Origin of the sequence: Methyloceanibacter sp. (assembly GCF_050728395.1) — a bacterium.
Lineage (GTDB): Bacteria > Pseudomonadota > Alphaproteobacteria > Rhizobiales > Methyloligellaceae > Methyloceanibacter.
This window is the reverse complement of record NZ_JBOHJB010000018.1, coordinates 1-41006: the sequence shown is the minus strand read 5'-3', so window position 1 is coordinate 41006 and position 41006 is coordinate 1. Positions and strand designations below refer to the sequence as shown.

40 protein-coding genes and 1 tRNA gene are annotated in these 41006 nt (G+C 63.2%); 12 read left to right on the top strand and 29 right to left on the bottom strand.

Annotated elements, in window-relative coordinates:
- The 3 genes from ACREC7_RS05185 to ACREC7_RS05175 form a co-directional block, all read left to right on the top strand.
- Positions 1-1489, top strand: a 1489-nt coding sequence (locus ACREC7_RS05185; protein ID WP_431554629.1) for a Na+/H+ antiporter, incomplete at its 5' end; no start/stop codon positions are given.
- Positions 1490-1706: 217 nt separating this feature from the next.
- Entirely contained in the window at positions 1707-2018 is a 312-nt protein-coding gene (locus ACREC7_RS05180; RefSeq protein WP_431554628.1) for a hypothetical protein, read from the top strand.
- Positions 2019-2150: 132 nt separating this feature from the next.
- Positions 2151-3308: an acyl-CoA desaturase gene (locus ACREC7_RS05175; RefSeq protein ID WP_431554627.1), complete on the top strand. Its 1158-nt coding sequence runs from the start codon at positions 2151-2153 to the stop codon at positions 3306-3308.
- On the opposite strand, the gene ACREC7_RS05170 is transcribed toward ACREC7_RS05175, so the two are convergent.
- Positions 3298-4134: a class I SAM-dependent methyltransferase gene (locus ACREC7_RS05170; protein ID WP_431554626.1), complete on the bottom strand. Its 837-nt coding sequence runs from the start codon at positions 4132-4134 to the stop codon at positions 3298-3300. The genes ACREC7_RS05175 and ACREC7_RS05170 overlap by 11 nt on opposite strands.
- 121 nt (positions 4135-4255) lie before the next feature.
- Positions 4256-4699, bottom strand: coding sequence for a DUF3597 domain-containing protein (locus tag ACREC7_RS05165; protein ID WP_431554625.1), 444 nt, complete (start codon positions 4697-4699; stop codon positions 4256-4258).
- Positions 4700-4835: 136 nt separating this feature from the next.
- Between ACREC7_RS05165 and ppa the strand changes: the two genes are divergently transcribed.
- The gene (gene ppa, locus ACREC7_RS05160) at positions 4836-5369 is read left to right on the top strand and encodes an inorganic diphosphatase (RefSeq protein ID WP_431554624.1); all 534 of its coding nucleotides are present in this window, start codon (positions 4836-4838) and stop codon (positions 5367-5369) included.
- Between the two features lie 5 nt (positions 5370-5374).
- Positions 5375-5581 carry a DUF2842 domain-containing protein gene (locus ACREC7_RS05155; protein ID WP_431554623.1) on the top strand — a complete coding sequence of 69 codons (207 nt, stop codon included), beginning with the start codon at positions 5375-5377 and terminating at the stop codon, positions 5579-5581.
- 9 nt (positions 5582-5590) lie between these two features.
- On the opposite strand, the gene ACREC7_RS05150 is transcribed toward ACREC7_RS05155, so the two are convergent.
- Entirely contained in the window at positions 5591-6622 is a 1032-nt protein-coding gene (locus ACREC7_RS05150; RefSeq protein WP_431554622.1) for a polysaccharide deacetylase family protein, read from the bottom strand.
- 8 nt (positions 6623-6630) lie between these two features.
- Positions 6631-7452, bottom strand: coding sequence for a hypothetical protein (locus tag ACREC7_RS05145; RefSeq protein WP_431554621.1), 822 nt, complete (start codon positions 7450-7452; stop codon positions 6631-6633).
- Between the two features lie 224 nt (positions 7453-7676).
- Here ACREC7_RS05145 and ACREC7_RS05140 point away from each other — a divergent pair, with 224 nt between their 5' ends.
- From ACREC7_RS05140 to ACREC7_RS05130, 3 genes are all read left to right on the top strand, one after another.
- Complete coding sequence (locus ACREC7_RS05140; RefSeq protein WP_431554620.1) at positions 7677-8816, top strand: glycosyltransferase family 4 protein; 1140 nt, start codon at positions 7677-7679, stop codon at positions 8814-8816.
- A 170-nt stretch (positions 8817-8986) separates the two neighbouring features.
- The gene (locus ACREC7_RS05135) at positions 8987-9718 is read left to right on the top strand and encodes an SH3 domain-containing protein (RefSeq protein ID WP_431554619.1); all 732 of its coding nucleotides are present in this window, start codon (positions 8987-8989) and stop codon (positions 9716-9718) included.
- Between the two features lie 46 nt (positions 9719-9764).
- Positions 9765-10217, top strand: a complete 453-nt coding sequence (locus ACREC7_RS05130) for a CopD family protein (protein ID WP_431554618.1) — start codon at positions 9765-9767, stop codon at positions 10215-10217.
- 26 nt (positions 10218-10243) lie between these two features.
- Here the strand turns inward: ACREC7_RS05130 and ACREC7_RS05125 are convergent, their stop codons facing one another.
- Entirely contained in the window at positions 10244-12460 is a 2217-nt protein-coding gene (locus tag ACREC7_RS05125) for an SLC26A/SulP transporter family protein (protein ID WP_431554617.1), read from the bottom strand.
- 475 nt (positions 12461-12935) lie between these two features.
- Here ACREC7_RS05125 and ACREC7_RS05120 point away from each other — a divergent pair, with 475 nt between their 5' ends.
- Both ACREC7_RS05120 and ACREC7_RS05115 read left to right on the top strand, forming a co-directional pair.
- Positions 12936-13436: a hypothetical protein gene (locus tag ACREC7_RS05120; protein WP_431554616.1), complete on the top strand. Its 501-nt coding sequence runs from the start codon at positions 12936-12938 to the stop codon at positions 13434-13436.
- A 162-nt stretch (positions 13437-13598) separates the two neighbouring features.
- Entirely contained in the window at positions 13599-14480 is an 882-nt protein-coding gene (locus ACREC7_RS05115; protein ID WP_431554631.1) for a cyclase family protein, read from the top strand.
- A gap of 27 nt (positions 14481-14507) precedes the next feature.
- Here ACREC7_RS05115 and ACREC7_RS05110 read toward each other — a convergent pair whose 3' ends face one another.
- From ACREC7_RS05110 to ACREC7_RS05070, 9 genes are all read right to left on the bottom strand, one after another.
- A complete protein-coding gene (locus ACREC7_RS05110) occupies positions 14508-17408 on the bottom strand; it encodes an aldehyde dehydrogenase family protein (protein ID WP_431554615.1) in 2901 nt (966 codons plus the stop codon).
- A gap of 4 nt (positions 17409-17412) precedes the next feature.
- Positions 17413-18552 carry an isocitrate/isopropylmalate family dehydrogenase gene (locus ACREC7_RS05105; RefSeq protein WP_431554614.1) on the bottom strand — a complete coding sequence of 380 codons (1140 nt, stop codon included), beginning with the start codon at positions 18550-18552 and terminating at the stop codon, positions 17413-17415.
- Positions 18553-18670: 118 nt separating this feature from the next.
- A complete protein-coding gene (locus ACREC7_RS05100) occupies positions 18671-19804 on the bottom strand; it encodes an alpha/beta fold hydrolase (RefSeq protein ID WP_431554613.1) in 1134 nt (377 codons plus the stop codon).
- 222 nt (positions 19805-20026) lie between these two features.
- Positions 20027-21751 carry a nucleotidyltransferase family protein gene (locus tag ACREC7_RS05095; RefSeq protein WP_431554612.1) on the bottom strand — a complete coding sequence of 575 codons (1725 nt, stop codon included), beginning with the start codon at positions 21749-21751 and terminating at the stop codon, positions 20027-20029.
- The gene (locus ACREC7_RS05090) at positions 21748-22407 is read right to left on the bottom strand and encodes a glycosyltransferase family 2 protein (protein WP_431554611.1); all 660 of its coding nucleotides are present in this window, start codon (positions 22405-22407) and stop codon (positions 21748-21750) included. The genes ACREC7_RS05095 and ACREC7_RS05090 overlap by 4 nt, the downstream gene beginning before the upstream one ends.
- A gap of 2 nt (positions 22408-22409) precedes the next feature.
- Positions 22410-23246 (bottom strand): hypothetical protein, encoded by an 837-nt coding sequence (locus tag ACREC7_RS05085; RefSeq protein ID WP_431554610.1) that lies wholly within the window; start codon positions 23244-23246, stop codon positions 22410-22412.
- A 200-nt stretch (positions 23247-23446) separates the two neighbouring features.
- Positions 23447-23878, bottom strand: a complete 432-nt coding sequence (locus ACREC7_RS05080) for a PqqD family protein (RefSeq protein WP_431554609.1) — start codon at positions 23876-23878, stop codon at positions 23447-23449.
- A 3-nt stretch (positions 23879-23881) separates the two neighbouring features.
- The gene (locus tag ACREC7_RS05075; protein ID WP_431554608.1) at positions 23882-25015 is read right to left on the bottom strand and encodes a glycosyltransferase family 4 protein; all 1134 of its coding nucleotides are present in this window, start codon (positions 25013-25015) and stop codon (positions 23882-23884) included.
- A gap of 266 nt (positions 25016-25281) precedes the next feature.
- A tRNA-Pro gene (locus ACREC7_RS05070) sits at positions 25282-25359 on the bottom strand.
- A gap of 280 nt (positions 25360-25639) precedes the next feature.
- Between ACREC7_RS05070 and ACREC7_RS05065 the strand changes: the two genes are divergently transcribed.
- Positions 25640-26848 (top strand): caspase family protein, encoded by a 1209-nt coding sequence (locus ACREC7_RS05065; RefSeq protein WP_431554607.1) that lies wholly within the window; start codon positions 25640-25642, stop codon positions 26846-26848.
- A gap of 29 nt (positions 26849-26877) precedes the next feature.
- Here the strand turns inward: ACREC7_RS05065 and ACREC7_RS05060 are convergent, their stop codons facing one another.
- The 6 genes from ACREC7_RS05060 to ACREC7_RS05035 all read right to left on the bottom strand — a co-directional run bounded on the left by ACREC7_RS05060 (position 26878) and on the right by ACREC7_RS05035 (position 31148).
- The gene (locus ACREC7_RS05060; protein WP_431554606.1) at positions 26878-27339 is read right to left on the bottom strand and encodes a MerR family transcriptional regulator; all 462 of its coding nucleotides are present in this window, start codon (positions 27337-27339) and stop codon (positions 26878-26880) included.
- A gap of 51 nt (positions 27340-27390) precedes the next feature.
- Complete coding sequence (locus ACREC7_RS05055; RefSeq protein ID WP_431554605.1) at positions 27391-27708, bottom strand: integration host factor subunit alpha; 318 nt, start codon at positions 27706-27708, stop codon at positions 27391-27393.
- Between the two features lie 147 nt (positions 27709-27855).
- The gene (locus tag ACREC7_RS05050) at positions 27856-28833 is read right to left on the bottom strand and encodes a beta-ketoacyl-ACP synthase III (protein ID WP_431554604.1); all 978 of its coding nucleotides are present in this window, start codon (positions 28831-28833) and stop codon (positions 27856-27858) included.
- Between the two features lie 20 nt (positions 28834-28853).
- Positions 28854-29897: a phosphate acyltransferase PlsX gene (plsX, locus tag ACREC7_RS05045; protein WP_431554603.1), complete on the bottom strand. Its 1044-nt coding sequence runs from the start codon at positions 29895-29897 to the stop codon at positions 28854-28856.
- 142 nt (positions 29898-30039) lie between these two features.
- On the bottom strand, positions 30040-30606 hold the full coding sequence (locus ACREC7_RS05040) for a YceD family protein (protein ID WP_431554602.1): 567 nt from the start codon (positions 30604-30606) through the stop codon (positions 30040-30042).
- Complete coding sequence (locus ACREC7_RS05035) at positions 30603-31148, bottom strand: ubiquinol-cytochrome C chaperone family protein (RefSeq protein ID WP_431554601.1); 546 nt, start codon at positions 31146-31148, stop codon at positions 30603-30605. The genes ACREC7_RS05040 and ACREC7_RS05035 overlap by 4 nt, the downstream gene beginning before the upstream one ends.
- A gap of 18 nt (positions 31149-31166) precedes the next feature.
- On the opposite strand from ACREC7_RS05035, the gene ACREC7_RS05030 reads away from it, so the two are divergent.
- The gene (locus ACREC7_RS05030; protein WP_431554600.1) at positions 31167-31742 is read left to right on the top strand and encodes an outer membrane protein assembly factor BamE; all 576 of its coding nucleotides are present in this window, start codon (positions 31167-31169) and stop codon (positions 31740-31742) included.
- Positions 31743-31760: 18 nt separating this feature from the next.
- Here the strand turns inward: ACREC7_RS05030 and ACREC7_RS05025 are convergent, their stop codons facing one another.
- From ACREC7_RS05025 to glyA, 9 genes are all read right to left on the bottom strand, one after another.
- Positions 31761-33878, bottom strand: coding sequence for a sodium-translocating pyrophosphatase (locus ACREC7_RS05025; protein WP_431554599.1), 2118 nt, complete (start codon positions 33876-33878; stop codon positions 31761-31763).
- Between the two features lie 219 nt (positions 33879-34097).
- Entirely contained in the window at positions 34098-35111 is a 1014-nt protein-coding gene (thiL, locus tag ACREC7_RS05020; protein ID WP_431554598.1) for a thiamine-phosphate kinase, read from the bottom strand.
- Positions 35104-35607 carry a transcription antitermination factor NusB gene (gene nusB / locus ACREC7_RS05015; RefSeq protein ID WP_431554597.1) on the bottom strand — a complete coding sequence of 168 codons (504 nt, stop codon included), beginning with the start codon at positions 35605-35607 and terminating at the stop codon, positions 35104-35106. The genes thiL and nusB overlap by 8 nt, the downstream gene beginning before the upstream one ends.
- A complete protein-coding gene (gene ribH / locus ACREC7_RS05010; RefSeq protein ID WP_431554596.1) occupies positions 35607-36077 on the bottom strand; it encodes a 6,7-dimethyl-8-ribityllumazine synthase in 471 nt (156 codons plus the stop codon). Before ribH ends, nusB begins: the two co-directional genes overlap by 1 nt.
- A complete protein-coding gene (gene ribB / locus ACREC7_RS05005) occupies positions 36074-37120 on the bottom strand; it encodes a 3,4-dihydroxy-2-butanone-4-phosphate synthase (RefSeq protein WP_431554630.1) in 1047 nt (348 codons plus the stop codon). Before ribB ends, ribH begins: the two co-directional genes overlap by 4 nt.
- Before the next feature lie 84 nt (positions 37121-37204).
- Positions 37205-37834, bottom strand: a complete 630-nt coding sequence (locus ACREC7_RS05000) for a riboflavin synthase (RefSeq protein WP_431554595.1) — start codon at positions 37832-37834, stop codon at positions 37205-37207.
- Entirely contained in the window at positions 37807-38940 is a 1134-nt protein-coding gene (gene ribD / locus ACREC7_RS04995) for a bifunctional diaminohydroxyphosphoribosylaminopyrimidine deaminase/5-amino-6-(5-phosphoribosylamino)uracil reductase RibD (RefSeq protein WP_431554594.1), read from the bottom strand. Before ribD ends, ACREC7_RS05000 begins: the two co-directional genes overlap by 28 nt.
- 21 nt (positions 38941-38961) lie before the next feature.
- Positions 38962-39447, bottom strand: coding sequence for a transcriptional regulator NrdR (gene nrdR / locus ACREC7_RS04990; protein WP_431554593.1), 486 nt, complete (start codon positions 39445-39447; stop codon positions 38962-38964).
- Positions 39448-39484: 37 nt separating this feature from the next.
- A complete protein-coding gene (gene glyA / locus ACREC7_RS04985; RefSeq protein ID WP_431554592.1) occupies positions 39485-40792 on the bottom strand; it encodes a serine hydroxymethyltransferase in 1308 nt (435 codons plus the stop codon).
- Positions 40793-41006: the final 214 nt, after the last annotated feature.

Here is a 41006-nt window from a genome sequence, read left to right as displayed (position 1 = left end):
GCTCACTGGCGTGGTGATCGCGCTTATTCCTGGACTGCCGCCGGTGGAGCTTGCGCCCGAGCTCGTGCTGCTCCTGATCTTGCCCCCGGTCATCTACAACGCGGCCTTCCTGATGAGCTGGCGGGAATTCCAGTTCAATCTGCGCCCGATCACGCTTCTTGCCGTGGGGGGCGTCGTGTTCACGACGCTCGCGGTTGCCGCCGCGGCCCATTGGGTCATGGATCTTGCCTGGCCGGTCGGCTTCCTTCTGGGCGCCATCGTGTCGCCTCCGGACGCCATCGCCCCACTCTCCATTGCCCGCAGAATGGAAATCCCGCGCCGGCTCCTCGTCATCCTCGAAGGCGAGGCTCTGGCGAACGACGCGACCGCGCTCATCCTTTATCGCTTCGCCGTCGGCGCTATCGCCGTCGGCGTCTTCTCGTTTACCGAGGCTGCCGGGATCTTCGCCGCCATCGTTGTCGGCGAAATTCTATGGGGCATCGGCGTCGGGTGGCTGATGTTGCGCTTGAGACGGTGGGTGAAGGATCCTCTGATCGAGATCGTGCTTTCGGTCCTGACCCCGTTCCTCGCCTTTTGGGCGCCGGTGCACCTTGGCGGCTCCGGCGTTCTCGCCACGGTAACGGCCGGACTCTACGTCAGCTGGAACGGTCCCCGGCTGATCAACCCGAGGACCCGTCTGCAAGGCATCTTCTTCTGGGAGTTCTTCATCTACGTGCTCGAGGGCATGGTCTTCCTGATCACCGGCTTGCAGGCACGCACCATTCTCAGCCGCATCGGCGACTACCCGCTGTCGCAGCTGGCGCTCTCAGCCTTGGTGATCACGCTGACGGTGATCGTCGCCCGGTTTGTCTGGGTATTTCCCACCGCCTATCTGCCGCGATGGTTAGTGCCGCCCATCAGAAGGAGGGACCCTTCGCCGCCATGGCAGTGGCCGTTCGTGCTCGCCTTCACCGGCGTCCGCGGCATCGTCTCGCTCGCGGCCGCGCTTGCCATTCCGTTCCTAACGGCGAGCGGAGCGCCGTTTCCGTATCGCGACCTGATCCTGTTTCTGACGTTTTCCGTGATCCTCGTGACCCTTGTCGGGCAAGGTCTCCTGCTACCATGGGTCATCCGCAGCCTCGGGCTCGCCCATGCCGGAAGGAGAGAGCGCGAAGCCAACAGGGCTGAGGAGTACGGAGCGCGCGCCGAGGCGGTGCAGGCCGCGAGCGAGCGCCTCGCCCAGCTTACGGCCGAGCGCAATCTTCCGGCGGAAGTGATCGAGGCCGTCCGCGCTCAACACCAGGACCGGCTGAGACACATCGAGGACAGAAGCGCCGGCGACGGCACTGTCGGAAAACATAGCGAGCTTCACGAGGAGGTCGAACGCTTGCTGATCGACGCCGAGCGGACGCGGATCAACGATCTTGCTCGCAGCGGCAAATTGAAGGACGGGGCGCGCCGCCGCATCGAGCGGGAGCTCGATCTGCGCGAAGCCGAACTTCCCAACTAGCGGCGCGCCAAACCGGGTCTCCAGAGCTCGAGTTGTACCTAAGTCGAAGTGCCCCAATTCTGCCTTATTTTGGGTGGGATGGCGGGGTAGAGCGCCTGCCAGTCGCTTCATTGCCACAATGAATGGGCGACTGAGTCCAGCGCTTACCAACCTTCCCCACACCTTCCGTCAGATGCTCCCGAAGGCGGCTCAGGAACCGAAGCAAGAGGATGTTCGCATGACCAAGTCCGCTCGCAATTTCCTGAAGGCGTTTTCGGCGTTCGCCATGGCCGCCAGTTTCGTCGGCGCATCGAGTCTCGCCGGCGAATTTACCGTCGAGCAGGGAAAGCGATACCGGGCAACTCTCTCGCTCAAGTCGGTCGAGCGGTTGGCTGACAACGAGCTGATCGCAAGAAGATTTCGTGCACTCGGCTTCTCCAATGTGCGTGTTTCAGGTTCGGGCTCGACCCGACGGGTCGAAGGCGTCTGGCCAGGCAAGAACACGAGCGCGGCCATGCCGCCTCAGATCGTAGCGGTTGCTAGAATGTGAGATTCCAGAGAAGATCTGTAGGCGTTGGCGGGATATCTCCTATAAGCTGTGCCGAAAAGCAGGAACCCGCGCTCCGTTTGGCGAAGCCGGTAACACGCTCCCCATAAACGACCGGCCAAGACGGATCTCGCGATGACTGCCGACACCGATGCCGACGATGTGCATGACGACATCATCTATCCGTCGACGATTCCCTTCATTCTGGTCCATCTCGGCTGCTTCGCGGCAATCTGGACTGGCGTCACCTGGCAGGCTCTGGCCATCTGCGTGACGCTTTATTGGCTGCGCATCTTTGCCATCGGCGCCGGATACCACCGCTATTTCTCGCACCGCGCCTACACGACCAGCCGCGCGTTTCAGTTCGTCCTGGCATTTTTGTCCCAGACCACCACGCAGAAGAGCGTCATCTGGTGGGCCTCCAAGCACCGGCATCACCATCTGCACTCCGATACCGAAATTGACGTGCATTCGCCGCGGCACCACGGTTTCCTCTACAGCCATGTTGGGTGGATCTTCGCGCGGCGGCATGACGGGCCCGATCTGGCGAAAGTCACGGATCTGACGCGCTATCCGGAGCTCATGTGGCTGCACAAATACGAGCAAGTGCCGGCAATCGTTCTCGCCCTGCTCTGCTTCCTCATCGCCGGCTGGTCCGGTCTCGTCGTCGGCTTCCTGTGGAGCACCGTGCTCGTCTATCACGCGACGTTCTGCATCAATTCGCTCGCCCATGTGAGCGGCAGAAAGCGCTACGTGACCGGCGACGATTCGCGCAACAATTGGCTTCTGGCCGTCTTCACCATGGGCGAAGGCTGGCACAACAATCACCACGCCTATCAGTCGAGCGTCAGGCAGGGGTTCAAATGGTGGGAAATCGATCCGACCTATTATTTGTTGCAGGCGCTGTCCTGGACCGGCCTCGTGTGGGACCTCAAGACACCGCCTGAGTCGGTCTTGCGCAACGAGCAGCGCCTTGGTGCCAAGGTCATCAATCGGGCGGCCGAGGATCTCGCGGCGCGTTTCAATTCCGAGCGGATCGCCGCCGCCATCGCTGCCGCGCTACACACGCCAGAGCTCTCCGCGCTGCAAGACACGCTGACGCGTGCCCGCCACCGCACGGCCGAGATGCTGACGATCTTGCCTGTGCCTCATATCCCGAACCGCGAGGAGCTGGTGCATGAGGCGAAGGCGATGTTCGCCAGGACAAAGTCGCTCGACGAGATCGTCGACCGCGCCTACGAGCTTCTCATCGCCTCGGTCGGCGCGCGCCTGATGGCCCCGATCAGAGGCTGATCCCCTCGGACGGCGCAAGCGTGCACAGCGAGTAATTGTCGTACCAGATTGAATCGAGCGGCCGGCTTGGCCAAAAGGTTCGATACAGATCGGCCGTCTTGATGTTGTCGACCACGATCAGCCCGGCGTCGCGGGCGAGCGCTGCGATATCGTCGATGCCAAAATGCCAGGGCGCGCCCATCTCGGCGAAGCGCCTGACGAAGGCGGAGGTTTGGTCGTCGCCGGTGGCGTAGTCGATCACCGCCTCGGTCAAATAGTCGAAGGAGATGGCAAGCTCGCCGACGCTCTCCCGCAAACCGGTCAGCACTTCAAGGACGGCAGGCCGGTTCAGATACATAGTGTTGCCTTCCCAAATGACGTAGGTCGACAGGTCGAAATCGAAGCCATTGGCGTCAAGCAATCGAAGCAGGCCGTCAGTGACGTAGTTGCCGGAGATGGACACGATCGGGGCGTGGATCCCTGCCTCGGCCAGTCTTTCCCGCTTGAAGCTGATGGTGTCAGCATCGTCGATCTCGAAATAGGTGACGCCCGGCGCTTGCTTGCGCACGCCGCGGGTGTCCAGGCCGGCGCCGAGAATGACCACCTGGCGGCTGCCGTTGCCGAGCTGTGCATCGAGGTGATCGTCGAAATAGCGCGTGCGAAGCTTCACGCCCTCGCGGCCCGGCGGAAAACCGGCAGCTATGCGGTCGGCCGCCGCCCGCGTCCGCTCGTTGAGAAACAAGGGAACGATCGGATCGAGATAGAGGGGATGGGCTTCAGCGTTTTCCTCCGCGCGGTACTCGGCCACGATGAAGGCCGTCCCGGTAACGTCCTGAATTTCGGTCAAGGTGTTGTTCCCGCCGCCAACGTGTCGTGCTTGGCATCACATGGTTGACCGCAAGGCGGAGCGCAAGCGGTCACTTTGACCGCTTTCTCCGCCGCCGGGTCGCGCCCAATTGTGCAAGGGCCTAATGTTTCAAGTCTTCGGGGACCATGCCGCCGTTTGCGGCGAGCTTGATCATCACCTGCTTGTGCAGCCAGACGTTCATCTTTGCCGAGTCTTTGGTGTCGCCCGAATAATGCAGCTCCTCGGCAAGCTTCTTGCGTGCAGCCTGGCTGCTGTCGAGATCGAGCAGCTTCATCAGATCGACGATCGAGGTGCGCCAGTTGAGCTTCTGCTTGCTTTTCTTGGCGAACGCGTCGAGCACGGCGGCGACATCGACAGGTTCGGACCACTCGACCTTCGGGCCGATGGGCGCGGGTCCAGTCCTCGTCACGGTGCCTGACGGCGATGGCGAAGCTTGCGGCGCCGGGGAGGCTGAAGGCGCCGAGGCCTGACTGCCGGCGGCCGGGGTTTCCGCCTTGGCCGAACGGCCAAAAATCGCTGACATGATGTCTCCGAAAATGCTCATGACTGACACTCCTGGTTTGAGGGTAGCCGGATCATAATCCAGCTTGAGGCTCGGCTCCTACTGCCATGCGGCCTTGGTTGACAACGTGCTAGTGTGACAGTCTTCGCCCGGCAGGCCGGCACCCAAGGATGACGCCATGGACCTCTCACGCATTCCGATTGGCGAAAATCCGCCGCACGAGGTCAATGTCATCGTCGAGATTCCGCAAGGCGGCGCTCCGGTCAAATACGAGATCGACAAGCCATCAGGCGCCATGTTCGTCGACCGGTTTCTGCATACGGCGATGTTCTATCCGGCGAATTACGGCTTCATCCCGCACACTCTGTCGGAGGACGGCGATCCGCTCGATTGCATGGTGATTGCGCCGACCCCGGTGGCGACGGGAGCGGTGATCCACGCGCGGCCAATCGGCGCGCTACTGATGGAGGACGAGAAGGGCGTGGACGAGAAGATCATCGCCGTGCCCGTCGACAGGCTGCATCCCTTCTATAAGCGGGTCGCGAGCTATCGCGACCTGCCCGAGATCCTGATGGAGCAGATCGGGCATTTCTTTCAGCACTACAAGGATCTCGAGCACGGCAAATGGGTGAAGGTGCTGCGCTGGGTGGAACCTGCAGAGGCCATCGACCTGATCCGCGCCGGCATCGAGCGGGCTAGGCCGCGAGGCTAGCACCCATGCGCGTGCGATCCCGCAAGCTGATCGGAACTGTGGTGCTGCTCGTCTTTGTCGTCGCCTATGCGCTGGTGGTGGCAAGTATCGCGTCGGGCCGCATCACTACCGCCCCTGCCCTCGCACAATTTACGTTCTTTCTTGTTGGCGGGCTCGCCTGGGTACTTCCGGCCCGCCTTCTGATCCGCTGGATGCAGCGGCCTGACGCCTGAGCGTTAGGATCAAGCGGCGCTGACCTCACGGAAGCGATTGCTGAGTGCAAATGGCGCGCCCGAGAGATAGAGCGCCGTATAGGCGAGCGACTGATAGTCGCCGGCGAGCGACACCCGCGGCAGCGCCGTGAGATAGCGCCGGTGCGCCTGGAACAGCACCCCTCTCCGCGCGGTCACCGCGGTCTTGAAGCCGGCCTCCTTGGCAAGCGCGAAGTCGCGCCCCCGCGCGGCGGTCTCATCGCCGTAAGGAAAGCTGAAATGGATGGGCCTTGTCCCGAGCTCGCGCTCGATGATGTCGGCGCTGCCTTCCATCTCCGAGAGCGCCTTCTCGGGGGCGAGCTTGGAAATGGCATAATGCGCCTTGGAGTGGGCGCCGATGGTGACCAGAGGATCGGAGGCGAACGCGCGGAGATCGTCCCAGCCCATCATCAGGTCGTGGCAGGAGGCAGACATGTCGATGTCGTATGTGTCGGCAAGCGCGCGGATCACCTGCCGCTGTCTTGCCTCGTCGACGCTGCGCAGCCACTCGTAGATCTGCTCGAAGCTTCGCCGCTTCTCCTGCGCGGTAACGTTGGGGAGACGCCACAAGCCGCCTTGGCGGCAAAGCTCGATCTCCCTGGCTCTTGCGACCACCTCTTCCAGCGCCAGCCACCACAGCTCGCCCCAGCCTGAGGCATAGTCGGTGGCGACATAGACGGTGAACGGCAGCGAGCGCCGTTGAAACAAGGGATAAGCGTGGCAAGCAAAGTCGCGGTAGCCTTGGTCGAAGGTGAAGCAGACGAACCGCCGCCCGTCGTCTTCGCGCAACCGCCGCACCGCTTCATCGAGACCGACGACGTCGAGCCCAGCCTCCTCGACCTGATCGAGCATGGCTTCGAGAAATTCGGGGGCGATCTCGAGGCCGCGATTGGGCGCGAACGACTTCTCCAGCAGAGGCCGCACCCGATTGAGCGTGAAGATCACGCCGGCCCCTTGGGTATAGGGTGCGAGCAGACGGTGCGCGCCGCTGCGATAGAGTCCGGTCAAGGCGGCTCTGGTCATGGCGGATTTCATGCCCATCGCGCGGCCCTCCCGATAAAGGATCGGCGCCGCTCAGTCTCGCCTTGCGCGTACGCCAAGACCGGGCAGCCGAAGACCGCAAGGTCGAGCAGGCCGGATTCGCTCCCCTTGCTCTGCCCGCGCGCGAGCACGGCGACAATTCTGTGCAAGCGGCCTGCGAGGATCGGCCTGAGCATGAGTGCGGTGCTGCGGTCGGCATGCAGCACGATGACGTCGTAGGCCTGCGCCAGGGCCTCGAAGATGCGGGCAAGCCGCTTGCTGCCAGTGCCGGAATTGGGCCAAACCGCCGGACCTCCGGGAGGGATCACCTGGAGGGGCGTCTCTTCGTCAACTCGGACGATGTCGTCGAAGGCTGCGGTGCCGGCGGCGAGCTCGGCGAAGCCCGGCGCGCGCGGGAGCCCGAGCTCGTCCGACACGGCGTTCGGTCCGCGCGCGAGATCGACCAGGACCCTGAGCCGCTCCTCCGGGAGAAGCGCCCGCGCGATGGCCAAGGCCTCGCGGCTGGCGTCGATCTCGGGGCCAGAGGCCATGACGAGGACGGCGCGTGGCGCATCCTGTTCGGCGAGACGCTGAAGGTGATCGAGAACCGCATCGAGCGATGTGAGCGGTGGAAAGGCGGCGGCACTGCCATTGGCATGCTTGGCCGGCGCCTGGCCGTTATGCTCCGGCTCCTTGAAGGCAGCCTGGCTGCCAAGGCCAGATCTTTGCAAATAGCTGCGGAGATCGTTGGCCGCTGGCCGCATGGCGGCCGGCGACATTTGTTCTTCGTTGGCCGGAAGCGGATGCCGCTTCGGCAGGTTGGACGGTTTCATGGGTTCCCCACGCAGGCCAATTCGGAAGACCGAATGCCCTCGCCTGCGGGGTCCATTAGAGCGCCCGCCCGTAACTAAGTTGTTAATGCCCGCCCCGCTTCGGCACGTTCTGGCGGCCGGACGGCGCTATTTACGGGGTGAAGAGGTTCTTCTAAACCTCAAGGAACCGTCGCCCAAACCGCAGTTGCTGCACCGTGACCCCCTCGCTCCGTATTCTCCATTGCTTGAGGGCGCCAATCGGGGGCCTGTTCCGGCACGTCCACGATCTGGTGAAGGGCCAGGCCGAGCTTGGGCTTCAGGTCGGCGTCATCTGCGACTCCGAGACCGGCGGGGAGAACGCGGCGCGGGCGCTCGGGCGCTTGACGGATTTCTGTACGCTCGGCGTGGCGCGCTGCCCCATGCCCCGGCAAATCCGCCCCGGCGACTTCGCGGCATACCACCGGGTCAAGCGCCTTGCCGCCAGCCTCGATGTCGATGTCCTGCATGGGCACGGCGCCAAGGGCGGCGCCTATGCGCGGCTTGCGGCGCGCGCGCTCCAGCGCAAAGGCAGGCGCGTCGGCGCCTTCTACACCCCGCATGGCGGCAGCCTGCATCATGCGCCGACCACCATGACCGGCCGCATCTACGTCAAGGCCGAGCGGAAGCTCGCACCTCTCACCGACGGCCTCATCTTCGAAAGCCTGTTCGCCGCGCGCCGCTTCAGCGAGTTCATAGGCAAGCCCGCCTGCCCGGTCTGCATCGTGCCGAACGGCCTATATCCGCATGAGTTCTACGAGCCGAGGCTGGCCGATGATGCCGCCGATTTTGTCTTTGTCGGCGAGCTCAGGCCGCTCAAGGGCGTCGACATCATGCTCGCGGCGCTCGCCGCTCAGCGCACCGTCTATCCGGCGACAGCGGTGATCGTCGGCACCGGCCCTGACGAGGCCGACTTCAAGCGGCTGGCGCAAAAGCTCGGGATCGAGACCATGGTGAGCTTTGCCGGCTCGCTTCCCGCCAGAACCGCCTTTGCCCGCGGCCGCTGCGTGGTGGTGCCGTCGCGGGCGGAGTCCTTTCCCTACGTGGTGCTCGAGGCGGCCGCGGCGCAAATGCCGCTGATCGCCACCGAAGTCGGCGGGATTCCGGAGATCGTTGAAGGCACCGACACGCCCCTGATCAGGCCCGGGGACATCGGCGCTCTCGCCCAGCAGATGCGGGCGTTCCTCGCTCACCCGAAGCCGTTTCTCGGCCGCGCCATCCAGTTGCAGAAACATGTGGCCAAGCGGCTCACGGTGGAGCGCATGACGCGCGAGATCCTCGACTTCTACATCTCGGCGCTGGGCGACGTTCCAGCGGCGAAGCCTGTTTCAGCAAAATCAGCCTCTTGAGGCTGCGCTCTCACCTCACGCCTGAGGATCGCTGCCGGAGTCATTTCTCCAAGCCACAAGAGCGGCGCCGGCAACGTTTTCGAAGCGATAAACGACGAGCGTCCTTGAAACTTTCTAGGGCGCTGATTAGCTGAACATAAGACGGTGGGCACCGTTCGGGATGATGCGCTATGAAGCGGCTGCTCCTGTCTGCGTGCCTGGTCGGCGTCGTGTTCGCCGGCTACCCGCCCAAGTTCCCACAGACCAACCAAGCCACGCCTGCCACGACCTTGCCGCTCGAGGCAGAGCGGGGTGTGACCATTGTTCCGAAAAACCGGAACGTGCAACGCGTCGCCTATCGTCCTTCGGCAACCGACGTTTCACAACCGGCCACCCTAAAGGGGTCGCCGCTCGCGCCGACCGTCGAGGCGATGTTTGAGCCTGCGCTGCCGCAGACTGCTGAGAGCAAGGATGAAAACCGGGACGAAGTCGCCGACCAAAACGCCATGTGGGTCAAGGTGATCCGCGGGGCCACGGTGCATAGCGGTCCTTCGGTTTCAGCGCCTGTCGTCTCTTATCTTGCCGTCGGCAAGGAATTGCATCTCGTCGATTCCCAGCAAGACTGGTTCCAGGTCTTCGATCCGGCGACCGGCCAGCGTGGATGGGTCTACGCCAAGTATTATGTCGAGCCGATCGACCGTCCGAGCGGCAAGCGCGTGGTGGCGGTGCAAGAGCCGCAAGCGCCTGTCGAAGCGGCGCCGGCGCCAGTCCAGGTAGCGCCATCGAAGGCCGTGCGCCGCGTTCTGCAGCAGCCGCAGTTCCTCGCTCCGCCGCAGGTCCAAGTGGAGAGAGCTCAGCCGTCCCGGCCGTGGCTCCGAGACGACAGTGTGGCAAGCCTGCTGGACAGGGCCTTCAGGCGCTAGCATACCGCCTCACTCCAAGCTCACGATCCTGTGCTAGCCTCAGGGCATGGCACTGCTTGTCGCGCTCCATGTCCTTGCGGCGGTCGTCTGGGTCGGCGGCATGTTCTTTGCCTACATGGTGCTTCGCCCGGCCGCAGGGCCGCTCGAGACGGCCGAGCGGCTCGCCCTTTGGCATCGTGTCTTCGGCCGCTTCTTCCCATGGGTGTGGGCGTGCATCGTCCTTCTGCTGATCAGCGGCTACGGCATGCTGTTCCACTCTTTCGGCGGGTTCGCGGGCGCCCCGCTGCATATCAACATTATGCAGGGCATCGGCATCGCGATGACGCTCTTGTTCTTGCATCTGTTCTTTGCGCCTTGGCGCCGTTTTGGCCATGCCGTCAGAAGCAAAGCCTTCCCCGAAGCTGCCAAGGCGCTCGGTCAGATCCGCCGCATCGTGGCGATCAATCTCGCGCTCGGCATCGTAACGGTGGCCGTTGGCGCGAGCGGCCGGTTCTGGTGAGCTCAGTGAGGGCCGGAGGGGACGGCTCACATTTCAAGTTCGTCGATCATCCGGTCGGCGCGACGTAAACGTCCACTTAGCTCGCGACCGAGGTTCGCGAGCAGCTTGATGGCGATCGCGGGAGCCTCGCTGGAGAGCGCGGCGAATTGTGCCTGGCTCAATGCATAGGATATGAAATCGTCGTCAGCGACGATCGATGCCGAGCGCGGGCCCGCATCGAGGATGGCGAGCTCGCCAAACACGGTTCCGGGCGCAAAGGTCACAAGCCTGATATCACGACCAGTGGGCTGATGGATAAAGGCGCTGGCCGTTCCTCTGGTGACAATAAAGAGATCGGTGCTGCTGTCGCCCTGGTGGAAAATCACTCCGCCCTTTGGGTGCGCGACGCGGGTGAGGCGTGCCTTCAACGCAGCTATGTCGCCAGGATCGAAGTTATATAGGACGCCAACCTGGTCGAGAGGCATCTCCTCGACAGGCAGAGGCTCATCCAGCACATCGCGCAGGAGATTATCCTCCGCCCACTCGATCGCCCGATCCACGTCTTCGAAGACCTGATTGGCCGAGACTTTCTCCAAAACGCCAAAATCGCTCAGCCTGGACATTGCATCGCTGCGATTTGAAAGCACGAGACCCAAGCGACTTCCCTTGCGCGTAAGGTCGGTTTGTATGTCCAGGATGATGCGAGCTCCGGTGCCGTCGATCTCGCTGACGCGGCGGAGGTCAAGAATCAGTGAGCGAGTTTCCTGTCGAGTCGCGGCTGCAATCTCATCGATGAGCCGTTCGCCGGTCCCGAAGAACAGGGCGCCTTGCAGCTCCATGACCAGGATGGAGGCGCCGTAGCGTTCGAGCGCCTGCGTTTCCCTGGCATCGCGCGACCTTCGCGAGCTTATGGAATGGCAACGATAAGTGCGGCGGATGATGGAACGGCTCATGCGCACGACGAACAACATCACAGCGATGATGGTCCCGAGAAAAACGGCGAGCACGATATTCACGGTAATCGACAGCACCGCGACCAGCACGACCACCAACAGGTCGATAGTGAGAAATCGCCTTTGGCCGCCCGAACTCATCCCTATGCGTTTTATGAGTTGCATCGACCATGGATCGAAATGCTGGATGGCGACCACCATGATGACCGCCGACAGAGCGACCCGCGGCAAGAGCGTCATGATCGGGAACAGTACCGTGAACGCGAGCAGGATTGCGGCTGCGTTCACTAGAACGGAAACTGGAGTTCGGCCGCCAAAGGCGCGGTTAGTGAGGGTGGGGCCGATATTGATCCCGCTGGTGATGCCTCCGAAGGAGGCGGCAACAACATTGCCGATACCCAGCCGAACCAGAAGCCCATCTGCATGCGCCCTCGCGTCGCCAGGTTGGCTCACGAGTTTCGCGCAAAGTAGTGCGTCCATGGAGGCGATGACAGCAAGAGCCAGCCCCCCGCCCAGCATGGTCGGCCACAGCTGGAAAAGCATGCCGGTGTGCATAAGGTCACCGACATTTCCCCAAGGAGTGAAACTGAGCGCGTCTTTGGCAGGCTCGCCGATAACCGACCCGAGATGACCGCGCAATCCGAGGGCGATGAGCGCATAGTAGGCACCCGTTCCCGTGGCGAGACCGACAAGGAGCGGTGGCACTCTGGGAATGATCTTTCGAGAGTTCCACATCACCGCGAAAGTGAGCGCGGCGAGTAGAACGCTCAGGGGCTTGATTGTGCCGGGATGGCTCAACACGAAAGTGAATGGCCTCGTCTCATCGAAACCGCTCACATTGGCCAACTGCACCAGAAACAGGAGCGCCGCCGCCGTGGTCTGGAAGCCAGCCACGACCGGGTGAGGCGTGAATTTGAGCAGCGTCCCGACCTTGATTGCTCCAAAGAGAGCCTGGAAGAGACCACCCAGGAGGATTGTCGAGAAGAAGACTAGGAGGATCAGCGCTACGCTTGGTGCTTGTAGTGCGGCCGTTTCGGAGTGGACCAGGCCATATAGAAACGCGCCGAGGAAAAACGTGCTGATGATCCGCGGCGCGTACACCGTCGGCGTTCTATCGCCAAGGACGACACTGGCGATTGCAACGGCGAATGCAGTGTAGAGGCCAGCCAATGCGCCGTTGGCAAAATACCTGTCGCCCAGGGATACAAGGGCGAACATTCCGTAACCCATGGCCAATGGAATAGCGACTGCCGCGGACACCAGCCCGCCGATGACATCGTCGCGGACATTTGATCGCCAAGCATGCAGCATCGGTCGCCACGAGCGAATTGTCGCGCTCCCTTTTTACCTGCCGGGCTTACACGCGCAATAGCTCAAATGTTGTAAAGCATTCATAGCGGGCCGGACGTTCTCCCGCATTGGCCCTAGTGACTTAGACCGACCATCTTGCTTTGGGCTTTTGCTTGGAGCGAAAATTACGACGCATTGGCATACCTAGCCGATATCGGCTATGCTTTCGCACTTCCGGCTTATTCCGCTTGCAACTCGAAATATTGGGAGAACGCCCATGAGATCATATTGGTCACGCGCGTCCGCAAGGATTTGGGCTTTCTTTTCTATGATTGGTGTCGTCTTTGCGTCCATAGTACACAAGAGGCGGTCAAACAGACATTCTTCGCCACCTCTCTAGCGGCCGCTGCTGTGCTTCGGGCTTAACACGATATCGGCGGCGCTCGATATGTGCGGAGTTGTCCTAGCGAAGCGCCCTCGCCAGTGGGAAACTACCATGGCCAACAAACAGAACTTTACTCGCGAGGAATGGACCAAGGTTTTGGAAAGCCCGATGGTGGTTGGTGTGGCCGTTTCAGCTGCGGAGCCGAGCGGCCTTTGGGGCACGCTCAAGGAAGCCGCTGCAAGTAGTTCGGCCTTAGCTTCGGCGAAACTCGACACCCATTCCAACGAGCTCATCAAGGCAGTCATCGCTGACTTTGAGACATCGGAAGGAAGGTCTGACATTCAGAAGGCAATGCGCGAACGCTTTGCCGGTGCAAAACCGGATGACTGCGTGCAGCGCTCTCTCGCAAGTCTGCGGGAGGTTTCGGCGATCCTCGACGCCAAGGCACCTGACGATGCAGCGGCGTTCAAGGCCTGGCTGCGCAACATCAGTCAGAAGGTAGCCGAGGCCGCTGTGGAGGGTACCTTCCTCGGCTTTGGTGGCGTGCGCGTAAGCGATGCCGAAACAGCCACCCTTCGCGACATCGCCAAGGCCCTAGGCGTGGCCTCCTAAGCTCTTTTTGGCTCTTGCCGACCTCGTGCGGATGCCGCAATGGGCTCCAAGGCTCTCATGAGCGGCGGGGGCTTCCAAGGAGGTTCGAGCATGACAACGGATAAGGGGCAGACTTGGCTCGCGTTGGAGTTGGCCGCCTTCGTCACTCTGTGCGCGGTAACGATGCCGCCCAGCGGGAATGCGGCCGAGGGCACGAGCCTTTGGCCCGTCTATGAGCAGGCGTTGAAGGGCGCAAAATATGTCGACCTGACCCACACGATCACGCCGAACATCCCGGTGTGGGCAGGCTTTGCCCAATCCACCTTCGCGCCGGCCAAGGCCGGCACTGACAGCGAAGGATTCGCCACGAAGGGTGAGGTTTACACCTACGCCAAGCATGGGTTCGAGGCGACGGAATATGCGCTCAAGACAGACCAGCTCGGAACGCAGCTCGACCCGCCCGCCCATTGGGCGCCGGAATATCCGGCGATCGATGAGCTGCCTGCGACGTACGCCATCAGGCCGCTCGTGGTCATCTCGATCGTCGACCAGGTGAAGGCGAACCCGAATTACGCTCTTCAGGTCGCCGATATCGAGGCCTGGGAGAAGAAGCATGGCCGCATCCCGGAAGGCTCCGTGGTCTTCGTCCGCTCGGACTGGTCGAAGGTCTGGCCCGATCCGAAACTTGCCACCTTGAAGGAATTCCCAGGTGTCGGGCTCGACGCCCTCAAGTTCCTGCACGAGGAGCGCAACATCCTGCTCCACGGCCATGAGCCTCTCGACACGGACTCGACCCCGACCCTCGAGGGCGAACAATGGCTGATGCATCATGGCTTCGCGCAGGCCGAAGGCGTCGCCAATCTCGATCAGGTGCCGGAGACCGGGGCGCTGGTCATCATCGGCTATCCGAAGTTCGGCGGAGGCCTTGGCGGGTACGCACGCTACATTGCCGTCTGCCCGCCGGACTGGCCCCATGGCGCAACCATCGGCCATAGCGATGCGCCGCTGCCGAAATCCGAAAAGCCCTTGCACTACGATGCTGCCGCCGGCATGCGCGTGCGGTAGGCCGGCCTGGCTAGATCGACCCTGCCATCAATCGGCTCCCTCGAGCCGTTTACGAAGTTCGGTGCGAAGCAGTTTGCCATTGGCGTTTCGAGGCAAATCGGACACGAACACAAATTTGCGCGGTCTCTTGTGTGAAACGAGCCGCTTGCGGCAGTGAGCGTTGAGCGTGGCTTCGGTCAACTCGGGAGAGGAAACCACGAAGGCGGCAATCTCTTCGCCCTCACGCGACTTGGCGAAGCCCACCACGGCGACATCCTTCACGCCTTCAAGCTCTGCCAGCGCGGCCTCGACCTCCGATGGATGCACATTGACGCCGCCGCGGATGATCATGTCCGAGCTCCGTCCCATCAGCTGGAGAAAGCCCTCACCGTCCACTGCGCCGGTGTCGCCTGGATAAGCCCAACCGTCCTTGATCTGGTCGCCGGAGTCGCGGGCAGCGCCATAGATGTCGCGCGCCACGGCCGGTGAGCGCACGCGGATGGCACCAGCCTCGCCGACCGGCAAAGGCTGATCGTCCTCACCGACGATTTCCAGGGTCACATGCGGCAGCACGCGGCCGACCGTCTCCGGCCTCGCGTCGATATCGGCGCCGTACAGCACGGTCATGCGCCCTGCGAGGCTCGAAGCGTAGCCCTCGACAAAATGCCGGCTGAGCCTTGCCCGCGCCAGGCGCTTCTCATCCGGAAGGATGGGAGCGCCAAAGCAGTAAAGCGAGTCGAGGGCCGGGAAGAGATAGGTCCCGTCCGGCGCCGGCGCCTCGAGCAAAGCGCGCAAGATCGTCGGCACCACGGCAAGCGAGGTTGCGCCTCTGGAGTGGACCGCCTCGATCAGCTCGCTGGCGCTGAACAAGGGTGGGTAGAAGTAGATCGTCGCTCCGTCGAGCAGCTGGCTCAGAATGTGGTTGCGCGAGCCGGAGAAGGAGATCGGGATGACGCTGATCAGCTTCCCATGCGGACGCCTCCGCCCCAGCTTGATGTTGCTCTCCAGCCTGAACAAAAGCTCCTCATGTCCGAGGACGATGCCGAGGGGGCGGCCGGTGGTGCCCGATGTCAGCGAGATGATGGCGGGCGCGCCACCGCTCTCCTCAAAGAAGGGTTCGGCGTCGCGCTTGGCGATGGCGTCGGCCCAGCTGCTGTCGACGAGGATGGAGGTAAAGGGCGCCTGCGATATCTGCCGGTCTCCAAGGATGGCGGAAAGTTGAAACTCGCCTGCAAGCTGTCCCTGTTCATCGGGCTTGGAGCGAAAGTCGATGGGCACCGGCACGGCGCCAAGCATCCACAGCGCTACCATGGCAACGACGGATTCGCCGCCGTCGCGAAGGGCGATGCCGACCTTGCTTCCGGGCCTCACGCCGCGATGGCGAAGCTCGCGCGCGCTTCTCGCGGCGCGGCCAATCAGTTCACCGTAGGTAAGGGTGAGGCGCGAGGAGACGATCGCCGCGCTGCCCGGCCAGCGGGCCGCGAGCGCGATGAGGGTCTTGGCGATATTGCCCTGACCGGCCGAGGTGCGGGCTTGCGCCGTGCTTTTGCTGTGAACCGAGGCCGGGGCGCCCCTCTGCTTCGCTCCATATACGGTTTGCGGCCGGGTGAAGAATTCAACATCGAATTGGCCATGCTCCGGCGGCCCGAGGCCAGAGGCCTTCCAGCCGCCGAAGGGCGCGTCAACCATAGCGTTTGCGGTGGCCTGGTTGATCTTCAACATGCCGGCCTCGGCCTCGTCGAGAAAGCGGCTTACGACCTCGTCCGAGGTGGTGAACACCGCGGCCGCCAGCCCCTGCCTCACGCCGTTGCAAAGGCTGATGGCAGCATTCCAGTCTGAAGCCTTCTGCACCACGAGAACTGGCCCAAAGGTCTCCTCCTGGACGATATTTGCCGCCGGCTCATCGCAAAAGATGATTGTCGGCGGGTAGAACTTTCCGCCATGCGTACCGACGGATCGCGGCTCGCTACCCAATGGCAGCAGCGGGGCGTCGCAATAGGACGCCGCGCGCTGGACGAGCGCCGCCACGCGGTCGCGATGGGCGGTGCTGACCATGGGGCCGATGACAGTGCCGGTCTCTGAAGGATCGCCCCATTTCAAGGCAGCAGTTGCCTCGAGCAGCAGCGGCATGAACTCTTGGCGGCAATCGTCGTGCACGATGACGCGGCGGTTGGCGGTGCAGCGCTGACCCGCCATTTCGAAGGCGCCGGCCGCGACGGCGCGCGCCGCTTGCGCAAGATCCGCGTCGGGCCAGATGATGGTGGCATTGTTGCCGCCAAGCTCGGCCTGGAGCGGAATGTGCCGTTCTGCGCAAATATCCTGCGCCGCGCGTCCGGCGGCGAGCGAGCCCGTGATCGTCACCGCCCCGACGCCGGCTTCGCGCATCAATGCCTCGCCTTCGCGCGGGCCGCCTTCGAGCAGGCCGATCAATCCCTCGGGCCAGCCGGCTTTTCCGAGGCATTGCAGCAGTGATCGTGAGATCTCCCGCGCCTCGGGCGCGGGCTTCCATACCACGCCATTGCCGAACACCATTGCCGGAACGATCTTGCCGAGAGGGATATAGAGCGGGTTGTTCCAGGGCGTGATCGCCGCGACAACGCCATGAGGGCGCCGCCGCGCGAACCAGGCGGGATTGGCCGCGATGGTCTCGTCGCCGGACTTGGCGCGGCGGGCAATGGCGTCGAGCATGTCGATGCAATGCTGCAGCTCGCTGCGGCCGAAACGGATCGGCTTGCCGACCTCGGCCGCGATCAGAGCCGCGAGCGATTCGGCTTCCGCCGTGAGGGCAGCGGCCAGACGGCGCACGAGATGGACACGCTCCGCAAGGGGCGTGTTGCGCCAGTCCCTGGCGCAGGCCCACGCCGCGGCGACAAGCGGTGACGCTGCCGCCTGGTCCTCCTCGGGTAAGTGCGCATTGCGAGCCGTTGGTCTTGCCGCGGCCTCTGCCATCAATTCACACCTTGCCGGCAATCCGGAAGCCGCGCGTGTCCATGATCTCCTCGGCACGCCCGGCGATACGGCGCCCCATCTCACGCGTTCCCACGACGCGGCAGCCAGGGATGGCTACGTCCTCGGTACGCCAGCCCTCGCGCCACACCGAACGCACCGCCTCTTCCATAATATCAGCCTCGTCGTAACGCCCGAAGGTCTCCCGCAGCATCATGGAGAAAGCGAAGATCTGTCCTGCGGGGTTCGCCTTGTCGCTGCCCTCAAGGTCAAAACCGGCGCCGTGGTTGGTCTGATACACGGACTTGCCGTCCTCCGAATAATTTCCGGAGAAGGACGCGCCGCGTGAGCCGAGCAAAATGGCGCCGAGATCTGCAATCACGTCGCCGAACAAGTTCGGCGTGGCGATGACGTCGAACGTCGCTGCGCGCTGCAGCAGCCAATAGGCCATCAGATCGATGCCAACGAATTGCAGGCGCACGCCATGTTCCTCGGCGGCCTCATTGGCGCAAGTGCGCCACAGCGCGCTGATGGACGGCAGGCCGGATTCCTTCCAGACCACAGCCATCTTGCCCCGCCGCTGTTTGGCAAGGCGGGCCGAGGCGAGGAGGAAGCGCCTCACCTGACTCTCCTCGTAGTCGAAGTGATGCCTGGCGACCCGCCGGCCGGGTACGCTGCCGTCCTCGCTCCATTGACCTTGATAGATGCCGCCGCAATTCTCCCTGGTGATGAGGATGTCGAGCCCCTGCACCACCTCAGGCTTGAGCAGCGAAGCGTCCTGTGCGCTGAGATCGCTTTGCAACGGGCTGATCTTGAAGAACAGGTCGAAGTGCTTGCGCAGATCGTAGACGAAGCGTCCGCCGTAAGGTCCCTGAATGACGGCCCCGCCGCGTGCGAAGGTCTGCTCGCAAAGGCCGAGGATCTCGTCGGTAAGCGGCCGATTGGTCTTGGCCTCGACGGCGTGGCCGCTGAGGCGCCCGGCTTCATAGACATTGAGCGCGACGCTCCTCGGGCCGACGACGCTCTCCAGGACCTCAAGACCGGCGGCGATCACCTCCTCGCCGACGCCCTCGCCCCACAGCATGCCGACCTCGACCGGAGCGCCCTGCTTGTTCGCTTCAAGCTTGGGAGCATCGAGACAGTCCACCCAGCGCTTTGGACCCGAGCGAGACCCTTGCGCGGGTTCCGCGACCGGGTCCGGCAGACCGTGTCTATGTTCCACAGAAGCGCCCATTGCATTTACCTGGCGTGTTAGTCGGAAGGGATCAGGCTTCACGAGCGGCGAGGCTCATCGAGCCTATCGAAAGCTCATGCGGCGGCGAGGAGCCCGCATCGGCGAGAGCCTCCTCGAAGATCGACTGCATGAGGGAGGCGGCCTTGGCCGTGCTGATCTCGCCGTGTTCCTCGAACACGAGCCGCGTCCGCCGCCGCGGCAGCAGGTCAGCCAATGAGCTGTCCAGTTCGCGCTCAGGCGAGGCGAGAATTTCGACCGGTCCGTCGAACTTGCGTGGCTTGTACCGCGATAACGCAAACTGAAGCTTGGCCCGCGCCTCCAACGATTGCGGCACGCCCGGCATTTTTGAGCGGCCCCGCTCCTCTTTCGTCAGAAGCTTCTCGCGGAATGACTGTAACGTCTCGGCCGGGTCCTCTCGCTTGGCAGCGATCCGCCCCGCGGCGTCGCGCATCTTTTGCCACAGTGCCTGCGCGCCAAACGGACCAAGCGGGGGCTCGCCGTGCTCGCGTTGCGCCTTCCTCTTTCGCTCCCGTTTCAAGTCCACACCGCGGTTCTTCGGCAAGCTTGGGTCAAGCATCACGAGCTGCGCGATGGGCCTGCCACGCACGGCGAGTTGCGCGGCCATCTCAAGCGCGATCAGGGCGCCAACGCAAAAGGAGACGATCAGGATCGGCCCTTGCGGATGGCGCTCGACGAGCTGTGCGACATAGACCGCGGCAATGTCCTCGATCCGGTCATAGCTTTGTCCGCCACGAATGCCTGGGAGCTCGAACACATGGAACTCCTGGTCCTCTCCGAAAACCTTGCGGAAGGAGGGCTTGGGCAAGGTGAACCCCACGCGTCCATGAATGAGAAAGATTGGCGGGCGCCCCCCTGCTCCCATTGCCGGCTGACTCGATTTGCCGGAAAGAAACCTGGCAATTTCTCGTGGCGAGCCGTGCTCGAACAGGTCCGAAATTTTGAAGTCCTGCCCGGTCCGTTGGGAAATCTGCTCGCTCAGGACCTCACCGAGAAGCGAATCGCCGCCGACATCGAAAAATTCGTCCGCCGCACCGATCCGGTCGAGCTCGAAAACCTCGGCAAAGACACCTGCGATCAATGCCTCGAGGCTGCCGGCCGGCAGCTCGTAGGGCGTCTGCAGGTCCAGGCTTTCGCGTGCAATCATGCGGTTTTACCCCCCCTTGAGGCAGACTGTCGCACCGGCGAAGCCCCAGTTCAAGATCGGCCCGGCTGGGCGCCGGTTTTCGCGGCCCTAACCGGCCCCTTCAAGAGCGCCACATTTCTCTTAGGGATAGTGGATTGGCCTCGCCATGAGGAGTCTCGTTGTGGCATTTCGGCGACATTCACGCAGCCCGGTTCAATGTCTGATTGCGAGCCGTTCTGACCGCTACCGCCAGCCCCGGCGTTCTTTCCGACCGTAGGTTAGGAAATGTTCGTAGGGATCGACCTCGTGCTCGAAGAGATCAGGGTACGACAAGACGTAGAGCACAGGATCGAAGTCTATCGGTATGCCGCTCGCTTGCCGATGGGGCGAGTTGTCAATCTTCTGTTTGATGCGAGCGAATTTGCCGACTTCCGGCTCTTCGCCCCGTAACACCTTGATCTGAAGCTCCGGTTTGTTCTCGGCGCTGAACATGCCGGTCATGCGCTTTACATCGAGCAGCCGCAGCCTGCTTACCGGAACTCCCCGCGTTAGGGCATAGTCGCCCGGAGGTGGTTTCGCATCGCCGGGGTAACTCTTCGGCCGCAACGAAATCTCCACCCACCGACCGAACAAAGCGCGGCTCGGGATCAGCACGCAATACGCGAAAGCCGCGATCCGTCCCTTAAGGTCAATCGCCGCAAGAAATGTACCGTTGGCAAAAACATGGATGTGGGCATGCTGGCTCACAAGGAACTGCTCCGCCATGCTTAGGACAAGCAGGTGGTCGCCCGAGTGACTAAGCGGGATCAGCAATCTCGCATCGGCGCCACCATCGGTCCAGAAGCTGTCCCGGTCAGGCTCTCCCCAGCCAGGTCCGGCGAGCTGATCGACGACCGAACAGTCGCTGAGATCGAATTCCTCCTGGCGCGGCGCGGGTCCGGTCAACGGCTTCGATAGCGGCCCGGCCAGTCTGATCAGCCACCGTTCAAGCTTCGCGTTGCGGCCTAGCGACCGCCAAAGCCAATAGAGAGCGGGACGGTCAAGCAGCGCCGTCTGTGGATGTGACCGGATGCGAGGGCTAACGGCTGACGACACTGTTGCCCGCGCCGGACCCCTCATCTCGGCCGGCACAATGTCGGAGAGACCAGCTTTTGCGAAAACCGAGAGAAGATCGTCGAACGCTTCGAGCAGATCCGCCCTTCTCAGCAAGAGAAGTAGCCTCTCCTTCCCACAGAGTGGCAGTAGCGCCGCGGCGTCCACGACGGTTTGCAGCGCATCGGCATGAGTTCCGACAAAACCGTGATGTATCGACGAGAGCAAAGCGAATTCGGGACTTTGCAACAATAGCTTCCGCCCATTGAACTCGACCTGCTCCCCCGTCGCCCACATTTCCTTGGCAAGCCAATCCTCGGAGGGTGTTCCGCCAAGCCGCCAATGGAGATCTAGCTCGGCCCGGTCCTTGTAAAAGTTCCAGCTGTCCCGGCGCATGCGGCTTCGATGCAGGAGCGACAATCGTGTCAGGCCAAATGCGGGCGTCCAGCCGGCTTCGACGAGCACCTGATAGGCCTTGTCCAGAGCGTCCGCCGGAACGTGGAAGTCGACGTCGAACAGAGACCGCGAAGACCAGGCGCCGAACCTGATGCAGATCGCCATGCCCTTGGTGAGCATGACAGGTGAATGCCGGCCAAGCTCCTCGAGAGCGGGGAGCGTTGCCCGCGCCAACAAATTCGTTCTGGTAAAGTTGGCCTTGGCCTTTCCGCGGAGCTTCGGCGGCAGGCAAAGCTCCGGCGCGATACGCGTGAGATTCCCGTGAACTGCCGTGAGCAGGCGCAACTCCGGACGCGGCGCGTCCTCAAGCGCAATCTGTGCCGTCCACGCCTTCCAACTTGCCGCGGCGAGTACAGGATCTCGATGGAGGGCAGCCTTGAGCAGCAGCTCCTCGCGCTGGGAAATAGGAAGCGCCGTCATGAGCGCGTTCGCCGATGGTGGTCCCGAATGACGCGCAGCAGATCGCGGCGTGCATTCGGTCGGTCACGGCTGCCAAGGTTGCTGCCGTGGATTCGGCGAAGCAGCACGAGCCTGTCCAGGATCTCGAAGCGCAGACCCAGCGCTTCGGCCCGGCTCATCCAGTCGACAATTCCGGCATGCGCCACGTCGGTTCGGAACGCACCGATGCGGTCAACCGAGGCGCGCTTGATGAGGAGCGAACCGAGAAGCCTGGCGGGTTGTGGTGTGTTGATAGGATTGAGCCGCTCATCGGTGTTGACGACACTTCCGAACACGTAGTCGGTGCCGAGATCACGCTCAATGGCTTGAATCATTGCAATGAGACGGTCGCTGGGCCAGACATCGTCGCAATCGAGGAACGCAAGATATCGTCCGCGCGCAAGCCGGATACCGTGATTTATCGCGGCGCCAATACCAAGCGCCGGTTGCGAGACGACAACGGGCGAGAAAGAATGCTTGCGGGCGCTGTGGGCGGAATCATCGGTTGACCCATCGTCGATGACAATCGTCTCAAGATCCGTGAACTCTTGCGCCGCGATGCTGTCCAAAGCCTCGTCGAGAAATCTCTCGCCGTCGCGAACGCAAACAATCACGGAGACAAGAGGTTGCTCGGGCATTGCTAGACCGTCTCCAGCAGCCGGGCGATTGCATCTGGCACGGCATCAAGGTCGGTACCGAGTTCGAGATGAAAAACTGGAACGCTCCGCACGAGCTGCATGATAAGCCGTGGCGTAGCGGATGTTCCGCCCAGCAATCCCAAAATCGTGCTTGGCAAGATTGCTCGGATGGCCTCGGCATGCGTTCCGGGAAGGGTCCTCGTCCCGCGCTCGGTGCCAAACCGCGGCAAGAGGATGGCCGCGAGTTCAGCGGAGTGCACCAACGTCAGGTCATTATCTTCGAAGAACATGATTCCCTTCTTGTCGGGAAGTTCATGCGGATTCACGATCAGCGGTTCGAGAGCGGGCAGAAAGTCAAGCGTCGGGCGCCAGATCTTTGCCGTCCTATAGACCATGTGGATCGTGGCTTTACCGGGCTCGACTGCACAGTAGTCGTCGCCAATGTAGCCGAGGCCGGCCAGCGCGCTGGCAAGAACAGTCGTGGTCTTACCGGCTCCGCCCTGGCCTGCGAGCAAGGCGGCTTTGCCCCCCAGGGCGACGGCCGCGCCGTGGACCAGCTGCATCTCATGTAGATTGCACTGCCAAGACAGGACGGTGCGAAAGGGAATCGCCGTGACCCAGGTGGAAAGCGCTGCGATGCTGGGAAACCAAGTGTACGAGACATCGTCGGCAAAGTTGTAAACGCTGAGAGAGTTCGTACCGGTGTCGAACGCGCACCGTATCCGATGATCGGAGAAACCGCCGATAAGTCCGAATTGCGTTTGGTCGGCCGGTCCCCACGGCGGATTTGGCGGGAGCTCATCTTCACCGGTCCCGTCCCAAACCAATAGCTGATGCAACGAGGTGGAAGGGCCCCGATCGCCTCGTCCCGGCGCCGTTCTCGGAAAAGCGCGACCGAGCCAACGACCTCTGTCTTCGCTAGGCCCGACGAGCTGAAAGCGCAGGTCGCCGATACTGAAAACTTCGCAGCGCGATCCGACCTTGGCCAAAACGTAAGACGCCCGTCGCGCTACAGCCGCGGCGAACGCTTCGGTCTCGATTATGCTTTGTGCGGCGTGGCTACCGGCCATCCAGCTTCGCCGACGTCGTGAACAGGATCGAACCGGAGCAGGTCCCACATATCCAGATATTCATCGAAATGGGGTGCCGTCCAATCGCCCCGATCGACTGCCGGCAAGGACAGCGCCGTCTCGGTCGCGGACGGCATATCGTGGGTCAGCACGATACCGGCCTTTACCAGGGATGCGACACAGGCTTCGATGTCGCGCGACACCGCGCTCTCGTCATATTTGTAGGTCGAGGCCAGAAGCTTCGTCGCTTCCTCGGTCGAAGCGCCTTGGCAGATCAAGGTCCAGAGATCGGAGGCGGTGCCCGAGCCGGAATAATAGGCGGCGCTGGCCAAGTTTATGATGATGACCTCGTCGTTTAGCCGCTCGTGGGAAATGTTCTGCGTATCGACCAAAAATCGCATTCGCTAGAACCCGAAGTTTGCGGGATTGCCCTCGCGGCACGCGCGGTAAAGCATCATATAGCGCCCCACACACTCGTCCAGGCTGAATTTCTTCTGAGCCAGGCGTCTGGCGTTGTGGCCAAATCTTCGACGCAGATCGCCGTCACCCAAGAGCTGCATGACGGCAGAGGCGAGCGCGCCCACGTCGTCGGGTGGCACGAGCAGGCCGGTCACCCCATTTTCAACTGCTTCGGGCAGGCCCCCCCTGTCGGTCGCGACGCAAGGAATTCCCGCATGCGCAGCTTCGAGAGCAACAAGCGGCAGTCCTTCCAGCATGCGTGAGGGTATCAGGACCAACGAACTCTGGCCGATCTCGTCGCGGGTCTTGGCATGGCTTTGCATGTCTCGGAAATGAACGTGGTCTGCAACGCCGCAGGTTGCGGCAGTCTGCTCAAGATCACGACGAGCCTGTCCTCCTCCGACGATGGTCAGATCGGCTTCAATGCCGCGGGCGCGCAGACTTGCGAGCGCCGCAATGGCAATGTCAAAGCCCTTGTCGTGATGAAGGCGCCCGACGCAGACCAAGCGATGGAAGGGCGGCGTATCTTCCTGCGCGCCGGCCGGAGCGTGAGCCGGCTCGATGCCGTTCAAAATCACGGTCGAAAAGCCAGTCCGGGGCGCGAAGCGGATGGTTGATTCCAGGACCGCACAAGACACCGCTGTTACCGCGTCGGCTTCAAGAAGAAGTTCGCGCACGACGCTAGGAGTTCGATCCGGCTCCAAAGGATTATGCTGCGTTACAATGAGCGGCGGCCGGGTCGACAGCTTCTTCAGGAGGCGGTTTATGAACCAGGCGCCGGTTTGCGTGGCCGCGTGGACGTGAAGAAGATCGGCGGCCTCTATCTCAAAGATGTGACTTAGCCGATGCATCGATCGAAGCAGGCCCGACGACTCTCGAGCTTCAATCGCACGTGAGAAGTGTAGCCGATGGACCGGAATGCCGTTGATGACCTCGCGCTCGGGGAGGTCTCCGGGACGGTCGGTCACGACTACGGTCTCTATTGACCGTTCTCGGAACTGCTGGGAGAGCGTGTCGACGAGAATCTCGATGCCACCGACAATCGGCAAGTATTGTGGGGCGAACGCGAGCACCTTCATCGGACCTGCGCCTTCGGAAGCCTCAGGATCACAACGATGGTTTCATGACCGACTGTACGGGGCAAGATCCGCCGCGAACTTCAGGAGTTACGGAGTCGAATGTCGGCTAGTGGCGCTTCAGCGAGATTGACGGGGCGTGTTTCAATGTCCGATCGAGACCCCCTCTCCGGACATCAGCATGTGGCCCGCTCATGTCTGCCGCATGACTCGACGCAGGCATCGGCAAGTCCGCCACGCCTCGGGAGAAAGCAATTGTTTGGGAGAAATGGTCGGAGCGGGGAGATTTGAACTCCCGACCCCCGGTCCCCCAGACCGGTGCGCTAACCGAGCTGCGCTACGCTCCGACGCTGGAAATCAACCAGTTTGGCGAAGACGGGGCAAGCACAAATCAGGAATTGCCGCCCGTTTGCCGCCGGCGCCGCGATGCGCGTCTGCCGTTCTGGGATGTCGAGGGCCATCAGAGCATGAATGGCCCGACCGAGTGACGATCAGGAATTCAGCAAGCCGATTGCGCGAGCCCTCTGATAGGCTGCCTTCCAGATTGCCCGATCGGCAGCCGCTCAAGTTGCGCTAGCTTTATTCGTGCGACTAGGATCGACCAAGCTTCTTGTTATGGAGACGGTAATGTCCACAACGGTGATGCGGCAACTGGCACTTTTCCTCTTGGCTGGCTTTGGCGTCATCCTGACATCATTCACCACTGAAGCCAGAATCTGTCTGGTAACCGGGAATGCAGCCATCTTGGTAGCGAACCAAAACTATAAGGACGGGATTTCCGATCTCCAAAATCCTAAGAGGGATGTTGAAGCGGTCGCGAGCGCCTTTAAGAAGCTCGGATGGGCTCGACAAATCGAATTTGATCTTACTCGCGATCAGTTGCTCAAACTCCCGATCAGTGTTTGTGAACCGGATGTGCTCCTATTTTACTACGCGGGAGAAGGCGTGACGGTCGACGGAGTTCCGTATATTGCGCCAACTGACATCGATGCCTCATCGATGAAGATGGCAAAGAAGCGGCTGGTACCCATAACCGCGATTGCACAACAGCTCTCTCGGGTCGCCAATCAGATCATTTTAGTCATCGACGGCACGGCCCTTGACCAAGGGGTGGTGCCCGCTATCGACCGATCACTTGCGGCCCTTCCGAAGGTAAAGTTTGCGTTGTTCTCCGCGGGACCCGGGCAGAATGTGCTCGATCAGATAGCCGGTGAACAGGAGGACATGAGTCCATTCGCCCATGCGTTTGCTGAGGCCGTCGAAAGCAAATGGCCCGATTTGGATGCTGTCATGCTTGAGGTGCGCGACAAGGTTAGTAAGGTCACGAACGGAGCAGAGACGCCGGATTGGTATAGGGCCATCGGAGCAAGCGAGTTGGTTCAAAAGCTGAGCGCAGGTCCACTCGAGGCTGCCGAGCAACCGGCGGTAAGTCCGATTGACAGTCCCACGGAGCCAATGAGTCCGTCGCCTCAGGAGCGCGCGAGCCTCCAAGGCAATACCGGCCGCATCGTCCCGCCGGCGGACTCGGTGGCCCTTGCCGCTTTCAATGCGCTAGACGTCAATTGCGCGCGCTGTCACCAGATCGGAAGACTGACAAGGTCCTCACCTTATGGAGAATTTGGCGACGTTCTGCGTCTTGATGAGATAGCGCGCGATCCGCATTTGATTTCGCCTGGGGATCCGCTGGCCTCGCTGCTCTTTCAGCGCATCCTCTCTGGGGAAGAGCCTCTCGACTGTTCCGTGGATTTCGATTGCGATCACATGCCCACCAAGGAGGAGGTTGCGGCCATTCATGACTGGATCAAATCACTTCCCGCCAGCGAGACCCCCCGCTAGTCCTTCCCGCGCGGCGGAAGGCCTCTGGATCAGCCTTTGGCGCCGACCAGGATCCGGTAGCAATCCTCGAGCTCTTTGAGCACCGAGCCGAGACCTCCAGCGTCAACCTCCTGGGGCTGCTCGGCAAGGCCAGGCGGCTTGCGGAAGCCCCGGTTGTGGGCGGCTTCGGCGGCCACGTCGGGAATTTCACGCTCGACGGTCGGCTTCTTCTCCTCCTCGACATGAGGCCGCTGGTCCATGACGAAACGCGGCCCCTGCTCGCGCAGGATCTTCTGCACGCCCCTGATGGTGTAACCGTCGTCGTAAAGAAGGAATCGAATGCCGCGAAGCAGAGCCACATCCTCGGGCCGGTAATAGCGGCGTCCACCGCCACGCTTCATCGGCTTGAGCTGGGCGAATTTCGCTTCCCAGAAGCGAAGCACGTGCTTCGGGACTTTCAGCTCATCGGCAACTTCACTAATGGTACGAAAGGCCTCGGGTGATTTGTCCACCGCTCAAACTCCCCGCCTTAACTCGCAAGCAGCCTCTAAATATCGTCGCGCCTATTCGGCCGCCTTTCTCCGGGACAGCGCGTCATTGATACGCTGTTTCATGATATTGCTCGCCCGGAACACGAGAACACGCCGAGGCGTAATAGGAACTTCCTGGCCCGTCTTTGGGTTGCGTCCGATCCGCTGCCCCTTGTCACGAATGCCGAAGGAGCCGAATGAGGACAGCTTGACGGTCTTCCCGCGCTCGAGGCTCGACACGATCTCGCGCAGCACAAGCTCCACGATCTCGGCGGACTCGTTCCGAGGCAACCCAACCTTCTGAAACACCGCCTCGGCGAGGTCGGCTCGGGTCAATGTCTTCCCGCTCATCGTAAGACTGCTCCCCCAGGGTCGCGGGACAAACCAAGATGCTAAACGAGCATTCGCAACGCGGTCAATCGCTACAGCAATCAAATTCCTGATATTGCATCATTTTCGAGGGAGGTGTGGCCTCCGCGCGGCAGTTTTCCGCTGAATTCACCAGCGGACCAAGACCGCCCCCCAGGTAAATCCGCCTCCCATGGCCTCCATCAGCACGAGATCGCCCTTTTTGATGCGCCCGTCGCGGCAGGCGGCATCAAGCGCCAGGGGGATGGAGGCGGCGCTCGTATTGGCGTGCTTGTCCACGGTGATGACGATCCGCTCAGGGTCAAGCCCGAGTTTGCGTGCCGCCCCGTCCAGGATGCGCTTATTCGCCTGATGGGGCACGAACCAATCGATGTCCGAGGCCGCGTAGCCGGCCTTCTTGAGGGTCGCGTCGATCACTTCGCTGATTTTGGTGACGGCGTGGCGGAAGACCTCGGGCCCATCCATGCGGACATAGCCGACGGTGCCGGTGGAAGACGGCCCCCCGTCGACGTAAAGCTTGTCGCGATAGCGGCCGTCCGAGCGCAGGCAGGACGCGAGCACCCCCCGGTCGGTGGTCGAGCCGTTCTGCATCTCGGCTTCCACCACGATCGCGCCGGCGCCGTCGCCGAACAGGACGCAAGTGCCGCGGTCGTCCCAGTCGAGAATGCGGGAAAAGGCTTCGGAGCCGATCACCAGTGCCCGGCGGAACTCGCCGCTCTTCAGGTAGTTATCGGCGGTGGTGAGGGCAAAGACGAAGCCCGAGCAGACGGCCTGCACATCGAAGGCGGCCCCATGGGTGATGCCGAGATCGGCCTGGATGGTGACGGCGGTCGCTGGGAAGGTCTGATCCGGGGTGGAGGTGGCAAGAACGATCAGGTCGATGTCCTGAGGGTCCATGCCGGCGTCATCGAGAGCCGCGCGCGCTGCCGCCGTCCCCATGGTGGAGGTGAGTTCGCCCTTGGCCGCGATGCGCCGCTCCTTGATCCCGGTGCGCGTAGCGATCCACTCGTCGGTGGTGTCGACCACCTTGGCGAGGTCCTCATTGGTCAACACCCGCTTGGGCAGGTATCCACCGCATCCCTTGACGACGGTCCGCAACACGCTCACCGGCAGCTACTCCCGAGGCCTCACGCCGCACCATCAAGCTCAAGCTCGGCATGGAAGCGGGCAACGTCGGTGCCCAGCCGCCTCACCACACCGCTCGACGCCATGTCATAGGCCGTATCGACGGCGGAGGCGAAGCCGGTGGCGTCGGTGCCGCCATGGCTCTTCACCACAATGCCGTTCAGGCCGAGGAAAATGCCGCCGTTCAACTGGCGAGGGTCCATCTTCTCCTTCAGCGCGCGAAAGGCGCCCTGCGCCAAAACGGCGCCGAGCCGCGCGAGAAGCGACCGCCTCATGGCAGCACGAAAATATTCGCCGATCTGCTTAGCGGTTCCCTCCGCGGTCTTCAAGGCGATGTTGCCGGTAAAGCCATCGGTCACCACCACGTCGGCGGCGCCATGGCCGATCTCGTCGGCTTCGACAAAGCCGCGGAATTCGATGGGGAGCGGCGTGTCTTTCAGCGCGGCATAGGCGGCCTTGATCTCGTCAAGCCCCTTGACCTCCTCAACGCCGATGTTGAGGAGGCCGACGGACGGCCGCTCCATGCCGAACAGGGCCCTGGCCATGGCCGCGCCCATCAGCGCGAACTCCACGAGCTGGCGGGCATCGGCGCCGACATTGGCGCCGACATCGAGCACGATGCATTCGCTCTCGACCGTGGGCCACTGGACGGCGATCGCCGGGCGGTCGACGCCAGGAATCGTCTTCAAGCAGAACTTGGCCATGGCCATCAGCGCGCCGGTGTTGCCGGCTGACACCGCGGCGTCGGCGCGCCCTTCGCGCACCGCCTCGAGGCTGAGCCACATGCTCGAATGCCTGCGCCCTTTGCGCAGCGCCTGGCTCGGCTTGGCATCCATGGCGACGGCCACGTCGGTGTGCAGAATTTCCGCCTTGGCGGCGAGCGCCTGGTGATGGTTGAGCTCAGCCTCGATGCGGCGCGCGTCGCCGACGAGCAGGAAGCGCGTGTCAGGGTGACGGACAAGAGAGATCGACGCGCCCGCGACGATCACGCTTGGTCCATGGTCGCCGCCCATGGCGTCGAGCGCTATGGTGACTGGAGCAGCCATACGACGGTGCCGTGCCGAAAGGAAAGATGTTGCCGATCCGAGCCCAAGCGGCCGGATGAGCCCCCTGAAGTGGACCCGAACATACTCAAAAGGAACCGAGTGACAACCTGAATTTGACGAGGCGAAATGCCGCCAATTGCCGCTATTTCAGTCGCTTGAGGGCGGCAAAGGGGCTCTCGGCCTGCTCAGGCAGGGCGTCGCCGCCGGCCTCGGACCACTCAAGGCTAGCGCCTTCGCGCTTCGGGTAGGGATCGAGCGCGGTCGCAAGCGTCTCGTAGATCACGGGGCCAAGGTCGATCTTGCCGCCCTCGATCGGCTCGGGCCAATCGAGCATGCCGTGGCTTGCCGCCTCGTCGGGGCTGGAGGCGAGGTCGTCGATCATGGGAGCGGGCCAGAATTCGGCCTCAACCGGGACATCGAGCGCGCTCTCAACCGGTTCGAGCGAGACGACGCAGGTCTGGGTCACGGCCGCTGAGAGGTTGCCGCGCAAGGCAAGGCGACCCTGCCCGCGCCGGTGCAGGCTAAAGGCGAAGCTCAGGCGGTCGAGCGCGGCGAGATCGAGAAGTGCTGCGATCGTCTCCCGTTCTTCCCGATAGACCTCGATCGTCCACCCTTCTCCCTCTTTCAGCTCATCGACGCGGAGCGTCCTTGAAAGTGGCGGAGGGACGATCTCCGGCCCCAGTTCCACGGCCTTCGGCATCTTCCTCATGGTCTCACGCTTGCTTCTGCAAAATCGGGGCCGCCCGCCCGCAAAGACGCAATGTCCTGGCGGGCGAGCGCTTCGATTGAAGCCAATAGATAGGATGCGAGGCGCCCGCTGCTAAGCTCCTCGCTTTCCGTCTCGCCGGGCAGGGAAGCGGCGATGGCGCGCGCGAGGGACGCTTCGCCCGCTGCAAGGGCGGTCTCGTAGTCCTGAAAGAGGCCCTTGCTTGCAGCCGCAACGCGCCGCATCGCCTTGGGCACGCGCAGGTCGCTGACCCCAAGCTCGCGGAGTACGGTCTCCATATCTTGGCTGAAGCGGTCCACGAGCTTTTGGGCGAGCGTCCTCCCCGTTTCGCCTTCATCCTTCAGGCGGTGCAGGACGGCAAAAAGGTGCAGGGCAAGCAGGGTGAAACGCCCCTGAAGCGTGTCCGGAATGCCAAAACTCCGATAGAAAACAGGGAGCCGCGCCTGCGCCACAATCGCGCCATAGAGTTTTTCGGTGGTGCTCGCCTCGGAGCGCCAGCGCATCAGGCGGTCGAGAGGGGTCAAGTCAGGGGGCACTTCTCAGTGTGTTGGCGCTGTCTTGCCGCTTGCGTTTGCACGGGGTTCATCGAGGGTCAGGTCGCGGTGCATAAGGACGAGCCGATCAGCATATGGTCGAAACGGCCTCTCGGTGCCTGCCTTGTGGCAGCCCTTCTTGCCGCCGCGCTCGCCGGCTGCGGCGCCCAGATCGACCGGCATGGCCACGTGTTCATGGACGTCGACCTCGCCCAGGTTCAGCCCGGCATGTCGAAGGACCAAGTGATGACCACGCTTGGCTCCCCCGACACCACGAGCACGGTCGGCGGCGAGGCCTACTACTATATCTCCACCACGCAGAAATCCTATGCGTTCCTCAAGCCCTGGGAAATCGACCGCAAAGTCGTCGCCGTCTACTTCAATCGGCAAGCCACGGTGGACAACGTCGCCCAATACGGGCTCAGGGACGGTATCGTGATCAGATACGCCAAGGACGAGACGCCGGCGCGCGGCAAGGACTTGAACGTGCTCGAGCAGATCTTCGGCAACATCTCGCAACGCAAGATGTTCAAGAATCAAAGCCAGGGCGGCGTACCGGGAAGCATCCCAGGCGGAGGCCCCTAAGCCTCGCAACGCTTGCTCTCAGTGCGCCAGCACCGCGAGCAGCAACAGCGCCACGATGTTGGTGATCTTGATCATCGGGTTGACGGCGGGACCGGCGGTGTCCTTGTAGGGATCGCCGACGGTATCGCCGGTCACCGCGGCCTTGTGCGCCTCAGAGCCCTTGCCGCCATAATGGCCGTCCTCGATGTACTTCTTGGCGTTGTCCCAAGCGCCGCCGCCGGCAGTCATGGAGATGGCGACGAACAGGCCGGTGACGATCACGCCGAGCAGCATGGCGCCGAGCGCCGAGAAGGCAGCGCTCTTGCCGGCGATGGCGTTGACCACGAAGTAGAACACGATCGGCGAGAGCACCGGCAGCATCGACGGCACGATCATCTCCTTGATGGCGGCGCGGGTCAGGAGATCGACCGCGCGCTTATAGTCCGGCCGCTCGGTGCCTTTCATGATACCGGGCTTCTCCTTGAACTGCCGGCGCACCTCCTCGACAATCGAGCTCGCCGCGCGTCCCACTGCCGTCATGGCGATGCCGCCGAACAGATAGGGCAGCAGTCCGCCGAGGAAGAGCCCCACCACAACATACGGATTTGACAGGGTAAAAGTGGGATCGACGCCCTGGAAATAGGGGAACTTGTCGGGGTTGGCGGCGAAAAATTTGAGGTCTTCGGTATAGGCCGCAAACAGCACGAGCGCGCCCAAGCCAGCCGAGCCGATGGCATAGCCCTTGGTCACCGCCTTGGTGGTGTTGCCGACGGCATCGAGCGCGTCGGTGGTCTTGCGGATCTCTTTCGGCATGCCGGACATCTCGGCGATACCGCCGGCATTGTCGGTGACCGGGCCGAAGGCATCGAGCGCCACGATCATGCCGGCGAGCGCGAGCATGGTGGTGACGGCGATGGCGATGCCGAACAGCCCAGCAAGACTATAGGTGATGATGATGCCGGCCATGATCACGAGCGCCGGAAGCGCGGTCGCTTCCATCGACACGGCGAGGCCTTGGATGACGTTGGTGCCGTGACCGGTGACCGAGGCCTTGGCGATGGACTGCACCGGACGATAGTTGGTGCCGGTGTAATATTCGGTGATAACCACGATCAGCGCCGTGATGGTCAAGCCGACCGCCCCGCAGAGAAACAGCGACCAGCCGGTGAAGGTGAGATCGCGAACGGTCATCACCGTGTCGAGGCCGACGAGCCAAGACGTGAGCGGCCAGAGCAGGATGAGGGAAAGAACGCCGGTCGCGAGCACGCCCTTATAAAGCGCGCCCATGATCGACTGGCTCTTGCCGAGCCGCACGAAATAGGTGCCGACGATCGAGGTGATGACGCAGAGCGCGCCGATGGCGAGCGGGTAGACCATCATCGGCATGACGCGGTCGCCGCCGGCGAAATAGATCGAGGCGAGCACCATGGTGGCGACCACGGTCACCACATAAGTCTCGAACAAATCGGCGGCCATGCCGGCGCAGTCGCCGACATTGTCGCCGACGTTGTCGGCAATGGTCGCAGGGTTGCGCGGATCGTCCTCGGGGATGCCGGCTTCGACCTTGCCGACCAGGTCGCCGCCGACATCGGCGCCCTTGGTGAAGATGCCGCCGCCGAGACGGGCGAAGATGGAAATCAGCGAGGCGCCGAAGCCGAGCGACACCAGCGCGTCGACCACTTCGCGCGAACCGGGCTTGAGCTGCATGAAATGGGTGAGGATCAGGAAATAGACCGAGACACCGAGCAGCGCCAGGCCCGCGACCAACAGGCCGGTGATAGCGCCGGCGCGAAAGGCGATGCTCAGTCCGTCGGCGAGGCTCTTGGTGGCGGCCTGCGCGGTCCGCACATTGGCGCGCACCGAGACGTTCATGCCGATATAGCCGGCGGCGCCGGAGAGCACGGCGCCGATGGCAAAGCCGATTGCCTGAGGCAGCCCGAGCAGATAGGCGAGCACAAGGAAGATGACCACGCCGACAATGGCGATCGTCGTGTATTGGCGGGCGAGATAGGCCGCAGCACCTTCCTGGATCGCTGCGGCGATTTCCTGCATGCGCGCGGAGCCCGCGTCTGAGGCGAGCACGGCACGCGTAGTGACGACGCCGTAAACGATGGAGAGAACGCCGCACGCGATGATCAGATAAAGCACTATGGTCATAACGGAATTGTCCCCGGTCGTTTGGTTGAAATGGCAGGAAGTGGGGGAAAGGCGTGCGGCACCAGTAAGGTCACGCTGCCCATCTCGCCCCCGGGCGTGGACTCGGGCCGGAAAATGCCAGGGTTGGGGCGGCGACGCAACCTATGCCTAAGTCCTTGGCAATAAGGGAATAGACGTGGGTGGCCGGCAAAAACCCAGCCGTGGCGGCTGTTTCATGGATTACGCGAAATGCTCAAAGCCGGCGCGGGGGAGCTTGATCTCGCGGCCCTCCCCATCCACGACCGTGACCCCGCTGCCGGCGCCGATCTCACCGATGGCGGTGATCGAGACGCCGTGGTCGTTGGCTTCCTTCTCGAAGCCGCTTGCATGCGAGGCTTCCATGGCGGCAACAATCTCATAATCGTCGCCGGCCGCGATCAGCTCGGCGAGAAGCTCAGGCGTTTTGGCAACCGCTTTGCCGGCGGCGGGCGAGAGCGGCACGCGAGCGGCTTCGATGGTGGCGCTCACGCCGGAGGCCTGGCAGAGCTTGGCCGTATCGCCGACGAGCCCGTCGGAGACGTCGATTGCCGCACGGGCGCATTGCCGCAGAGGCAAGGCAAGCGCCGTCCGCGCCGAGGGGCAGCGGTAGCGATCGACCAGGAAAGCCCCCTCATCTCGCGAAAGACCCCATTCCGCCTCAAGCGATGGCGCCCGCAACAGTCTCAGCCCGAGGGCTGCATCGCCGATGGTGCCGCTGACATAGAGACGGTCGCCGCTCATTGCGCCCCGGCGCAACACTGCCTCGCCCTGCGGCAGCACGCCAATCGCGGTCACCGTGACCGTGAGCGGCCCGAGCGTGGCGCACGTGTCGCCGCCAACGAGGTCGATGCCGGAACTCTCTTGTGCGGCCTGGAGGCCCATGACGAAGGCCTCAAGCCAGGCTTGCGCCGGAAGGCCGGGCAAGGCCACGCTCAAGAGGTAGACATGCGGCCGCGCGCCCTTGGCGGCGAGATCGGAGAGGCTCGTGGCGAGCGCCTTGTAGCCGACGGTGTCGGGAGGATCGTTGGGGAGGAAGTGCACGCCGGCAATGATGGTGTCGCAGGTGGCGACCAGTTCCTGCCCCTCGGGGATCGACAGCACCGCAGCGTCGTCGAGCAGGCCGAGGGCCGCAGGGTTGGTGGCGAGGGGCGCGAAATAGCGGGCGATGATGTCGAACTCGCCCTCGGCGCCGTGCCTGCCGTCCTCGTCAGCCACCGCCGGTGCCTTGGCGCGCGAATTCGTCAGGCCGCTCCTCGTGGCCGAGCTTGTCGAGAATGCCGTTGACCACCTTCGGCTCTTCGCCCTCGAAGAAGGCGTGGGCGAGATCGACATATTCGGTGATGACGACGCGCGACGGCACGTCCTTGCGCATCAGCATCTCGTAGGCGCCGGCGCGCAGGATGGCGCGCAGGATGGAATCGACGCGGTTGAGCCGCCAGCCTTCGGCGAGGTGACGATCGACGAGCGGGTCGATGCGGCGTTGCTCGTGCACCACGCCCTCGACGATGTCGCGGAAGAATTGCGCCTCGGCGTGCGGATATTGGCAGCCTTCGACCTCTTGGCCGAGCCGGTGCGCCTCGAACTCGGCGATGACACGATTGAGGTCGATGGCGGTCATGTCCATCTGGTAGAGCGCCTGCACGGCGGCGAGCCGCGCCGCGGTCCGCGCCTGAGCGTTTCGCGGCGGTTTTTTCTGGGCCTCTCCGCTCATCAGCGCCGGCTCGCCGATGAGAAATTTTGCTCGATCTGCATCAGCGCGAGACAGGCGCGGGCGGCGTCGCCGCCCTTGTTGCGCCCGGTGATGCTCGCTCTGGCCAGGGCCTGCGCGCGGCTGTCGCAGGTGAGGATGCCGTTGCCGAGCGGCACGGCATGCTCGACCGCGAGCGCATGCAATCCTGCGGCGGATTCTCGCGCCACGATGTCGTAATGGGCGGTCTCGCCGCGGATGACGCAGCCGAGCGCGACGCAGCCGCGATGGCGCCCGGCACGGCCGACGAAGCCGGTGGCAAGCGCGAGGCTGAGCGCAAGTGGGATCTCAAGCGACCCCGGCACGGCGATCCGCTCATATTCGATGCGGCGGCCTTCAAGCTCCTCCACCGCGCCGCGGGCGAGCTCATCGGCGATGTCCTCGTAAAATCGGGACTCGATGATCAGCACCGAGCGCGGAGATTTGCGGCTCATGACGCAAGGCTCCGATGGCCGACGACCTTGAGCCCGTAGCCCTCGAGGCCGACGATCTTGCGCCCCGGGGAATTGCTCAACAGCACCATCTCGCGCACGCCGAGATCGAGCAGGATCTGGGCGCCGATGCCATATTCGATGAGCCGCTGCTGGCCGCTCTGCTCGGGCTTGTCTTCGCGCACGAGGCGGGAGGAAATCGCGTCAGGCCTGCTTTCGCGGATCAGCACGATCACGCCGCGGCCCTCGCGGCCGATAATATCCATCGCCTTGTGCACCAGGGTCTCGCGATGGCCGCCGGCGCCCAAGATATCGTCGAGCGTGTTGGTGGCATGCACGCGGGCCAGCACTGGCCCGCCATTTCGCACATCGCCTTTCACCAGCGCCACGTGCTCGGCGGGATCGACGGTGGTGGCATAGACCTTGAGGTCGAAGCGCCCGCCATGGGCGCTGTCGATGGTGGTCTCGGCCACGACCTTGACCAGATGATCGTAACGCAGCCGGTAGGCGATCAGGTCGGCGATGGTGGCGATCTTGATGCCGTGACGCTGGGCGAAGGCAATGAGGTCGGGCAGCCGCGCCATGGTGCCGTCATCGTTCATGATCTCGCAGATCACGCCGGCGGGATAGAGGCCGGCGAGCCGCGCGATGTCCACGGCAGCCTCGGTGTGGCCGGCGCGCACGAGCACGCCGCCATCCTTGGCCACCAGCGGAAAAACGTGGCCCGGCGTCACGATGTCCCGGAAGTCCTTGGTGGGGTCTATGGCGACGGAAATGGTGTGGGCGCGGTCGTGGGCGGAAATGCCGGTGCTGACGCCCTCGCGCGCCTCGATCGATACGGTGAAGGCGGTGGAGTGGCGCGAGCGGTTGGAGCGCGACATCAGCTCAAGATGCAGCTGCTTGGCACGATCGGCGTTGAGCGAGAGGCAGACAAGCCCGCGGCCATGCTTGGTCATGAAGTTGATGGCGTCGGGCGTTGCCATCTGAGCCGGAATGACGAGGTCGCCTTCGTTCTCGCGCTCCTCGGCATCGACGAGAATGAACATGCGCCCGTTGCGGGCGTCCTCGATCACCTCCTCGATGGGGGAGAGCGCCGGGTGATAGCGCGTGTGGCTCACAATATTCACTGGTTACCGATCCTGTTCCGACATGGCGCGGCTTGCCGCCAAGCGGCCTGCCGCGATGCGCTCGACGTAGCGCGCGAGCAAATCCACCTCAAGGTTTATCAGATCGCCGGGCTTGCGGTCTCCCCACGTGGTGTGGGCCAAGGTGTAGGGGATAATGTTCACGCCGAAGCGCGTGCCGTCTACCTCGTTTACCGTTAGCGACACGCCGTTGAGCGCCACCGAGCCTTTGGCCGCGATAAACGGGGCGAATTCGGCGGGAGCGTCGAACACGAACCTGACGCTGTCATCATCCTCAGTCATTTCCTTCACGCGGGCCACTCCGTCGATGTGACCGGTCATCAGATGGCCGCCAAGCTCAGAGCCGAAGGAGAGCGAGCGCTCGAGATTGATGCGGGTCCCTTGTTTCCAACTGCCGAGCGTGGTGCGGGCGGCGGTTTCATTGCTGACATCGACCTCGAACATGGCGCCTCCGTCGGCGCCTTCCTTGATGCGGGTCACGGTAAGGCAGCAGCCGTCGCAGGCGATCGACGCGCCCAAAGCTACGCTGGCAGGGTCGTAGTGGCTGGCGATCTTGAGCTTGGTGCGGTCGCGGGCGGCAACCGTGCCTATGTCGCTGACAATGCCGGTGAACATCTCTTATGTCTCTGCCACCAGGTCATGCGGTCTGGCCCGAAGGTCCGTTCCTGGGTCAGCGTGAAATGACCGCTCTCAGTGAGCCGATCAAGCCCTTCGCTGACAAAGGGTAACAGCCCTTCGCTGCCGGCAGGCGATGAACCTTGGTAAATGACGGCCTCATCGACAAGGCCGCCGTCGAGGAAGACGTGCGCGACCGAGGGGCCGCCTTCGACGAGGAGGCGGGTGATGCCGCGCCTGGCAAGCTGGTCCAGGGCCTCCCTGATGGCTGGAAGACCGTGGGCATCGATCTCCACCGGAATGACTTCGGCGCCAAGCTCTTGCAGCGCGGCGGCATTGGGCTCCATCTCGTCGCGCGCGCAGATGAACCACACCGGCACCATCTCGTCCTCGAACAGGCGGGCGTCGGTCGGCGTGCGCAGGCGGCGGTCGAGGATCACCCGCACCGGGGAGCGGCATTCCATGCCTGGGAGCCGGCAGGTGAGGCTCGGATTGTCGGCGACCACAGTGCCGCGGCCAACCAAAATGGCGTCGGTGCGGGCGCGCAAGAGATGGGCGTGGGCGCGGGCGAGATCTGCGGTGATCCAGGTCGGCGCGCCTCCCTCGCCGCGCGGCACGAGGCCGTCGCTGCCGACGGCAAGCTTCAAGGTGACCGCTGGGCGCCCTTCGGTGATCCTAAGCACGTGGCCGAGCGTCACCTCGTAGGCCTCATCGTGGAGCACGCCTTCCGTCACCTCGATGCCTGCAGCCCGGATGCGCGCGATCCCGTCGCCGGCAGTGCGCGGATCTGGGTCGCCCATGGCGACCACGACACGGGCCGGGGCAGCGGCGGCAATGGCGTCGGCGCAGGCCGCTCCCCTGCCCTCATGGGCGCAAGGCTCGAGCGTGACGTAGAGGGTTGCGTCGGCAGCGGAGCGCCCGGCGCGGTCCAAGGCGACCGCCTCGGCATGGGGGCGTCCGCCCGGCGCCGTGACCCCGCGGCCGACGATCTCGCCGGAGGCGCCAACCACCACGCAGCCGACCGATGGGTTCGGCCAGGTGGTGCCAAGACCGCGCCTGGCAAGCGCGAGCGCCTGCGCCATATGGGACTCGTCGTTGTCGCTCATGTGCCGTTGAATGTTGCGCCGCTAATCGTCGGCGGAAGCAGTTTCTTCGGCGGTCTCCTCGCCGGCAAGCTCGCCGAGCAAGGCCTCGAAGTCCTTGGCCTCGCGGAAGTTCTTGTACACCGAGGCAAAGCGCACATAGGCGACATCGTCGAGCGCTTTCAAGGCCTCCATCACCAGCCGGCCGATGGTCTGCGACTGAATGTCGTTCTCGCCCATATTCTCCAGGCGCCGCACGATGCCGCTCACCATGCGCTCGACCCGCTCAGGATCAACGGGGCGCTTGCGCAAGGCGATCTGCACCGAGCGCATCAGCTTGTCGCGGTCGAAGGGCATGCGCCGGCCGCTCCGCTTGACCACGGTCAGCTCGCGGAGCTGCACCCGCTCGAAGGTGGTGAAGCGGCCGCCGCAATCGGCGCACACGCGGCGGCGCCTGATGGTGGTGTGATCCTCGCTAGGCCGCGAGTCCTTCACCTGCGTGTTGGTGCTGCCGCAATAGGGGCACCGCATGGGCAACCGCCCTTCTTTGTTCCACCCTCACGACTCTTTACCGGTAGATGGGGAAGCGCTCGCAAAGCTCGACGGCGTGCTTCTTCACGCCTGCCTCCACCGCGGCATTGCCCTCGTCGCCATTGGCAACAAGCCCGTCGAGCACTTCGATGATCATGTTGCCGACCGACTGGAACTCGGCGATGCCGAAGCCGCGCGTGGTGCCGGCGGGCGAGCCCAAGCGGATGCCAGAGGTTACCGCAGGCTTCTCCGGATCGAACGGCACGCCGTTCTTGTTGCAGGTGATGTTGGCGCGGCCGAGCGCCACTTCGGCAGCCTTGCCGGTGAGCTTCTTGGGCCTGAGATCGACCAACATCAGATGGGTGTCGGTGCCGCCGGAGACCAGCGACACGCCGCCTTTCACCAGGGTCTCGCCGAGAGCCTTGGCGTTGTCGATGACGGATTGGATGTAAAGCTTGTAGCCGGGCGACAACGCCTCTTTGAAGGCGACGGCCTTGGCGGCGATGATGTGCATCAAGGGGCCGCCCTGGAGGCCGGGGAACACCGCGGAGTTGATCTTCTTGCCGATCTCCTCGTCGTTCGACAGCACCATGCCGGCGCGCGGACCGCGCAACGTCTTGTGCGTCGTGGTGGTGACCACATGGGCGTGCGGCAGCGGGCTCGGATGGAGCCCGGCGGCGACCAGCCCAGCGAAATGCGCCATGTCGACCATGAGATAGGCGCCGACACTGTCGGCGATGGCGCGGAAGAGCGGGAAGTCGATGATGCGCGGATAGGCCGAGCCGCCGGCGATGATCAGCGCAGGCTTGTGCTCCTTGGCCAGACGCTCGACCTCGTCATAGTCGATGCGGTTGTCGTCCTGGCGCACGCCATATTGCACGGCTTTGAACCATTTGCCTGAAAGATTCGGCGGGGCGCCATGGGTGAGATGCCCGCCATGCGCAAGCGACATGCCGAGCACGGTGTCGCCGGGCTTGATCAGCGCCAGCATCACCGACTGGTTCGCTTGCGAGCCCGAATGGGGCTGCACATTGGCGAAGGCGCAGTTGAACAGCCGCTTGGCGCGGTCGATGGCGAGCTGCTCGACCACGTCGACACATTGGCAGCCGCCGTAATAACGCTTGCCCGGATAGCCTTCGGCATATTTGTTGGTGAGGAGCGTGCCGGCGGCGTCGAGCACGGCCTGCGAGACGATGTTCTCAGAGGCGATCAGCTCGATCTCGTTCTGCTGGCGGTGCAGCTCGTTCTCGACCGCGCCCCACACTTCGGGGTCGGCATCCTGCAAATGCCTGGTGAAGAAACCGGAATCGCGCGCCTCGGCACGCCTTGCGTCACTTGCCGCCATTGCCATCACTCCTCGGAACTGAAAGCGCTTTCCACCCTGCCGGTGGAAATTTCCCCGCGGATGTGCGACGCCCAAGGCGAGGCTCCACGGCATTTGGTTGCCCTTACCACATGTCGGCAGGCGGCGCTAGCGACACCCAAGAAATGGTCCGACACACGCCTCTCGGCCCGCCGCGCGGCGGTCCGAGCAATGACGGCGACCGCCGCTATTGGGC

Bases quoted from the DNA above. Each gene is read 5' to 3' on its own strand.
- ACREC7_RS05135 (WP_431554619.1), top strand. From the start codon at position 8,987: ATGAAGCGGCTGCTCCTGTCTGCGTGCCTGGTCGGCGTCGTGTTCGCC.
- ACREC7_RS05165 (WP_431554625.1), bottom strand. From the start codon at position 4,699: ATGAGCATTTTCGGAGACATCATGTCAGCGATTTTTGGCCGTTCGGCC.
- ACREC7_RS05175 (WP_431554627.1), top strand. From the start codon at position 2,151: ATGACTGCCGACACCGATGCCGACGATGTGCATGACGACATCATCTAT.
- ACREC7_RS05080 (WP_431554609.1), bottom strand. From the start codon at position 23,878: ATGCGATTTTTGGTCGATACGCAGAACATTTCCCACGAGCGGCTAAAC.
- ACREC7_RS05155 (WP_431554623.1), top strand. From the start codon at position 5,375: ATGCGCGTGCGATCCCGCAAGCTGATCGGAACTGTGGTGCTGCTCGTC.
- ACREC7_RS05120 (WP_431554616.1), top strand. From the start codon at position 12,936: ATGGCCAACAAACAGAACTTTACTCGCGAGGAATGGACCAAGGTTTTG.
- ACREC7_RS05125 (WP_431554617.1), bottom strand. From the start codon at position 12,460: ATGCTGCATGCTTGGCGATCAAATGTCCGCGACGATGTCATCGGCGGG.
- ACREC7_RS05025 (WP_431554599.1), bottom strand. From the start codon at position 33,878: ATGACCATAGTGCTTTATCTGATCATCGCGTGCGGCGTTCTCTCCATC.
- ACREC7_RS05180 (WP_431554628.1), top strand. From the start codon at position 1,707: ATGACCAAGTCCGCTCGCAATTTCCTGAAGGCGTTTTCGGCGTTCGCC.
- plsX (WP_431554603.1), bottom strand. From the start codon at position 29,897: ATGGCTGCTCCAGTCACCATAGCGCTCGACGCCATGGGCGGCGACCAT.
- glyA (WP_431554592.1), bottom strand. From the start codon at position 40,792: ATGGCGGCAAGTGACGCAAGGCGTGCCGAGGCGCGCGATTCCGGTTTC.
- ACREC7_RS05040 (WP_431554602.1), bottom strand. From the start codon at position 30,606: ATGAGGAAGATGCCGAAGGCCGTGGAACTGGGGCCGGAGATCGTCCCT.
- ACREC7_RS05100 (WP_431554613.1), bottom strand. From the start codon at position 19,804: ATGATTGCACGCGAAAGCCTGGACCTGCAGACGCCCTACGAGCTGCCG.
- ACREC7_RS05145 (WP_431554621.1), bottom strand. From the start codon at position 7,452: ATGAAACCGTCCAACCTGCCGAAGCGGCATCCGCTTCCGGCCAACGAA.
- nrdR (WP_431554593.1), bottom strand. From the start codon at position 39,447: ATGCGGTGCCCCTATTGCGGCAGCACCAACACGCAGGTGAAGGACTCG.
- ACREC7_RS05130 (WP_431554618.1), top strand. From the start codon at position 9,765: ATGGCACTGCTTGTCGCGCTCCATGTCCTTGCGGCGGTCGTCTGGGTC.
- ACREC7_RS05075 (WP_431554608.1), bottom strand. From the start codon at position 25,015: ATGAAGGTGCTCGCGTTCGCCCCACAATACTTGCCGATTGTCGGTGGC.
- ribB (WP_431554630.1), bottom strand. From the start codon at position 37,120: ATGTTCATTCTCGTCGATGCCGAGGAGCGCGAGAACGAAGGCGACCTC.
- ACREC7_RS05055 (WP_431554605.1), bottom strand. From the start codon at position 27,708: ATGAGCGGGAAGACATTGACCCGAGCCGACCTCGCCGAGGCGGTGTTT.
- ACREC7_RS05090 (WP_431554611.1), bottom strand. From the start codon at position 22,407: ATGCCCGAGCAACCTCTTGTCTCCGTGATTGTTTGCGTTCGCGACGGC.
- ACREC7_RS05150 (WP_431554622.1), bottom strand. From the start codon at position 6,622: ATGACCAGAGCCGCCTTGACCGGACTCTATCGCAGCGGCGCGCACCGT.
- ribD (WP_431554594.1), bottom strand. From the start codon at position 38,940: ATGAGCGACAACGACGAGTCCCATATGGCGCAGGCGCTCGCGCTTGCC.
- ACREC7_RS05095 (WP_431554612.1), bottom strand. From the start codon at position 21,751: ATGACGGCGCTTCCTATTTCCCAGCGCGAGGAGCTGCTGCTCAAGGCT.
- ACREC7_RS05065 (WP_431554607.1), top strand. From the start codon at position 25,640: ATGTCCACAACGGTGATGCGGCAACTGGCACTTTTCCTCTTGGCTGGC.
- ppa (WP_431554624.1), top strand. From the start codon at position 4,836: ATGGACCTCTCACGCATTCCGATTGGCGAAAATCCGCCGCACGAGGTC.
- nusB (WP_431554597.1), bottom strand. From the start codon at position 35,607: ATGAGCGGAGAGGCCCAGAAAAAACCGCCGCGAAACGCTCAGGCGCGG.
- ACREC7_RS05110 (WP_431554615.1), bottom strand. From the start codon at position 17,408: ATGGCAGAGGCCGCGGCAAGACCAACGGCTCGCAATGCGCACTTACCC.
- ACREC7_RS05115 (WP_431554631.1), top strand. From the start codon at position 13,599: ATGCCGCCCAGCGGGAATGCGGCCGAGGGCACGAGCCTTTGGCCCGTC.
- ACREC7_RS05000 (WP_431554595.1), bottom strand. From the start codon at position 37,834: ATGTTCACCGGCATTGTCAGCGACATAGGCACGGTTGCCGCCCGCGAC.
- ribH (WP_431554596.1), bottom strand. From the start codon at position 36,077: ATGAGCCGCAAATCTCCGCGCTCGGTGCTGATCATCGAGTCCCGATTT.